The sequence below is a fragment of the Amycolatopsis sp. NPDC114505 genome, assembly GCF_055633615.1.
Map to the genome: position 1 here is coordinate 166774 of NZ_JBVKDV010000003.1, position 57671 is coordinate 224444.

Here is a 57671-nt window from a genome sequence, read left to right on the forward strand (position 1 = left end):
TCAGTCCCGACGTCGCGTTCGTGACCGTGTTCGACGCGTACACCACGTTCGGGTCGGCCGCGCACTTCGACACCGAGCTGATCTTGATGGCGTAGGCACCGACACCGCCGAGGTCGGACTTGTTGCCGCGCCACACGTTGCCGCAGCCGTTGTCGAACGACGGGGACGTGCTCGTGTTGTGGTTCTCGTACCCGTTGGCGAACACCCCCGGCGAGGAGAACGTGCCCGTGTTGTTCTCGATCGTGTAGCCGATGCCCTTGACGTCGATCCAGGAGTCCGCCGAGTTCTCGCCGGAGATGCCGCGGCCGTCGAAGGTGTTGCCGCGGATCACTCCGTTGAACGTGCCTTCCTTGACGTCGATGGGCTCCGCGGCGATGAACGGGCCGATGTGGTTGTCCAGCACCTGGATCCGGTCGCCGCGGTCGACGCCGCCGGAGTTGCCGTGGCAGGCCCAGTTCGAGTTGGCCGAGCCGAGGTAGACGCCTTCGCCGTAGCCCGGCTGCACCAGCCCGGTGTAAGTGATCGTCGAGTTCTTCAGCACGCTGTCGGCCGACGAACGGCGGAAGTGGATCGCTTCCTCGTCGACGTGGTTGACGTTCACGCCGTCGATCGTCGTGTGCGGCGAGTTGTCCACGACGATGCCCTTCTTGGACTCCTGCACGGTGAAGCCCTTCAGGTTCCAGTACGGCGCGCCGGAGAGCCACAGGCCGTAGCCGGAGTCCCAGCCCGCCGTCGGCGCCGGGCAGTCCGGGGCGTCACCGGACGGGCCGTCGTTGATGAGGACGGCGTTCGCCGGGCCCGACAGGGTGATGGGCTTCGCGGCGGTGCCGGCCTTGGTCGTGACGAACGAGCCGCGGTAGGTGCCGGTGGCGAGCTTGATCGCCTGACCGGGGGTCGCGTTCGCCAGGGCGGCCTGCAGCTGGGCGGTCGTCGAGACGGTCACGGTGTCCCCGGCGGGCGGGGGAGTCGTCGTGGTCGTCGGCGGGGGAGTCGTGGTGGTGCTCGTCGGCGTGGTCGGCGTCGTGGTGACCGGGCCGCCGCCCGCGCACGGCAGCCCGTTCACCGTGCAGCCCGAAGGCAGGCCGGAACCGGCGACGTTGAAGCCGAAATCCGCGGTGGCGCCGGGTTTGACCGTGCCGTTGAAGCCCGCGTTGACGAACTTGTAGTGCTGCCCGGTCTGCGTCTTGACCGAGCTCCAGGAGCTGCTCACCGCCGTGCCGGCGGGCAGGTCGAACTCGACGGTCCAGCCGGTGGCGGGCGCGTCGCCGCGGTTGGCGATCGTGTAGCCGCCGCCGTAGCCGCCGCTCCAGACCGACGTCTGCGCGAAGGTGGCGGAGAGGTTCGCCGCGGCGGCCTGCGCGGTGACCGCGCCGGTCAGCGCGAGCACGGCCGAGACGGTGGCGGCGCCGAGCAGGACGGCACGACGACTTCGTGTGGACACCAAGAGCCTCCGAGGAAGGAATAGCGGAGGTGTTGCGGCGTACACCCGGACTTTCCCTTTATAGGTGAGCGGTGCCGGAGCGTCAATGGGCTGAACTGCGGTCACATATCTGAACGGCTAGCCGGTGACGCTCGGCGCGCCCGTCTCGACGTGCCCGCTGAACCGGCGGAGGAACTTCGGGTCGGCGTCGAGCGTCGCCGACAGGTCGTACCAGCCGGCACCGTTGCCGACGGGGTTCCAGTCGTCGGTCACGGTCTGCCCGGCGGCCAGCGGGTACGTCCACGGGCCGTCGGTGCGGTAGTGGTTGGCGGTGATCGTGAGCTTGACGGCCGTCGTGCCGCTGTTGCGCATCGTCAGCCGCAGCTTGTTCTCGGTGGTGTAGCCGGCGGTGACGTCGACGCCCGCGCCGGCGCTGTTCGCGTCCCCGGCGAAGACCCAGCGGAACCGGTTGGGCCCGTGCACCGCGACGCCGTACTTGCCGCCGCCGTAGAGCTGGATCCGCCAGGTGTCGCTCACCTGCGCCCCGGGCGCGAGGTCGTACGGCCACGGGCCGTCGGTCTGGCCGTCGTTGCGGTGGGCCATCAGCTGCACGGCCGCGGTGCCCTGGTTTGCGAACGTCGTGGTCAGGATCTGGCGGTCCGCGCTCAGCGACGTCGTCACCAGCGGCCGGTAGGGGAGCGCGCGGGCCGGACGGGTGCCGGCTTCCTGCACCGGGACCTGCTGCTTGCCGGTCGCGGGCGGCGCGGGTTTCGGCAGCTTCTTCTGGGTGTCGTCGGCCTGCTTGCGCAGCGCGGTGGTGTCCGGCAGCAGCGGGATCTGCACGTCCGGGGTGCCGAAGTCGAAGCACGTCATCAGGTCGCCGCAGAGGGCGCGGCGCCACGCGCTGATGTTCGGCTCGGCGACACCGGTCCAGCGTTCGAGGAACCGGATGACCGACGTGTGGTCGGTGACCTCGGAGCTGATCCAGCCGCCGCGGCTCCACGGCGAGATCACGGTCATCGGCACCCGCGCGCCGAGCCCGATCGGCTTGCCGCCGATGTACTCGCTCGCCGTTCCCGGCGGCGCGATCGGTGGGGCCACGTGGTCGAAGAAGCCGTCGTTCTCGTCGTAGTTGATGAGGACCACAGTGGACTCCCAGAGCTTCGGGTTGGCCCACAAGGCGTTCAGCACGGTCTGGGTGTACGCGGCGCCGTCGACCGGGCGTGCTTCCGGGTGTTCGCAGTAGCCGTAGGGCGCGACGATCCAGGACACCTTCGGCAGCGAGCCGCTCGCGCAGTCGGCCTTGAACTCGGCGAGGACGTGGTTGACGTCCTTGCCCTGTCCCGAGTCCGGTCCCCAGGTCTTGAACACACTGGCCCGTTTGGACAGGTCCGAGGTGTAGTCCTGGTGGTAGGCCTTGAACAGCCACAGCGGGTTGTCGCCGTAGTCGCCGACGAAGGAGCCGCCCGCGTCGCCGACCTCCTTGTTGGCGTACACCTTCCACGAAACCCCGTGCTGCTGCAGGCGTTCCGGGTAGGTCGTCCAGCTGAAGACCGGCTTGTAGTCGGCGGGGTTGTAGTTCGCCGGGCCGCCGCCGCGGGCGTCGGCGTCGATGGTGCCGGTGAACAGGTAGAGCCGGTTGGGCGTGGTGGGGCCCTGCACCGAGCAGAAGTAGTGGTCGCACAAGGTGAACGCGCCGGCGAGCGCGCGGTGGAACGGGATGTCGCCCTGGTCGAAGTACCCCATGGTCATCTCGCCCTTGGCGGCGACCCACGCGTCGTTCGCGCCGCCGGCGATCGCCTGGTGCTGGTCGGCCCAGCCGTGGCCGAGGTCGCCGAGGTCCTGACCGTCCACTTTGGTCGTGTCCACCCGGAACGGCAGGAGGTACCTGCCGTCGGTGCGGCCGGAATCGGGCTGGTGGAAGACGTCCTGGCCGTTCGGCCGCACGATCGCCGAGCGGTCGCCGTAGCCACGGACGCCCTTCATCGTGCCGTAGTAGTGGTCGAACGAGCGGTTCTCCTGCATGAGGACCACGACGTGCTCGACGTCGGACAGGCTGCCGGAGACGCGGGGTTCGGCGAGGGCTTCGGCCATGCCGGGCGGGAGAGCGCCGAGGGCGCCGGCGGCGGCGACCCCGCCGAGGAAGCTGCGGCGGGTGAGCTCGTGCGGGTCGGCCATGAGGGGAGCGTAGGTGATCGAAGCTGTTCGGAAACACCGACGTTCGGACGGAATCATGCAGAATGAAATTCATGAGCTGTTCGGTTCGCGGCCCGGCTCCGTGACACTTTCCGGTGACCCGGAGATGAAACCGCGCCGGGCGGGGAATCTTCTCCAGCACAAACCCCTGGCGCACAGGGGATTCCGGGAGGAGACCACCATGAAGACCCGCATCGCCGCACTCGCGGCCGCGCTGACCCTCGCCTCGGCCGTCGCCACGGCGGCCCCCGCGTCGGCCGACCCGGTGCCGGGCAGTCCCAACCAGTTCTACGCGTACTGCGCGGTCGACCTGCTCGGGGTGCCCTTGGGTTGTACCGAGACCGATGTGGCGCACGCGTCGCACATCTGCCAGTACGTCGCCACCGGCGTCGGGCTCGGGCTCGACTGCATCCAGCGCTGAAGTTGCCCGAAAGTACCCGGTGGTCCGGACCATCGGGTACTCGTCGGAAAATGTCCGACCGGTTAGCCTTGTTCTTCGCCAGGTACCCGTTCATACTTTGTTGCCATCCACAACAAATAGGGTGCCGGTGAGCCGCCAGCCGTCGCCCCCGGAACGGAAGGGGCGACGACGATGTCGACCACGAACTCCGCCCGATGGCGGCGGACCACCCGCCTGCTGGTGGCGCCCGCGGCCCTGCTCATCGCAGGCGCCGTGGTGGCCGCACCGCAGGTCCAGGCCGCACCGGCGGCACCGCTCGCGAGCTTCAACGACGACTTCGACGGCCCTGCGGGCAGCGGCGTCGACGGCTCGAAGTGGGTCCACGAGACCGGCGACAACGTGAACAACCACGAGCGGCAGTGGTACACCGACGGCACCGCCAACGCGGCGCTCGACGGCCAGGGCCACCTCGTGATCACCGCGAAGAAGGAGAACAGCGGGAACAACTGCTGGTACGGCGCGTGCGAGTACACCTCGGCGCGGCTCAACACCTCCGGCAAGTTCACCGCGTCGTCCGGGCACATCGAGGCCAGGATGAAACTGCCGCGCGGGCAGGGCATGTGGCCCGCGTTCTGGATGCTGGGCTCGGACATCGGCACCGTCGGCTGGCCGCAGTGCGGCGAGATCGACATCATGGAGAACGTCGGGTTCGAGCCGAACACCGTGCACGGCACCATCCACGGCCCGGGCTACTCGGGCTCGGCCGGCATCGGCGCGGCCTACACCGGGCCGAACTTCTCCGACGACTTCCACACCTACGCGATCGACTGGTCGCAGGACCGGATCGTGTGGTCGGTCGACGGCAACGCCTACCAGACCCGCACGCCGGCCGACGTCGGCGGCAACCAGTGGGTGTTCAACCACGACTTCTTCGTGATCTTGAACCTCGCGGTCGGCGGTTACTGGCCCGGCGACCCCGACGGCAGCACCCAGTTCCCGCAGCAGCTCGTGGTCGACTACGTCCACGTGAGCTGAGGGGTCCGACCAGCGGGACCGGCTTCTCTCCGCGCGCGGTGCGAGGGGAGCCGGTCCCGCGCCATTCCCGGCTTTGGTACAGAACCGGGACACTTCTGGTTCAGACCTGTCGAAGAACCCCGACGGCCCGGCGATCTTCCCCGGACACAGTGACGTCAGAGCGCTCACGAAGCGCCCCGGCACCCGGAGGAGACCCATGGCCCGAACCCGCATCCCACCCGTCGTCGGCGGCTTGGCCGCCGCTGCGGCGGTGGCGCTCGCCGCGGCCTGCTGGGTCCTCTTCCCGCCCTCGGTCGACGGCCGCGCGAGCGCCGCGCGGCCCGTCGTCGACCTCGCGCTGCCGTGGCCGGACGGGGGCCAGGCCAGTGCCGAGGTCCAGGGGCTGGGCTCGCTGGGCAGCCGCGGGGACCAGCGGCCGGTGCCGATCGCCAGCGTCACGAAGGTCATGACCGCGTTCGTGGTGCTCAAGGACCACCCGCTGGCTCCGGGCGAAGCGGGCCCGATGATCACCGTCGACGAGCAGGCCGACGCCGAGTCGACCTCCCGCGAAGAGTCGACCGTGACCTTGCGGGCCGGGCGGCAGGTCAGTGAGCGCGACCTGCTGGCGCTGATGCTCGTCCCGTCCGGCAACAACGCCGCCCGGCTGCTCGCCCGCTGGGACGCCGGGAGCCAGGAAGGCTTCGTCGCGAAGATGAACCGCGAGGCCGCCGCGCTCGGCATGGCCGACACGACCTACACCGGCGCCAGCGGGGTCGAGGACTCGACCACGAGCACCGCCACCGACCAGCTGCGCCTGGCCCGCGAAGTGATGCGCAACGCCGTGATCCGCGAGATCGTCGCCACGACGAGCCTGCGCGTCGACGGCGTGCCCGGTGTCGTCAACACGAACACCCTCCTCGGCCGGGACGGCGTGATCGGGCTGAAGACCGGTTCGTCGACCGCCGCCGGCGGGGCGCTGATGTGGGCGGCGAAGGGACCGGGCGGCAAGCTCATCCTCGGCGTCGTCCTGCACCAGAACCCGGGCGGGAGCCCGGCGCAGGGGCTGAGCGCCGCGCTCGAGAACAGCCGGACGCTGATCGCCGCCATCCAGCGCGAACTGCCGGCGGCCACGCGATGACCGCGACCCTCGAACCGGCGAAGACCGTGCCGGACCGCGGGACCTGGCGCCGCGGCCGGGTCATCGCGGTGTTCTCCGCGCTCACGGCGGTGCTGCTGCTCGCGCACCCGCTGGTGCCCAACTGGGTGGGCAACGCCGGCAGCCTGCTGGAGACGTTCCTGCCGTGGACGGGACTGCTCGTGCTGCCCCTGTTCGTGGCCGCACTGGTCCGGCGCTCGGCGCTCGCGCTGGTGTCGTTGCTGCTGCCCGCGCTGGTCTGGGGCGGGTACTTCGGCGGCAGGCTGTTCGACCGGACCGAAGCCGGCGGCGACCTGACGATCGTCTCGCACAACGTCAACGACGAGAACCCGGACCCGGCCGGCACCGCGCGCGCACTGGCCGCCTCGGGCGCGCAGGTGATCGCGTTGGAGGAGCTGAAGAAGTCCGAGATCCCGAAGTACGAGGACGCGCTCGCCGCGAGCTATCCGCACCACTCGGTGCAGGGGACGGTCGGGGTCTGGAGCACGTTCCCGCTGCGCGACACGCGACCGGTGGCGATCATGCCGTGGACCCGTGCGCTGCGGACCACAGTGGACACTCCGAAGGGCCCGGTGGCGGTCTTCGTCGCGCACCTGCCGTCGGTGCGGGTCCGGCTCGACTCGGGCTTCACGGCGAACGGCCGCGACGAGGCGATCGGCCTGCTCGCCGACGCGGTGGCGGGGGAGCCGTCGCCGCGCACGGTACTGGTCGGCGACTTCAACGGCACGGCCGACGACCGGGCGCTGGCGCCCATCACGGCGCGGATGAAGTCGGCGCAGGACGAGGCGGGCGACGGCTTCGGCTTCAGCTGGCCGGCCGGGCTGCCGATGGCCCGGATCGACCAGGTCTTCGTGACGGGGGTGCGGCCGACGGCGGCGTGGACGTTGCCCGCGACCGGCAGCGATCACCTCCCGGTGGCGGCTTCGCTGGCCCTGTGACGTCCCGGCGCGGCGCCGAACATGCCCCTTGAACACCGTGGTCCCCGGCATCCGGTGATCAAGTAACAGCCTTTCCCGCAGGTCCAGCCGCGAAGCCACGAAGAGGCGCCCCTCCGGCGCACGTGACGAGACCGTTACGCACCCCGGTCTTGACCGCATCGGTGTTATCGCTAACACTGACTCCTCGCCGCCACCCGAACGGGTGACGGGCACCACGTCGAAGCGGACGAAAGGGGACGCCGGTGGCTGAACGACCCCGCTCCGGCGGCCCCGTCAGGGTGACTGCCGCCGGGACGCGGCAGCCCAGCCTGACCGACGTCGCGGGCGTGGCGGGCGTGTCGCACATGACCGTCTCCCGGGTCATCAACGGGACCGGTCCGGTGCGCCCCGAAACCCGCGCCCGGGTGCTCGCCGCGATCGAAGAGCTGGGCTACCGCCCGAACTCCGCGGCCCGCGCGCTCGTCACCGGACGCACCGGCACGCTCGGCGTCGTCGCGCTCGAGTCCAACCTCTACGGTCCGGCCAGCACGCTCTACGGCATCGAGAACGCCGCCCGCGAAGCCGGGTACGCGATCACGATCTCCAGCGTCAGCCGGCCGGGCCGCTCCTCGATCGCCGACGCGGTGGAGAACCTCCGTCGCCAGGCCGTCGAGGGCATCATCGTCATCGCCCCGCACGTCACCGCGGGCCGCGCCCTGGAAGCCGCGCCCGCGGACTTCCCGGTCGTCGCCGTCGGGGGCGGGGAGACCGCGCCGGTCCCGGTGATCTCCGTCGACCAGCGCGACGGCGCCCGCCGCGCCACCGAACACCTGCTGGCGCTGGGACACCGCACGGTCTGGCACGTCGCCGGACCGGAGGACTGGCTGGAGGCCCGCGACCGCGAGCTCGGCTGGCGGGAGACCCTGGAACGCCACGGCGTGGACGTGCCGGAGGTGATCCGCGGTGACTGGAGCTCGCGCTCCGGCTACGAGGCGGGGCGATCCCTCGCCAAGGAAGGCGCTCTCGACGCCGTCTTCGCCGGCAACGACCAGATGGCGCTCGGTCTGCTCCGCGCGTTCGCCGAGGCCGGCGTCTCGGTGCCGCGGGACGTGCGCGTCGCGGGCTTCGACGACGTGCCCGAGGCGGCGTACTTCACGCCGCCGCTGACCACGGTGCGCCAGGACTTCATCGAAGTGGGCCGGCGCACGTTCGGCCTGCTCACCCAGCGGATGGACGGGGGCGACCGGCACGCGCGCGCCCTGGTCGTGCCCGAGCTGATCGTCCGCGAAAGCACCGGGCCGCGTTAGCGCCGTACGCGCGCCCGACCCGGTAAGACCAGCTCCGAATGTTAACGCTAACAAAAAAGATCACCGTCGATCGAGGAGTGAACGTGCTGAAGAAGCGATGGGCCGCCGCGGCGGCCGCGGCGGCCGGACTCGTCCTGCTCACCGCCTGCGGGAGTGGCGGGTCCTCCGGTAGCTCCGGCGGGGCGGTCACGCTCGGGTTCGCCCAGGTGGGCGCCGAGAGCGGGTGGCGGACGGCCAACACCAAGTCGATCCAGGACTCGGCGAAGACCGCCGGGATCGAGCTCAAGTTCTCCGACGCGCAGCAGAAGCAGGAGAACCAGATCTCCGCGATCCGCTCCTACATCCAGCAGAAGGTCAAGGTCATCGCCTTCTCGCCGGTGGTGGAGTCCGGCTGGGAGACCGTCCTCAAGGAAGCCAAGACGGCCAACATCCCGGTCATCCTCACCGACCGGGCGATCGACTCGCCGGACAAGACGCTCTACAAGACCTTCCTCGGCTCGGACTTCATCGCCGAGGGCAAGAAGGCCGGGGAGTGGCTGACCAAGGAGTACGGCAGCGCCACCGGCCAGGTCAACATCGTCGAGCTGCAGGGCACCACGGGCTCGGCCCCGGCGAACGACCGCAAGAAGGGCTTCGCGGACGTCATCGCGGCGGACCCGAAGTACAAGATCGTCGCCTCGCAGACCGGTGAGTTCACCCGCGCCAAGGGCAAGGAGGTCATGGAGGCCTTCCTCAAGTCCCAGCCCAAGATCGACGTCCTCTACGCGCACAACGACGACATGGCGCTCGGCGCCATCGAGGCAATCGAAGCCGCGGGCAAGGTGCCGGGCAAGGACATCAAGATCGTCTCCGTCGACGGCGTGAAGGACGCGCTCACGGCACTGGCCGACGGCAAGATCAACCACGTCGTCGAGTGCAACCCGCTGCTCGGCCCGCAGCTGATGGACCTGGTGAAGAAGGTCGCCGCCGGCGAGTCGGTGCCCGAGCGCATCGAGACGCAGGAGACCGAGTTCGACCAGGCGTCGGCCAAGGCCGCCCTGCCGCAGCGCCAGTACTGAGGGGTCCCGCATGCCCGCCGAAATTCTGTCCATGACCGGGATCCGCAAGGAGTTCCCCGGCGTCACCGCCCTCGACGGCGTCGACTTCCGCCTCTTCCCGGGCGAGGTCCACGCGCTGATGGGGGAGAACGGTGCCGGCAAGTCCACCCTGATCAAGGTGCTGACCGGGGTCTACGGAGTGGACGCGGGCACGATCACCCTCGCCGGGACCGCCGCCGCTTTCGGCGGTCCCGGCGAGGCTCAGCGGGCCGGCATCAGCACGGTCTACCAGGAGGTCAACCTCTGCCCGAACCTGTCCGTGGCGGAGAACGTCTGCCTCGGCCGGGAACCCCGCCGCTTCGGCCGCATCCAGTGGGGCCCGATGCGGCGGCGGGCCGAGGAGCTCCTCGCCCGGCTGGACGTCCACGTGGACGTCTCGGCCGAGCTGAGCACGTGTTCGATCGCGGTGCAGCAGCTGGTCGCGATCGCCCGCGCGCTCGACGTCGACGCGCGGGTGCTGGTCCTCGACGAGCCGACGTCCAGTTTGGACACCGGTGAGGTCGAGCGGCTGCTGACGGTCGTCCGGTCCCTGCGCGAGCAGGGCCTGGCGATCCTGTTCGTCTCCCACTTCATCGACCAGGTCTTCGCCGTCGCCGACCGGATGACCTTGCTGCGCAACGGAAAGCTGATCGGCGAGTACCGCACCGCGGACATCACGCCGGTCGACCTGGTGACGAAGATGATCGGCAAGGAGCTGCGGGTCCTGGAGAAGCTCGAGGAGTCCGGGCCGACCCGGGCCGAGGTCGCCGGCGCGCCGGTGCTCCTGTCCGCCGAGGACCTCGGCCGCAAGGGCGGCGTCGAGCCGTTCAGCCTCGACATCCACGCCGGCGAGGTCGTCGGGCTGGCCGGGCTGCTCGGTTCCGGGCGCACCGAGCTCGCCCGCCTGCTCTTCGGCGCCGACCACGCCGACAGCGGATCGGTCCGCGTCGACGGCGAGGCCACGAACCTGCGCACCCCGCGCGCCGGGCTCGACCACCGGATCGCGTTCTGCTCGGAGAACCGCAAGACCGAAGGCCTGGTCGAGGAGCTGACCGTCCGGGAGAACATCGTCCTCGCGCTCCAGGCCTCCCGCGGCTGGGCGCGGCCGCTGTCCCGGCGCCGCCAGGACGAGATCGCGCAGAAGTACATCAAGACGCTCGACATCCGTCCCGCCGACCCCGAGGCACTGGTCGGCAACCTCTCCGGCGGCAACCAGCAGAAGGTGCTGCTGGCCCGCTGGCTCATCACCGAACCGCGGCTGCTCATCCTCGACGAGCCGACCCGCGGCATCGACATCGGCGCCAAGACGGAGATCCAGCGGCTGGTCACCCAGCTCTCGGCCGACGGGATGGCCGTCGTGTACATCTCCGCGGAGCTGGAGGAGGTGCTCCGGCTCAGCCACCGCGTCGTGGTGCTGCGCGACCGGAAGGTGGTGGCGCAACGGGAGAACCAGGGGCTCACCGCGGACGACGTCATGGCCACGATGGCCGAAGGGGTGCAGGCATGACCGGCTTGACGAAGAAGCGGCTCTTCTGGCCCGTGGTGGCGTTGCTGGTGCTGTTGCTGGGCGACCTCATCGCGAGCCCGTCGTTCTTCAAGATCGAACTGCGCGACGGTCACCTCTACGGGAACCTCGTCGACATCCTGAAGAACGGCGCCCCGCTGATCCTCATCGCGATCGGCATGACGCTCGTCATCGCCACCCGCGGCATCGACCTCTCGGTCGGCGCGGTCGTCGCGATCAGCGGATCGCTGGCCTGCCTGTGGATCGCCGACCACCCCGACGGCGTGGGTGCCACGCTCGTCGCGGTCGGGCTGGCGCTGGGCCTGTCGCTGGTGCTCGGGGTGTGGAACGGCTGGCTCGTCGCCGCGCTGGGCATCCAGCCGATCATCGCCACGCTCATCCTCATGGTCGCCGGCCGCGGGATCGCGCAGCTGATCTCCGGCGGGCAGATCATCACCATCAACTCCGCCCCCTACGAATGGATCGGCAGCGGGTTCGTGCTGACCCTGCCGAGCGCGATCCTCATCGCCCTGGCCGTGTTCGTGCTCGCGTCGCTGCTGGTCCGTCGTTCGGCGCTCGGCCTGCTCGTCGAGGCCGTCGGCGGCAACCCCGAGGCCAGCCGGCTGGCCGGTCTCCGGTCGGCCCGGCTGACCTGGCTCGTCTACGTCTTCTGCGCGCTGTGCGCGGGCATCGCCGGGCTGATGATCAGCGCGAACGTGCACAGCGCCGACGCCAACCACGCCGGGCTGTTCATCGAGCTGGACGCGATCCTCGCCGTCGTCGTCGGCGGCACGCAGCTGACCGGCGGCCGGTTCTCCATCGGCGGCGCGGTGATCGGCGCGCTGCTCATCCAGACGCTGACCACCACCGTCTACGCCCTCGGCATCCCGCCCGAGGCGATCATGCTCTTCAAGGCCGTCGTCGTGCTGGCGGTGTGCCTGCTGCAGTCGCCCGCGTTCCGCCGCAAGCTCCGCCGCCGCCGGACACCCCCGGCCGGGCAGCCGGCGCCGGAGTCCGCTCCCGAGAAGGTCGAGGTCACGGCATGACCACCCTGGACCGCATCCGCGGGTACCGGCCGCGGCAACGGCACCTGCCGATCCTCGCGACGATGGCGCTGCTCGTCGGGGCTTACCTCTTCGGCGCGTCCAGCTACAACGCGTTCGGGTCCGGGCAGGTCGTGCTCGACCTGTTCATCAACAACGCCTTCCTGCTCGTGGTCGCGGTCGGGATGACGTTCGTGATCCTCACCGGCGGCATCGACCTCTCCGTCGGGTCGGTCGTCGCACTGTCCACAGTGGTCTCCGGTGACCTGATGCAGAAGCACGGCTGGCCCGCGTACGCGGCGATCGCCGTGGTGCTGGTGGTCGGGGCCCTGCTCGGGGCCGGGATGGGCGCGCTCATCCACTTCTTCGAGATCCAGCCGTTCATCGCCACGCTGATCGGGATGTTCTTCGCCCGCGGGCTCTGCTACACGATCAGCACCGAGGCGTACTCGATCGACAACCCGACGATCGCCACCCTCGCCCAGACGCAGATCCCGCTCGGCGGCGAGCTGCACATCTCGATCAGCGTGGTCGCCGCGCTGGTCGTCGTCGCCATCGCGGTGTACGTGCTGGCCTTCACCCGGTTCGGGCGCACGGTCTACTCGATCGGCGGCAACGCGCAGTCCGCGATGCTGATGGGCCTCAAGACCGGCCGCACGAAGATCGCGGTGTACACGATCAGCGGCTTCTGCTCGGCGCTGGGCGGGCTGCTTCTCGTGCTGTACAAGTCTTCCGGCGACCCGCTCAACGGCGTCGGCCTCGAGCTGACCGCGATCGCCGCGGTCGTCATCGGCGGCACCATCCTCACCGGCGGTTCCGGCTACGTGCTGGGCACGGTGCTCGGGATCATGGTGCTGGGCATCATCCAGACGCTGATCACCTTCGACGGCACCCTCAACTCCTGGTGGACCTCGATCATCACCGGAGCCCTCCTGTTCGTCTTCATCGTCCTGCAGCGCCTCGTCACCCGAGGGAGCCGTCGATGATGCGGCGCATCCTGGCCGTGCTCGCGGCCCTGACCTTGTTCTCCGCCCTGCCCGCGACGGCCGGCGCGGCGGAGCCCGCCTCGGCGCTCGCCGGGCACTGGACGTTCGACGACGGCAGCGGGACCACCGCCGCCGACAGCGCGGGCGACCACCCCGCCACCCTGAACTCCGGCGCGGGCTGGGGCCCCGGCATCCGCGGCGGCGCCCTGACGACGGACGGCGCGAGCGGGTTCGCTGACGCGGGCGCGCCCGTGCTCGACACCACCAAGAGCTTCTCCGTCAGCAGCTGGGTCAAGCTCGACAAGACGTCCGGCTATCAGACGTTCGTGAGCATCGACGGAACCCAGGTCAGCACCTTCTTCCTGCAGTTCCGCGACGACTCGCGCCGGTTCGCCTTCACCCGCCTCGCCGGGGACGCCCCGACCGACGGCGTTGTCGCGGGCGCGAACTTCGACCCCGTCGCCGGCCAGTGGTACCAGCTCACCGGGGTGTTCGACGCCGCGATGTCAACGCTGTCGTTGTACGTCGACGGCACCCGCCAGACCACGGTGTCCGCGCCCGCGGGCTGGGCCGGCACCGGTCACCTGGTGATCGGCCGCGGCAAGTACGGCGGCAACCCGGTGGACTACGTGGACGGCACGATCGACGACGTCCGCGCGTACTCCGGCGCGCTGACCGCGGCCGACGCCGCCCGCCTCGCCATCGCCGGGCACTGGACCCTCGACGAAGGCACCGGCACCACCGCGGCCGACGACTCCCTCGACGCGCGCACCGCGACCTTGACCGGCGGCGCGACCTGGGGCGACGGCGTCGTCGGCCCGCACGGCGCGGTGCTCAACGGCACCGACGCGGCGATCGACGCCCCGGCGCCGGTGATCGACACCGCGCAGAGCTTCTCGGTGTCCGCGTGGGTCAAGCCGACCGCGGCCTCCGGCTTCCGGACCGCGGTGAGCGTCGACGGCTCGACGATCAGCGGCTTCTACCTCCAGCGCGCCGCTGACGGCCGGTTCGCCTTCACGCGCCGGGCAGCCGACGGCGACACGGCGTCGTCCGCGGCGGTGTCGACGTTGCCCGCGCAGGCCGACCAGTGGCAGCACGTCGTCGGCGTCTACAACCGCGCGGCCGGCACGCTTTCCCTGTACGTCAACGGAACCCTGCAGCAGAGCGTCCCGTTCACCACGCCGTGGACCGCGGGCGGGCACCTGGTCATCGGGCGCGGCAAGTGGGCGGGCAGCCCGGCCGACTGGTTCGCCGGGGGAGTGGACGACGTCCGCGCGTACCCGACGCCGCTGACCGCGTCCGCCGTCGCCGCCCTGGCCGCCAGCGGGTCGTGGCACTTCGACGAAGGTACGGGCACGGTCGCGCGGGACTCTTCGGCCAATGCGGCCGACGGCACCTTGCGCGGCGCCACCTGGACCCCGGGCGCGGCGGGCAAGGCCGTCCAGCTCGACGGCAAGTCCACTGTGGACATGGGCGCCTCGCCCGCGTTCGACACCGGCACCGGCTCACTCTCCCTGGCCGCGTGGTTCCGTACCACCGCGGACGGCACGCTCGTCGACCACGGCGACGGCTACGCGCTCGGCGTGACCGGCGGCAAGCTCACCGCCCGCGTCGGCACCATCCAGGTGACCACCACTGGCGGCGGCCTCGCCGACGGCAACTGGCACCACGCCGCCGTCGTCCTCGACCGCGCTTCGCAGCGGCTCACCGTCTACGCCGACGGCGACGCGGCGACGGTCACCAGCACCTGCGGCACCCCGACCGGCACCACCCTGGAGGTCTCCGCCTGCCCGGCCTCCGGGACCGCGGCGGCGCCCCTGACGGTCGGCGCCGGGTTCACCGGCGCGGTCGACGAGCTGGAGCTGCGCCGCTTCCCGCTCACCGCGGCCCAGATCGGCACCCTCGCGGGCGCCAACCAGCTGGCCGTGGACGCCAACGTCGTCCGCGCCAACACCCGCCCGACCACCTACGGCTCGATCCTCGAGGACATCAGCCACTCCGTCGAAGGCGGGCTGTACGCCGAACTCGTCCGCAACCGCACCTTCAAGGAGGCCTACCAGCGCGGCAGCGGCGCGGGCGACACCCCGGTCCCGTACTGGTCGCTGCTCACTTCGACCGGCGCGACCGGCACCTACGCGATCGACACCGCGACGCCGCTCAACACCGCCCTCGACCGCTCGCTGAAGCTGCACGCCGACGCGGTCCCGGCCGGTGGACGCGTGGCCGCCGCCAACGTCGGCTATTACGGCGTCGCCGCGAAACCGTCCACGAAGTACACCGGCAGCTTCTTCGCCAAGGGCAGCTGGACCGGCGCGGTCCGCGTCAGCCTGGAGAAGCCGGACGGCACCGTGCTGGCGAGCAAGGACGTCCAGCCCGTCGGCGCGGACTGGGCGCAGCAGACGTTCAGCTTCACCACGCCGTCGACGATCACGACGTCCACCGACAACCGGATCGTCGTCTCGCTGGTGAACAAGACCAAGAAGGCCCTCGCCGGGGACGCCTGGTTCCAGCAGGTCTCGCTGTTCCCGCCGACCTTCAAGAACCACGGCGTCCGGCTCGACCTCGGGCAGAAGCTCGCCGCGATGAAGCTCGGCCTGTTCCGCGTCCCGGGCGGCAACTTCCTCGAGGGCAACACCCTCGACACGCGGTTCGCCTGGAAGAACACCATCGGCAAGCCGGAGGATCGGCCGGGTCACCAGAACACCGCGTGGGGCTACTGGTCCACCGACGGCTTCGGCATCCTCGACTACCTCAAGCTGTCCGAGGACATCGGCGCCCAGCCGCTGCTGGCGCTCTTCGCCGGCTACACCCTGAACGGCCAGCACGTCAGCCAGGCCGACTACCCGCAGTACGTCCAGGAAGCGCTCGACGAGATCGAGTACGCCATCGGCGACGCCTCCACGACGTGGGGCGCGAAGCGGGTCGCCGACGGCCACCCGGCGCCGTTCGACCTGCACTACGTCGAGGTCGGCAACGAGGACTGGTTCGACGGCTCGGGCAGCTACGCCTGGCGCTTCACCGACATGTACAACGCGATCAAGGCCAAGTACCCGCAGCTGACGGTCATCGCCACGACCGGCGGCCTGCAGGGCGGAGCCGCGTCGAGCACGTCCACCGGAGTGCGCCCGGACGCCGCGGACGACCACTACTACCAGTCGCCGCAGTGGTTCACGGACAACTCGACCCGCTACGACACCGCGGATCGCAGCGGCCCGGACATCCTCGTCGGCGAGTACGGCGCCCAGGACGGCCGGCCCACCGGCACCCTGGCCGCCGCCATCGGCGAGGCCGCGTTCCTCACCGGGCTCGAACGCAACAGCGACGTCGTCATCGGCTCGATGTACGCGCCGGTGCTGGTGCAGGAGAACCAGTCCAGCTGGCCGGTCAACCTGATCGGCTTCGACGCCGGGAGCAGCTACGGCTCGCCGTCGTACTGGGTGCAGCAGATGTTCTCCAGCACGCTCGGCAAGCAGATCGTGACCAGCCGCCTCAACCAGGGCAGCCCGCTGCGGCAGGTGGTCAACGTGACCGCCAAGGGAGGGAAGAAGACCTTCACGGTCAAGCTCGTCAACCCGACCGGCCAGGTCCAGACGACCCGGCTGGCGCTCACCGGCGTCACCGCGGTCGACGGCACCGGGACGCTCACCACGCTCACCGGCGACCCGGCGGGGCGCAACAGCCTCGCCGCGCCGGCCGCCATCGTGCCGCAGACCAGGGAGATCACCGGGCTGGCGGCGACGTCGAAGCTGACGTTGCCCGCCAACTCCGTGACGACACTCGTGATGACCGGCCGTTGAGCCGTACCGGAAAGGAACCAGAAGTGTCAGCAGACCCTCTCGTCGTGGGCGTCGACTTCGGCACGCTCTCGGGGCGTGCGGTGGTCGTGCGCGTGGCCGACGGCGCCGAGCTGGGCAGCGCGGTCTTCGAGTACCCGCACGGTGTGCTCGACGAGACGTTGCCCGCGTCCGGCCGCGCGCTGCCACCGGACTGGGCGCTGCAGGTGCCCGCGGACTACGTCGGCGTGCTCCGCACCGCCGTCCCCGCCGCGCTCGCCGATGCGGGGGCGGACCCGGCAGCCGTCGTGGGCATCGCGACCGACTTCACCGCGTGCACCATGGTCCCGACGACCGCCGACGGCACGCCGCTGTGCGAGCTGCCCGAGTTCGAAGCCGAGCCGCACGCCTACGTCAAGCTGTGGAAGCACCACTCGGCCCAGCCGCAGGCGGTCCGGATCAACGAGCTGGCCCGCGCTCGCGGCGAGAAGTGGCTGCCGCGCTACGGCGGCCTGATCTCCTCGGAGTGGGAGTTCGCCAAGGGCCTCGAGCTGTTCGAAGAGGCCCCGGACGTCTACGCCGCGATGCGGCACTGGGTCGAGGCGGCCGACTGGATCGTCTGGCAGCTGACCGGGGTGTACGTCCGCAACGCGTGCACGGCCGGGTACAAGGGCATCCTGCAGGACGGCCAGTACCCGAGCCGCGACTTCCTCCACGAGCTGGCGCCGGGCTTCGAGTCCTTCGTCGCCGACAAGCTCGAACACCCCTTGGGCCAGCTGGGTTCCCGCGCCGGTTCGCTGTCCGCCGAAGCCGCGGAATGGACCGGACTGCCGGAGGGCATCGCGGTCGCCGTCGGCAACGTCGACGCCCACGTCACCGCACCCGCGGCGAACGCCGTCGAACCCGGCCAGATGGTCGCGATCATGGGCACCTCGACGTGCCACGTGATGAACGGCGCCGAGCTGCACGAGGTCCCCGGCATGTGCGGGGTCGTCGACGGCGGGATCGTCGCCGGGCTGTGGGGCTACGAAGCCGGGCAGAGCGGGGTCGGCGACATCTTCGGCTGGTTCGCCGAGCACTTCGCCCACGACAGCCACGAGGAGCTCACCCGGCTCGCCGCCCAGCAGGAGATCGGTGAACACGGGCTCGTCGCGCTGGACTGGCACAGCGGCAACCGGTCGGTGCTCGTCGACCACGAGCTGTCCGGCGTCGTCGTCGGGCAAACCCTCGCGACCCGCGCCGAAGACGTCTACCGCGCGCTGCTGGAGGCCACGGCGTTCGGCACCCGCAAGATCATCGAAACGTTCAACGCCGCCGGCGTCCCGGTCACCGAGCTGATCATCGCGGGCGGCCTGGCGAAGAACGCGCTGCTCATGCAGATCTACGCCGACGTCACGAACCTGCCGCTGTCGGTCATCGGCTCGGAGCAGGGGCCCGCGCTCGGGTCGGCCATCCACGCGGCCGTCGCCGCCGGGGCCCACCCGGACATCCGCGCGGCCGCCGCCGCGATGGGCTCGGTGCAGCGCGCGGTGTACCAGCCGGTGCCCGCGCACGTCGCCGCCTACGGCGAGCTGTACGCCGAGTACACGACGCTGCACGACTACTTCGGCCGTGGCGCCAACGATGTCATGCACCGGCTCGCGGCCCGCCGCCGAGCCGTGGCGAAAGGACGGTCCTGATGTCGCTGACCGGTGAAGTCCTCGACACCGTCGCGGAGCTGCGGGAGACCGTGGCGAACCTGCACGGTGAGCTGACCCGCAACGCGCTGGTCATCTGGACCGCGGGCAACGTCTCGGCCCGGGTGCCCGGGCGCGAGCTGATGGTGATCAAACCGTCGGGGGTGTCCTACGACGACCTGTCCGCCGACACCATGGTGGTCACCGACCTGTACGGCGAACTGGTGCACGGTGACCTGGCGCCGTCGTCGGACACCGCCGCGCACGCCTACGTCTACCGGCACCTGCCCGAGATCGGCGGCGTCGTGCACACGCACTCGACCTACGCCACGGCGTGGGCGGCCCGTGGTGAGCCGATCCCGTGCGTGCTCACGATGATGGCCGACGAGTTCGGCGGCCCGGTCCCGGTCGGGCCGTTCGCGCTGATCGGCGACGACTCGATCGGCCGCGGCATCGTCGAGACGCTGCGCACCAGCCGGTCCAAGGCCGTGCTGATGCGCAACCACGGCCCGTTCACCGTCGGCCGGACCGCCCGCGACGCGGTCAAGGCCGCGGTGATGGTCGAGGACGTCGCCCGCACCGTGCACAAGGCCTTCGAGCTCGGCAGGCCCGCACCCCTCCCACCCGAGGACGTCGACCGGCTCTACGCCCGGTACCAGAACGTCTACGGCCAGCACTGAACCGCTTCCAGGAGAAACGATGACCCGCGCGTCGAAACCCCAGCTCTGGTTCCTCACCGGGAGCCAGGCCCTCTACGGCGAGGAGACCCTCGAACAGGTCGCCGGCCAGTCCCTGCGCATCCAGCAGCTCCTGGCCGCCGCCGGCGGGCTCCCGGCCGAGATCGTCGGCAAGCCGGTGCTGACCGAGGCTTCGTCGATCCGGCGGGTCCTGCAGGAAGCCAACGCCGACGCCGCCTGCGTCGGTGTCATCGCGTGGATGCACACCTTCTCGCCCGCGAAGATGTGGATCACCGGGCTGGACGCGCTGCGCAAGCCGCTGCTGCACCTGCACACCCAGCTCAACGAAGCCCTGCCGTGGTCCACCATCGACATGGACTTCATGAACCTCAACCAGGCCGCCCACGGCGACCGCGAGTTCGGGTTCATCCAGACCCGCCTCGGCGTGCCGCGCAAGACGGTCGCCGGGCACGTCTCCGACCCGGTCGTCGTCGCGCGGATCGACGCGTGGGCGCGCGCCGCGATCGGCGCCGACCACCTGCGCAACCTCCGGCTGGCCCGGTTCGGCGACAACATGCGCGACGTCGCCGTCACCGAGGGGGACAAGGTCGAGGCCGAGCTGCGGTTCGGCGTCTCGGTCAACACCTACGGCGTGAACGACCTGGTCGAACTGGTCGATCAGGTGTCTGATGTAGATGGTCTGGTGGCCCAGTACGAGCAGGATTACAACGTTGTCGCGGAGCTGGGCGCCGGGGGAGCGCGGCACGACTCGCTGCGGTACGCGGCCCGGATCGAAGCCGGGATGCGGAAGTTCCTGACCGATGGCGGGTTCGGCGCGTTCACCACGAACTTCGAGGACCTCGGCGGCCTGCGCCAGCTGCCCGGCCTCGCCGTGCAGCGGCTGATGGCCGACGGCTACGGCTTCGGCGGCGAGGGCGACTGGAAGACCTCCGCGCTGCTCGCCGCGGTCAAGGCGATGGGCGTCGGTGTCGACTGGGGCACCTCGTTCATGGAGGACTACACCTACCACTTCGGGCCGGGCACGCCGAAGATCCTCGGCGCGCACATGCTGGAGGTCTGCCCGAGCATCGCCGCCGCGAAGCCGTCCTGCGAGATCCACCCGCTGGGCATCGGCGGCCGCGAAGACCCGGTCCGGCTCGTGTTCGACGCCCAGCCGGGCCCCGGGGTCACCCTCGGCCTGGTCGACCTCGGCGACCGGTTCCGGCTCGTCGCCAACGAGATCGAGGTCGTCGTACCCGACGAGCCGCTGCCCAACCTGCCGGTCGCGCGGGCGGTGTGGGAGCCGGCGCCGTCGCTGTCGACGTCGGCCGAGTCGTGGATCACCGCGGGCGGCCCGCACCACACCGTGCTCACCCAGGCCGTGGGCACCGAAACCCTTCGCGACTTCGCGAACCTGCTCGGCGTCGAGCTGCTGGTGATCGACAAGGACACCACGCCGCACGGCTTCGCCGACCGCATCCGCTGGAACCAGGCGTACCACCGCCTGGCCGTCGGTTTCTGACACAGGCTTCTGAGAAAGGAAGAAGGAACAATGAAGTTCACCAGAACACTCGCGGGGATCGCCGCCGCGGGACTCGTGCTGACGCTGTCCGCGTGCGGCTCGAGCCAGAAAACCGCCGACCAGACGGCGGCTCCCGGCGCCGCGAGCGCGGCGGGCGGCCTGGTCGGCGTCACCATGCCGACGAAGTCGTCGGAACGCTGGATCCACGACGGCGACAACATCAAGTCGGCGCTGGAGAAGCTCGGCTACAAGGTCGACCTGCAGTACGCCGAGAACGACATCCCGACGCAGGTCAACCAGATCGAGAACCAGATCACCAAGGGCGCGAAGCTCCTGGTCATCGCCTCGATCGACGGCACCGCCATCACCACCCAGCTGCAGGAGGCGGCGGACAAGAAGATCCCGGTCATCGCCTACGACCGGCTGATCCGCAACTCGCCCAACGTCGACTACTACGCCACCTTCGACAACTTCAAGGTCGGCGTCGAGCAGGCGAACTCGCTGGTCAAGGGCCTCGGCGACGGCCCGGGACCGTTCAACATCGAGCTGTTCGCCGGTTCGCCGGACGACAACAACGCCACGTTCTTCTTCAACGGCGCGATGTCCGTCCTCAAGCCGCTGATGGACAGCGGCAAGCTGGTCGTCAAGAGCGGGCAGACCGACTTCGCCCGCGCGGCCATCCTGCGCTGGGACCCGGCCACCGCGCAGCGGCGCATGGAGGACCTGCTCACCAAGACCTACACCGGTGGTGCGAAGGTCGCGGGCGTGCTTTCGCCGTACGACGGCCTGTCGATCGGCATCCTCTCGGCGCTGAAGAGCAACGGCTACGGCACCGCCGGCCAGCCGTACGCGATCGTCACCGGGCAGGACGCCGAGGTCGCCTCGGTCAAGTCCATCATCGCCGGTGAGCAGTACTCGACGATCTTCAAGGACACCCGCATCCTCGCCGACACCACGGTGAAGATGGCCGACGCGGTGCTCAAGGGCGGCAAGCCCGAGGTCAACAACACCAAGGACTACGACAACGGCAAGAAGGTCGTCCCCTCGTACCTGCTGCAGCCGGTCACCGTGGACAAGGCCAACTACCAGAAGGAACTGGTCGACTCGGGCTACTACACGGCAGGTCAGCTGAAATGACCGAACTGCTCGGCATGCGCGGGATCACCAAGACCTTTCCCGGGGTGAAGGCGCTGTCGGACGTCACGCTGTCGGTGAACAGCGGCGAGATCCATGCGATCTGCGGCGAGAACGGCGCCGGGAAGTCCACCTTGATGAAGGTGCTTTCCGGTGTCTACCCGCACGGGACGTACGACGGTGAAATCCACTTCGACGGGCAGCGGTGCGAGTTCGGTTCGGTGCGCGACAGCGAGCGGCGCGGAATCGTGATCATCCACCAGGAGCTCGCGCTGTGCGGGCAGCTTTCCATCGCCGAGAACATCTTCCTCGGCAACGAACGCGACAAGCGGGGCTGGATCGACTGGAACCGGACCAACCACGAGGCCGGCGCGCTGCTGCAGCGCGTCGGCCTCGCCGAAAACCCGACCAGGGCGGTGCAGGAGATCGGGGTCGGCAAGCAGCAGCTCGTCGAGATCGCGAAGGCGCTGTCGAAGGACGTCAAGCTGCTCATCCTCGACGAGCCGACCGCGGCGCTCAACGACGACGACTCGGCGCACCTGCTCGACCTGCTGCGCGGGCTGCGTGACGAAGGCGTCACGTGCGTGATCATCTCGCACAAGCTCGGCGAGGTGACCGCGATCGCCGACACCGTCACGATCCTGCGTGACGGCAAGACGATCGAAACGCTCGACGCCGAAGGGCTGACGGAGGAGCGGATCATCACCGGCATGGTGGGGCGCGACCTCGAGCACCGGTTCCCGCCCCGGGAACCCGACATCGGCGAGGAGGTGCTGCGGATCGAGGACTGGACGGTCTACAGCCCCAACCAGGCCGACTGGCTCGTGGTCGACCACGCCAACCTCACCCTGCGGCGCGGCGAGATCGTCGGGCTCGCCGGGCTGATGGGCGCGGGCCGCACCGAGCTCGCGATGAGCGTGTTCGGCCGGTCCTACGGCAAGAACATCTCCGGCCGGATCCTCAAGCACGGCGAGGAGATCGACGTCCGCTCGGTGCGCGACGCCGTCCGCCACGGCATCGCGTACGCCACCGAAGACCGCAAGCGCTACGGGCTCAACCTGATCGAGGACATCCAGCGCAACGTGTCCGCGGCCGGGCTCGGCAAGCTCGCCAGGCGCGGCTGGGTCGACGAGCACGCCGAGCACGACACGGCCGTCGGGTTCCGCCGGAACCTCTCGATCAAGGCGCCGTCCGTGCGCAGCGTGACCGGGAAGCTCTCCGGCGGCAACCAGCAGAAGGTCGTGCTGGCCAAGTGGATCTTCACCGACCCGGACGTGCTGATCCTCGACGAGCCGACCCGCGGCATCGACGTCGGCGCGAAGTTCGAGATCTACACGATCATCAACGAGCTGGCCGCGCAGGGGAAGGCCGTGCTGGTCATCTCCTCCGAGCTGCCGGAGCTGCTCGGGCTCTGCGACCGGATCTACGCGTTGTCGGCGGGCCGGATCACCGGCGAGGCGACCCGCGAACAAGCCACCCAGGAACTGCTGATGCAGTACATGACCAAGGAACGGCAATGACCACGACCGAAGCGCGGCCCGCCGCGCCCCCGGCCGAGCGCTCGGCCCGGCGGATCTCGATCAACCCGCGCCAGAGCGGCATCTACGTCGCGTTCGCGTTGATCGTGGTGCTGTTCGAGGTGCTCACCGGCGGCGCGCTGCTGGAACCGCAGAACATCTCCAACATCATCGTGCAGAACTCCTACGTGCTGATCCTGGCGATCGGGATGATCCTGGTGATCATCTCGGGGCACATCGACCTGTCCGCCGGGTCGGTGGTGGCGATGACCGGCGCGGTGTCGGCGGTGCTGATGGTGAACTGGCACCTGCCGTGGTTCCTGGCGGTGCTGATCACCCTCGTCGTCGGCGCGGTGATCGGTGCCTGGCAGGGGTACTGGGTCGCGTACTTCGGGATCCCGGCGTTCATCGTGACGCTGGCGGGGATGCTCGCGTTCCGCGCGCTGACCCTGACGGTGCTGGGAAACCAGGGCATCGGCCCGTTCCCGGACGCGATCCGCACCCTGTCCAACGGCTTCACCGACGGCTACCTCGGCAACATCGGCCTCGGGCCGTTGGGTGGCGCCGACCTGGTGTCCCTGCTGGCCGGCGTCGTCGCGGTGGCCGGGATCGCGTTCACCCAGTGGCGCAAGCGTTCGGCGCGGCTGGGCTACGGCCAGGACGTCGACCCGTTCCCGGTGTTCGTGCTCAAGATCGTCGGGATCGCGGTGCTGGTGCTCGCCCTGGTGGTGCAGCTGGCCCGGTTCAAGAACCTGCCGTGGGTGCTGATCCTGCTGGCGGTGCTGGTGCTCGGCTACTCGCTGGTGGCCGGCAAGTCGGTGTTCGGCCGGCACATCTACGCCGTCGGCGGCAACCTGCAGGCCGCGACGCTGTCCGGCGTCAAGGTCAAGTCGGTGACGTTCTGGATCTTCGTCAACATGGGCGTGCTGGCGGCGCTGGCGGGAATCATCTTCGCGGGCCGGTTGAACCAGGCGGGCCCGACGGCGGGCGTCAACTTCGAGCTGGACGCGATCGCGGCGGCGTTCATCGGCGGCGCGGCGGTCCAGGGCGGCGTCGGCAAGGTGGTCGGCGCGATCACCGGCGGCCTGATCATGGCGGTGATCAACAACGGGATGTCCCTGATCGGCGCCCCGAGCGAGCGGGTGATGCTGGTGAAGGGCGTCGTCCTGCTGGCGGCGGTGGCGTACGACATCTGGACGAAACGCCGCGCGGCTTCCTGAGTCGTTCGTCGAAAAGGGGCTTTCCGCCATTGCGGGGAAAGCCCCTTTTCGAAGTTCTCGAAGTGCTTGACCGGGCGGTAACGGGACGTCCATAGTGCTGGTGAATCCCTCACCGGTGGAGGACCCATCCCATGCACAAAGCCGTGCGTTCGCTCGTGGTTTCCTTGACTGTGGCCGCTTCCGTGGCCATCTCGGCCGGTGTCGCTTCGGCGGCGACGTGGTCGTCTTCGGACAAATGGGCGACCTGGTCCAACGGCGGGTACACCGTCCGCAACGACGTCTGGGGCAGTGGTGCCGGCCCGCAGACCATCTGGGCGAATTCGTATTCCAACTGGGGTGTCTGGTCGAACCAGCCGAATACCGGCGGGGTGAAGTCGTACCCGCATTCGGCGAAGAACGTCGGCAAGAAGCTCAGCGCGTTGAGCCGCGTGTCCAGCAGTTTCACCGTCACCCGTCCGGGCAGCGGTGCCTATGAGACCGCCTACGACATCTGGGCGGACAACAACGCCTACGAAACCATGCTGTGGATGAACAGGCAGGGCGCGGTCGGCCCGCTGGGCACGAAACAGAACACGGCGACGGTCGGCGGCCACACCTGGGACGTCTACAAAGGATCGAACGGTTCGAACGCGGTCTTCTCGTTCGTGCGCACCTCGAACACCAACGCGGGCACGGTCGACGTCCTGGCCGTGCTGAACTGGATCCGTGCCCGCGGATGGTTCGGCGACGTGACGCTCGGCGAAGTCCAGTTCGGCTTCGAGATCACCTCGTCCGCCGGTGGACTGGACTTCGCCGCGAACAGCTATTCCGTCACCACGTCCTGACCTACTGGTTGCAGCGCTTGCCGGTGTTGATGCAGTTGACCGCCTGGTTCATCAGCCGCTGGCCCATGACGTTGGCGAAGTCGTCGTGGTCCGACCGCGGGTTGTGGCTCTCCTGCGGGAACGCGTCCACTTTGTACTGGCCCTTGACCTGGATGTCGTGCGGGATGTCGTAGACCAGCTTGATCACCAGCTGCGGCACGTTCTTGAACCCCTGCGGGCACTTGCCCTGCTGGTCGGCGAACACGATGTGCGTGCGGTGGTTGGCGCTGTCGATGTTCTTGCCGTCCCAGCAGTTCGGGAAGGCGTGGATGCGCTCGACCCGGCTGTTCTGCGGGCAGATCGGGTAGTGGTCGGTCAGCCGGTCTTCGAAGCCCGTGCAGGTCCAGCTGGGCCGGGCGTTCGCCGGGCCGTTGGTGCTCTGCTTGGCGTCGCCGTAGAGGATGCGGAGGAACTGCGGCATCGCGACGACCTTGTTCGCGCCGCCGCTGGTGAACGTGATCGTCGCCGAGCGGACGCGCTGGATCTCGCCGTCGTTGCCGGCGACCTCGTTCTGGTCGTTGACGCCGGGCAGCTCGGCGGGCTGGCCGGTGCTGTTCTGGCCGCCGTTGTCGAGCCCGCCCTGGCCGTTCTGCTTGAGCACGCACGCCGCGAGCCCGCCCAGGTTCGTCGGCTTCGCCGCCCGGCGGCCGATGGCGATCGCGATGCGGTCGATCGTCGCGGCGCGCTTGTCCTTCAGCGGTCCCACGACGGCGTTCTGGATGTCCTGCGGGGTCTTCAGGTCGCCCTTGGCGATCCGGGCGTTGGCTTCGTCGATCTGCTTGTCGAGCAGGTCGAGGTTGCGGTTCACCTCGTCCATGGCCTGGTCGGGGACGTCGGGGAGCTTGCTCGCGACGTCCGGGCAGTCGACCTGGCTGCTGGCCTTGTCGTTGGCGCTCCCAGCGCGGTCCGGCTGCGTGGCAGGCGGGTTCGCGGCCTCTTCTTCGCCGGTGTCGATGCGCACGACGGGCCAGAAGTACGCGGACTTGTCACCGTTCTTGCAGGTGGTACCGGCCTTCGAAAGGCTCTTGTTGTTCGAGTCGGCGTTGGTGGAGAGGTTGCCGACGTAGTCGTGCAGGTGCTGGGCGCCGTTCTTGATGCCCGGCTGCGCGATGAAGTTGTCGGGGTTGAAGTGCTGGTTCTCGTTGCGGCCGCAGTTCACGGTGAACGTGCCGCGCGCGCCCTTCTGCTGCAACGCTTTGTTCACGTTAACACCGGCGGGAACCTTCGCGATGTCGAGGAAGAACGACGCGTCCGCGGGGTCGGCGCTGGCTTCGCCGGTGCGTCCGGCCGTGGTCGCGACGACGATGCCGCCGACCGCGAGCGCCAGTGCGAGACCGCCGGTCGCGATCTTGGTGCGGCGGGAGATGCGATGTCTGCCCGTGACGGGGGATGTTTTCCGGGGCATGGTCACCTTCTTCGGTTTTCCGGGCGCGACGGAGTCGATCTGCGTGCCCGGTGGGGAGACGCGCGGAACCCGGGGGAGTGCCCCGCGTCCGGTGGCACTGGTTCCGGCACTGGCAGAAACGGACGCGAGCGCCGGCCGGTTCACCGCCGTTATCGTTTCGTTATTTATGGAAAGTGAAGGAAGTTCACGTCTGCGGGTGTGATCGTTAACATCGGCGGCATGCCCGTGGACGACGCAGGTCCCCTCCGCTCACCGGTCCGGCGGGGCACGCTCGGTGTGATCGCCTCGGGAACCGCGGCGTCGGGGCCGGTCCTGAACGGCTTGCGTGTCGCCGCGCGCGAGCACGGGTACGTCCTCGTCGTCTTCGGCGTGCCGGGGCGCGGCCGGGCCGCGGTGCCCGCCGCCGTGGCCGGCCTGCTGCTGCAGGGCGTGTCGGGGATCGTGGTGCTCGACCCGCACCTCGCCGCCGACCTGCCCCCGGTCGACGGCGTACCGCTGGTGCCGGCGGCGTCGGCCGACCAGTACGAAGGCGCCCGAAGGGCCACCGAGCACCTGCTGGACCTCGGCCACCCGACGGTCTGGCACCTCGGCGGCCCCGAAGACGGCCCGATCGCCCGCGCCCGCGAGCGAGGCTGGCGCGAAACCCTCGAGCACCGCGGCGTGGAGGTCCCGCCGGTGGTCCGCGGCGACTGGTCCGCCCGGTCCGGCTACCGCGCCGGTCAGTCGCTGGCGGTCGAACCGGGAGTGGGCGCGGTGTTCTCGGCCAACGACCACATGGCGCTCGGCCTGCTGTCGGCGTTCACGGAGGCAGGGATGCGAGTCCCGCGCGACGCGCACGTGGTCGGTTTCGACGACGTCCCGGAGGCGGCCTACTTCGAACCCCCGCTGACAACGGTCCGCCAGGACTTCGTGGCGGCGGGCCGCCAGACGGTCGCGGCGCTCGCGGCCCGCATCGACGGGGTCGCGACGCCGGTGCGGGAGGTGGTCGTGGCGGAGTTGGTGGTGCGGGAGAGTAGCCGCTGCCTGCGTGCGGGTTAGAGCGTGCGGTCTGATGTGGACATCGTGTGGCGCGGGTCGTTCAGTAGCTCGCGTTCCTCGCCATCGAGGTGGTCGCGACGCCGGTGCGGGCGACCGTGGAGGCCGAGTTGGTGGTGCGGGAGAGTAGCCGCTGCCTGCGTGCGGGTTAGAGCGTGCGGTCCGATGTGGACATCGTGCGGCGCGGGTCGTTCAGCAGCTCGCGTTCCTCGCCATCGACGGGGCGGGGAGTGCAGCCGCTGCCTGCGCGCGGGCCGAGCCGCACGGAGGCAGCGGCGCGCGTCACCGGGTGAGCGGCAGTGCTGCCATCCCGCGCAGCGCCGGGTTCCGGCGCCGCTCCGCCGGGCCCCCGAGCCGCAAGCTCGGGAAGCGCTTCCCGAGTTGTTCGAGCAGGACGGTCATCTCGAGCCGGGCGACGGCCGCGCCGAGGCACAGGTGCAGGCCGTGGCCGAAGAACAGCCCCCGGCCTGCGTCGCGCGTGATGTCGAACCGGTCCGGGTCCGGGAACCGCGCGGGGTCCCGGTTCGCCGCGCCGTTGAGCACGACGACCAGCTCCCCGGTCGCGACTCGCGCGCCGTCGAGCGCGGCCGGGCGGGCGGCCGCGCGCTGGCTCATCTGGGCCGCGCCGTCCCACCGCAGGATCTCCTCGGCCGCCCCGGCCGCCAGCCCGGGATCGCCCGCGAGCAGGGCGAACTGATCCGGATGGGTCAGCAGGGCGTGGATCCCGTTGCCCAGCGCGCCGGCGGTGGTCTCGTACCCGCCGCCGAACAACACGACGAGCGAATTGAGCACGTCCTCGACCGGCATCGGTTCCGCGTCGGCGGCGGGGCGCGTCAGCAGCGCGGACGTCAGGTCGTCACCGGGATCCGCCCGCCGCAGCGCGATGAGCTCCGTGAAGTAGGCGCGGAACTCGACGGCGGCCGCGTCGACCTCGGCGCGCAGGTCCGCCGGCATCGCCGGGTCCACCTGCTTGCCGATCAGGTCGGTGACGCCGCGGAGCCGGTCGTGGTCGGCTTCCGGCACGCCGACCAGTCCGCCGATCACCGCCATCCCGAGCGGGTAGAGCGCGGTGCCGACGAACTCCGCGGCGCTGCCGTCCGCCGTGGCGTCGGCGAACCGGTCCAGCACCCGGTCGACGGCCCGGCGGACCGTGGGCTCCAGTTCCTGCACGCGCCGGACGGTGAAGTCCCGCATGAGCAACCGGCGCTCGCGCGTGTGGTCCGGCGGGTTCTTCCACGGCAGGAGCGCGGCCAGCAGCGCCATGGCCGGGTTGTCGCGCCAGCCCGGCGTGTGCCGGTCGCGCCACTGTGCGTCCAGCACGAGGAAGGTTTCGCCGTCGGCGAGCACCGCCTGGCAGTCGGCGAACCGGCTGAGCACCCAGCCGCCGAACACTTCGCTGCGGAAGATCGGCGTTTCTTCGCGGAGCTTCGCGTAGATCGGGTACGGGTCGGCGAGCCCGGCCGGGGCGGACAGGGACAGCAAGGCTTCGTCGGCGGCTGCGGACATGGTGCTCCCTCCAGTGGCGAACCGGTTCCCGAAGTCTTCTCCTGGCTCCCGCGCCGGGGCAGGGGTGCGGACCCCGCTTCACCCGGATGGCAGGCCGAGCCGCGTCAGAGCGTGACGCGGTCGCCGAGGTCGCGGATGTGGTCGGCGTTGCCGCAGCCGAGGTCCAGCTGGCGGCGGCGCTCCGCCACGAACGCGCGGCCCAGGCCTGTGCGGTCCGATGTGGACATAGTGCGGCGCAGGTCGTTGAGCAGCTCGCGTTCCTCACCGCGGACGTGGGCGTCCACGACGTTCTCCAAGCGCAGCAACGCCTTGTCGAAGTCCTCGGCTTCGAGGACCGCCAGGAGGTCGTCGGCGAAGGCGGTGCCCGGTGCGGAAGGGCGAACGATCCGCTCGGTCGCCGTCGCGTGGGCCACCAGCAGGGCCGCCAGCTCCGCGACCAACGCCGGGCGGTCGGCCTCGGTGTTGCGCAGGTCCCGGAACAGCTGCTCGAACCGGCGGTGGTCGGCCAGCAGGACCTCGACCAGGTCCGAGCCCGGCGGGGCCGCGGCCGGGCCGGGACGCATCCAGCCGAACGTCAGTTCCACCGCCTGGCGCCAGTGCGCGTACTCGGAGTCGCGGCGGGCCGGGTCCATCGCCGGCAGCCACTGCCCGGCTCGGTGCCAGTTGCGCCGCAGCCCTTCCAGGTCCGGCCAGTACCCGACCGACAGCCCCGCCGCGTACGCCGCGCCCAGCGACACCGTCTCCGCCACCATCGGGCGGACCACCGGCACGTCGAGGACGTCCGCGATGCACTGCATCAGCAGGTTGTCCGCGGTCATCCCGCCGTCCACCTTCAACGTCGTCAGCGCCAGCCCGGAGTCGGCGTTCATCGCGTCGACGACCTCGCGGGTCTGCCAGCCGGTCGCCTCCAGCACCGCCCGCGCCAGGTGGCCCTTCGTGATGTACGACGTCAGCCCGGCGATCACCCCGCGGGCCTCGCTGTGCCAGTGCGGCGCGAACAGCCCGGAGAACGCGGGCACGATGTAGCAGCCGCCGTTGTCCTCGACCGTCCGCGCCAGCGTCTCGATCTCCGGTGCGCTGCCGATCAGCTCCAGCCCGTCGCGGAACCACTGCACCAGCGACCCGGTGACCGCGATCGACCCTTCGAGGGCGTACACCGCCGGCTCGTCGCCGATCTTGAAGCCGACCGTGGTGAGCATGCCGTGGGTGGACAGCACCGGCGTCGACCCGGTGTTGAGCAGCAGAAAACTGCCGGTGCCGTACGTGCACTTCGCCTCGCCGGGCGCGAAGCACGTCTGGCCGAACAGCGCCGCCTGCTGGTCGCCGAGCGCCGCCGCGATCCGGATGCCGGGGACCACGCGGGACGTCGTGCCGTAGACCTCGGTCGACGAGCGGATCTCCGGCAGCATCGCGCGCGGGACGTCGAAGAACTCCAGCAGCTCGTCGTCCCAGTTGAGGGTGCGCAGGTTCATCAGCATGGTGCGCGAGGCGTTGGTGACGTCGGTGATGTGCACGCCGCCTTCGGCGCCGCCGGTGAGGTTCCAGATCAGCCAGCTCTCGATGGTCCCGAAGAGGACGTCGCCGCGCTCGGCGCGCTCGCGCAGGCCGGGTGTGCGTTCGAGCAGCCAGCGGACGCGCGGCGCGGAGAAGTACGTCGCGAGGGGTAGGCCGCACAGCTGCCGGACGCGGTCGGCGCCCGGTTCGCGGGCCAGCTGCTCGAGCATGGCGTCGGTGCGGGTGTCCTGCCAGACGATCGCGCGCCCGATCGGGTTGCCGGTGTGCCGGTCCCACAGGACGGTGGTCTCGCGCTGGTTGGCGATCCCGAGGCCGACGACCTGCTCCGCGGTGGCACCGGCGTCGGCCAGGGCCTGCGGCACGATCCGGGAGAGGTTCCGCCAGATCTCGACGGCGTCGTGCTCGACCCAGCCGGGCCGGGGGAAGTGCTGCTGGTGCTCCCGCTGCACGACCGACACGAGCCGGCCGCGGGCGTCGAACAGGATGCACCGGGTGGAGGTGGTGCCCTGGTCGATGGACATCACGTACCGCTGCACCACGCGAGCACCTCCTTCACCATCGGGACGCACCCAGGTCTCGGGAGACCGCGCGCGCCGCGTCGCGGACGTGGCCCAGCAGTTTCGGGTTCGGGCCGCCGTCCGGCTCGCCGATGCGTTCCACCGCTCCCGACACGCCGATCGCGCCCACCACGATCCCGCCGTGGCCGCGGATCGGGGCCGCGATCCCGGCCTCGCCGGAGATCATCTCGCCGTTCTCCATCGCCCAGCCCGCTTCGCGTACTTTCGCACACGCGCGCTTGATCGCGGTCTGGGTGACCAGGGTTCGCCGAGTGTAGGCCTCCGGTGACGCCACGAGCGTCGTGTCGTAGGCCAGCAGCACCTTGCCGAGCGCGGTCGCGTGCAGCGGCAGCAGCGTGCCGACGTCCAGGGTCTGCAGGGTGTCGTCCGGCCGGAACACGTGGTGCACCACCAGCACCCGGCCCTCCAGGGGCGCGCCGATCCGGACCGCTTCGCCGCTGCGCGAGGCCAGCGCGTCGGCCCAGTTGATCGCCCGCGACCGCAGCTCGTTGACGTCCAGGTAGCTCGTGCCCAGGTGCAGCAGCGTCGCCCCGAGCTGGTACTTGCCCGTGTCGCGGTCCTGCTCGACGAACCCGACGCCCTGCAGCGTGCGCAGGATGCCGTGGGCCGTGCCCTTGGCCAGTTCGAGGGATTCGGCGATCTCGCCGACGCCCAGCCGTCCCGAGCCGCGCGCCAGCAGCTTGAGGATCGCGGCGGCGCGCTCGATGGACTGGATCGGACCCGGCACGCCCGCGACCCTAGCCCGACCGGCCCTGATTCGACAATGTCGAACATCGTCTTCGCGCGTTCGACAATGCCGACCCGGCTCCGTTGACCCCGTGTTTTCGCGAACTTAACTTTCATCCACCAGGGGGAACGAACGGTCCTTTGTGGAGGAAGCAATGGTGCGAAGCCTCAAGGCCCGCGGGCTCGGCGGCGAAATGGCCGCCGAGTTCGTGGGGACGATGATCCTCATCCTGTTCGGGTGCGGGGTGGTGGCGCAGGTCGCCGCCGCGGGCATCGGGGACCACGACAGCATCGCCTGGGCCTGGGGCCTCGGCGTCACGCTCGGTGTTTACGTCGCTTCGCGGATCAGCGGCGCGCACCTGAACCCGGCGGTGACCGTCGCCCTCGCGGTCTTCAAGGGCTTCGAGTGGCGCAAGGTCGCCCCCTACGCCCTGGCCCAGACCGCAGGCGCGTTCCTCGCCGCGCTGCTCGTGCGCTGGAACTACACCGAGGTGCTCAACGCCAAGGACCCCGGCCACACCATCAAGACCCAGGGCGTGTTCTCCACCCTTCCGGGTAACGGCACGCTCCCGGTGGGTGACTGGGGCGCCTTCCGCGACCAGATCATCGGCACCGCGATCCTCGTCCTGGTGATCTTCGCCATCACCGACCTCCGCAACACCTCGCCGGGCGCGAACCTGGCCCCGGTCGTCGTCGGCTTCCTGGTCGTCGCGATCGGGATGGCCTGGGGCACGAACGCCGGCTACGCGATCAACCCCGCCCGCGACTTCGGCCCGCGCCTGGCGTCCTGGCTGACCGGCTACGACACGGCGTGGTCCGACCAGTACGGCTTCCCCTATTGGTGGATTCCGATCGTGGCCCCCGTGATCGGCGCGGTGATCGGCGGCGCGATCTACAAGTTCCTCATCGAGCGCCACCTGCCCGCCGGGGAACCCCTGGACGCCATGCCCGCCAAGGACTTCGAGACCGCCGCCTGAGAAGGAGCACGACCATGCCGGACTTCGTCGGTGCCGTCGACCAGGGCACCACCAGCACCCGCTTCATGATCTTCGACCACGGCGGCAACGAGATCGCCCGCCACCAGCTCGAGCACGAGCAGATCCTCCCGAAGCCGGGCTGGGTCGAGCACGACGCCACCGAGATCTGGGAACGCACCCGCTCGGTCATCGCCACCGCGCTCAACAAGGCGAACCTGACCGTCGGCGACCTGGCCGCGCTCGGCATCACCAACCAGCGCGAGACCACCGTCGTGTGGAACCGCCGCACCGGGCGCCCGTACCACAACGCGATCGTCTGGCAGGACACCCGCACCGACCGGATCGCCTCCGCCCTGGAGCGCGAGGGCAAGGGCGAGGTCATCCGCCGCAAGGCCGGCCTCCCGCCCGCGACGTACTTCTCCGGCGGCAAGCTGCAGTGGATCCTCGAGAACGTCGAGGGCGTGCGCGAAGACGCCGAGAAGGGCGACGCCCTCTTCGGCACCACCGACTCGTGGCTCATCTGGAACCTCACCGGCGGCCCGGACGGCGGCGTGCACGTCACCGATCCGACCAACGCCTCCCGCACCATGCTGATGGACCTCGAAACCCTCGACTGGGACGACGAGCTGCTGTCGTTCTTCGGCGTCCCGAAGCAGATGCTCCCGGCGATCAAGCCGTCGTCGAACTCCGGCTTCGGCACCACCCGCGCCGACGGGCCGCTCGGCGGCGAGGTCGTGATCACCGGCGTCCTCGGCGACCAGCAGGCGGCCACCGTCGGGCAGGTCTGCTTCCGGCCCGGCGAGGCCAAGAACACCTACGGCACCGGCAACTTCCTGCTGCTCAACACCGGCCACGAGCTGGTCCGCTCGAAGCACGGCCTGCTCACGACGCTGTGCTACCAGTTCGGCGACGACAAGCCCGTCTACGCGCTGGAAGGCTCGATCGCCGTCACCGGGTCGGCCGTGCAGTGGCTGCGCGACCAGCTGGGCATCATCAGCGGCGCCGCGCAGAGCGAGAGCCTGGCCCGCCAGGTCGAGGACAACGGCGGCGTCTACTTCGTCCCGGCGTTCTCCGGCCTGTTCGCGCCGTACTGGCGCTCGGACGCCCGCGGCGCGATCGTCGGGCTCACCCGCGCCACGACCAACGCTCATATCGCGCGGGCCACCCTGGAGGCGATCTGCTACCAGACCCGCGACGTCGTCGAGGCCATGCAGAACGACTCCGGCGTGACCCTCGACGTGTTGCGTGTGGACGGTGGCGTCACCGCCAACGAGCTGTGCATGCAGCTGCAGGCGGACATCCTCGGCGTCCCGGTGTCGAAGCCGGTCGTCGCGGAGACCACCGCGCTCGGTGCCGCCTACGCGGCCGGGCTGGCCGTCGGCTTCTGGAAGTCGACCGACGAGCTCGAGCAGAACTGGAACGAGGACAAGCGCTGGCAGCCGTCGTGGACGGAAGAGCAGCGCGCCGAGGGCTACGCGGGCTGGCAGAAGGCCGTCGGCCGCACGCTCGACTGGGTCGACGTGGAGTGAGGCGCTGAAATGAGGAGGAACACCGTGACCGCACTTTCCCCGCAGTACCGCGCCGAGGCGTTGCGGAAGCTGACCCGCGAAGAGGTCGACGTCCTGGTCGTCGGCGGGGGAGTGACCGGCGCCGGCGTCGCGCTCGACGCGGCCTCGCGCGGGTTGTCCGTCGCACTGGTCGAGGCCCGCGACTTCGCCGCCGGCACGTCCAGCCGGTCGTCCAAGCTGATCCACGGCGGCCTGCGCTACCTGGAGCAGCTGGACTTCAAGCTGGTCCGCGAGGCGCTCAAGGAGCGCGGCCTGCTGCTGAAGACCCTCGCCCCGCACCTGGTGCGGCCGGTGAAGTTCCTGATGCCGCTCACACACCGGGTGTGGGAGCGCGGCTACATCGGCGCCGGCGTCACGCTGTACGACACGCTCGGCGGTGCCCGGGCGCTGCCGCGGCACCGGCACCTGTCCAAGCGCGGCGCGTTCAAGGCGGCGCCGGCCCTGGCCGACGACGCGCTGATCGGCGCGATCCAGTACTACGACGCCCAGGTCGACGACGCCCGCCACACGATGACGATCGCGCGGACGGCCGCCGAGCAGGGTGCTTCGGTGCTGACGCGGGCTCGCGTGACGTCGCTGCTTCGCGACGGCGAGCGGGTGGTCGGCGCGAAGGTCGTGGACCGCGAGAGCGGCATCGAGTTCGAGGTCCGCGCCCGCACGGTGGTCGCCGCGACCGGCGTGTGGAGCGACGACATGGCGGCGGCGGGGATCCCGGCGCCGTTCACCGTGCGCGCGTCCAAGGGCGTCCACCTGGTGGTGCCGCGGGAGAAGATCGACCTCGACACCGGGCTGATCCTGCGCACCGAGAAGAGCGTGCTGTTCGTGATCCCGTGGGGCCGGCACTGGATCGTCGGCACCACCGACACCGAGTGGGACCTCGACCGCGAGCACCCGGCGGCGAGCCGCGCGGACGTCGACTACGTGCTGGAGCACCTCAACAAGGTGCTCCGGACGCCGGTGACGCACGACGACATCGAGGGCGTCTACGCGGGACTGCGTCCGTTGCTCGCGGCGAAGGCGGCCGCGACGACGAAGCTGTCCCGCGAACACGCGGTGGCGCACCCGGTGCCGGGCCTGGTGATCGTGGCCGGCGGCAAGTACACGACGTACCGGGTGATGGCCGCGGACGCGGTCGACGTCGTGGTCGAGGAGCTCGGCCGCCCGGCGCCGCCGTCGTGGACCGACCGGCTCCCGATCGTCGGCGCCGACGGGTACCACGAGCTGTGGGCGAACCGCTTCTCGGTCGCTTCGAAGACCGGGCTGCCGCTGCCGCGGGTCGAGCACCTGCTGCAGCGGTACGGGACGCGGATCTGGAGCCTCGTTTCGCTGATCGAGGAGGATCCTTCGCTGGCTTCGCCGATTACGGAGACGTCGGAGTACCTCCGCGTGGAGGCCGTCTACGCGGTCTCCCACGAGGGTGCGCTGCACCTGGAGGACGTCCTCACCCGGCGGACGCGCATCTCGATCGAGGAACGCGACCGCGGCGCGGCGGCGGCCCCGGTGGTCGCGGGGCTGATCGCCCCGCTGCTGGGCTGGGACGCGCACCGCGTCGAGCGCGAGGTGGCCAACTACCTCGCGCGGGTCGAGGCGGAACGCTCGGCGCAGGAGGCCCCGGACGACGAGGCGGCGAACGCGACCCGCCTCTCGGCCCCGGCGCTGCTGCCGAGCTGACTCAACCGTTCGCCCCCGCCGGGCGTGTTTCCTCTGTCCGAACAGATGGAGGGGGAGCAAGCATGTTCAAAGCAGCAGTCTTGGCGGGGGTGGCGGCAGTCGTGCTGACCGCGGCTCCGGCGAGCGCGGAACCGGCGTGCGCGCCGGTCGACCTGGGCACGCTGCCCGGCGGGGCGAGCAGCGGCGGATCGTGGGTGACCGACAGCGGGATCGTGCTGGGGACGGCGTCGGATCCGGCCGGGCACCAGCACGCCGCGCGGTGGGGCCGGGCCGGCGGGATCACCGACCTGCCGCCGCTACCCGGGTTCACCGCCGTGGACCCGGTCGCGATCACCGAAGCCGGGGTGGCGATCGGCAACACGAAGGACGGGCGGCTGGGCCAGCACGCGACGTTGTGGGACGAGTCCGGCGTACCGGTGGAGCTGCCGCGGGTGACGACCTGGCCCGGCTACGCGTGGACCTCGGCGGCCGCGATCAACGAGCGCGGGGAGGTCGCCGGGTTCGCCTTCAACGTCGACGGCCGCGCGGTCGCGGTGAAGTGGCCCACCCCCGGCACGGTCGTGGAGCTGGGCTACGGCCGGGTGCGGGCGATGAACGAGGCCGGCGCGGTGATCGGGTGGGACGGCCAGCAGCCGAAGTATTGGGATCCGTCGGGCACCCCGGTCGAGATGGACCGGGCGGCGGCGTTGTGGGCCATCGACGAGCAGGGCACGGCCGTCGGCGCGGCGAACACCCCGGACGGCGGCTACCACCCGGCCAAGTGGGACGCGGCCGGGCACCTCACGGTGCTCGACACGACCTGGAAGGCCGGTTCGGCGCTGGCGATCACCGCCGACGGGACGATCGTGGGTGAAGTGTCGGCAGGCGACGGGAAGAGCCGGGTGGCGACCTGGGACCCGAGCGGCCGACTCACGGTGCTGCCTACGCTGGGCGGGGCGCAAAGCCGGTTCACGGCCGTGAACCGGACGGGCACCGTGCTCGGCGAGGCCGACTCGCCCACGAGTTTGGACCGGCAGGTCCTCTGGGACCGGGCCGGCCGGATCACCGAGCTGCCGCCCGTGTCCGAAGACGCGTTCTTCCTCGCGAAAGGCCTGAACGACCGGGGGCTCGTGACCGGAACGTCGACGATCCCGGCGACCGGGCAGTTCCACGCGGTCCTTTGGCACGTCCGGTGACCTGCTGAATTCATCAGGGGCACCTCATGGCTCACGAGCCGTGAAAGTGCCCCTGATGGCATCGGGGTGTGGGGGTGGGCACCCCGGATTGCACGGTGATGCATGGGTGTGCATAATCATTCGCATGTCCAAGGTGCTCACTTCCCTGCCCGTCGGCGAGCGTGTCGGTATCGCCTTCTCCGGTGGCCTCGACACTTCCGTAGCGGTCGCGTGGATGCGCGACAAAGGCGCGGTCCCCTGCACCTACACCGCCGACATCGGGCAGTACGACGAGCCCGACATCGAGTCGGTGCCCGGCCGGGCCGGGCAGTACGGCGCCGAGATCGCGCGGCTGGTCGACTGCCGGGAAGCCCTCGTCGAAGAGGGTCTCGCGGCGCTGACCTGCGGGGCGTTCCACATCCGCAACGGCGGCCGCAGCTACTTCAACACCACCCCGCTCGGCCGCGCGGTCACCGGCACGCTGCTGGTGCGCGCCATGCTCGAGGACGACGTCCAGATCTGGGGCGACGGCTCCACCTACAAGGGCAACGACATCGAGCGGTTCTACCGCTACGGCCTGCTGGCCAACCCCTCCCTGCGGATCTACAAGCCGTGGCTCGACGCGGACTTCGTCACCGAGCTCGGCGGCCGCAAGGAGATGTCCGAGTGGCTGGTCGCGCACGACCTGCCCTACCGGGACAGCACCGAGAAGGCCTACTCGACCGACGCCAACATCTGGGGCGCCACGCACGAGGCCAAGTCCCTCGAGCACCTCGACAACGGCATCGAGATCGTCAAGCCCATCATGGGCGTGGCGTTCTGGGACCCCGAGGTGGAGATCGCCGCCGAGGACGTCACGATCGGCTTCGAGCAGGGCCGGCCGGTGACGATCAACGGCAAGGAGTTCGCCTCCGCCGTCGACCTGGTGCTGGAGGCCAACGCCATCGGCGGCCGCCACGGCCTGGGCATGTCCGACCAGATCGAGAACCGGATCATCGAGGCCAAGAGCCGCGGCATCTACGAGGCGCCGGGCATGGCGCTGCTGCACGCGGCCTACGAGCGGCTCGTCAACGCCGTCCACAACGAGGACACCCTCGCCAGCTACCACAACGAGGGCCGCCGGCTCGGCCGCCTGATGTACGAAGGCCGCTGGCTGGACCCGCAGGCCATGATGCTGCGCGAGTCGCTGCAGCGCTGGGTCGGCACCGCCATCACCGGCGAGGTGACGCTGCGCCTGCGTCGCGGCGAGGACTACTCCATCATGGACACGACCGGCCCGGCGTTCAGCTACCACCCGGACAAGCTGTCGATGGAGCGGACCGAGGACTCGGCGTTCGGCCCGGTCGACCGGATCGGCCAGCTGACCATGCGCAACCTGGACATCGCGGACTCGCGGGCCAAGCTCGAGCAGTACGCGAGCCTCGGCATGGTCGGCGGCAACTCGCACCCGAAGCTGATCGGCGCGGCCCAGGCGGCGTCGACCGGCCTGATCGGCGCGATGCCCGAGGGCGGCGCCCAGGTGATCGCCTCGCGCGGCAAGACCGACGACGTCGAGCTGCTCGACAGCGCCGCGATGGAGTTCGGCACCGACTGACCTCTCCCGATCCCGAAGGCCACCACGCTCGCCGTGGTGGCCTTCGGTGCGTTCAGGGGACGAGCACGACCTTGCCGGTGATCGTGCCGGATTCGGCCAGGGTCAACGCCTTCGCGGCGTCGGCGAGGGGGATCCGCGCGGCCACCTGCGCTTCGAGCTTTCCCTCGGCCGCCAGGGCGAACACCTGGCCGAGGTCCTCGGTGAGGCGCGCGCGGAACTTGGCGAGGTTCCGCTTGCCGCCCCAGACGTTGTAGAAGTGCGTCCGGCGGCGGTTCGGCAGCACCTTCCACCGCAGCAGCCGGGCGACCAGCTTCAGCACGGCGGGCTTCGGGTTGCCGCCGTCGTCCTTGGTGGACGCGCTGCCGTACGCGACCAGCGTCCCGCCGGGAGCGAGCAGCCGGAACGAGTCGACGATGCCGGGTCCGCCGACGTGGTCGAAGACGGCGTCGACCCCACCCGGGTCCAGCTCGCGCACCCGGGCCGGGACGTCGCCGCGGTAGTCGAGCGCGGTCGCGCCGAGCGCGGTGACGGCGTCCAGGTTCCGGGCCGACGCGGTACCGATCACCGTGATACCGGCAGCCCGGGCCAACTGCACGAGCGTGGTGCCGACGCCGCCGCTCGCGCCGTGGACCAGGATCGTGCCGCCGGCCCGCACCTTCGCGATCCGGTGCAGCATCTGCCAGGCCGTGATGCCGTTGACGACGAACGTCTCGGCGTCGGCCGCGTCCAGCCCGTCGGGGACCGGGACGAGGTCCGCGGCGGGCACGACGAGGTGGCTGCTCCAGCCGCCGATCTTGGTCATGGCGGCCACGCGGCGCCCGACCAGCGCCGGGTCCGCGGCTTCCAGGACGGTGCCGACGACGTCGTACCCGGGTACGAACGGGAACGGCGGCTGGTCGTAGTACTTCCCGCGGCGCATCTGCTGCTCGGCGAACGAGATCCCGCTCGCCTCGACGCGGACGAGGGCTTCGCCGGCGCCGGGGCGCGGGATCTCGCGGTGCTCGACGCGCAGGCCGTCCGGCTCGACGAGGCCGGGGAGGACGATTTCGGTGGTGGTGGTCATGGTGGTACTTCCTTCCGAAGTGTGAGTGACTGGTCAATCACTCAATGGGCGCGAAAAAAGGAGCTCGCGCGGGACTCAGTTCTTGCCGGGGTGGCGGATGCCGTCGGCGAGCACGGCGGCCCAGCCGCCGGTGCGCTCGTCGAGGTCCAAAGTGGCGATCAGGTGGCAGAGCTGACCGTAGGCGATGAAGTGCTGGACCTGCGCACCATCGGCGCCGGAGCGCTCGAGGGCGAGTTCGGTGACCTTCGCCAGGCCGCGGCGCACGGCGTCGGCGATTTCGGGTGTGTCGGCGGCCGACTGGGCGTGCACCTGCAGCATGAGCAGGTCCCGGTCGGCGATGAGCTCGGCGTAGGCGCCGCCCATCTCGTACAGGATCTTTTCGGGGTCGGTGCTCCCGGCGCGGGCGGCCCCGTTCGACAGGGCGTGCGCGACGAGCTCGAAGCACCGGTCGAGCGCGGCGACGAAGAGGGAAACCTTGCCGGGGAACAACTTGAAGACGTAGGCGGGGGAGATGTCGGCCTTCGCGGCCACGGCGCTGATCGGCGTGTTGTGGTACCCGCCCCGGGCGAACTCGGCGATGGCGGCGTCGACGACGACGTCCCGCCGGGCGTCGGAGGTGGAGAGCGTGGCACCACGTTTCGTCATGTGAGTGACTGTACACTCACTCTCGCCGGCGAGGCAAGCCTCCGGATCCGCGGTGGTGGATCCGGTCACCTCACCCAGCGGCGGAATCCGCCCTCGGCGTTGATGACCTGACCGGTGATCCACCGGCTGTCGTCGGATGCCAGCCACCGGACGAGCCGGGCCACTTCGGCCGGGCTGCCCCACCGTCCCGCGGGCAGGGCACGCCCGACGCGTTCGGTGAGGTCCGGGTCCGCCCATCCGGTGTCGACCGGCCCGGGGTTGAGTGTGTTGACCGTGATCCCTCGATCGGCCAGCGCGTCGGAGAGGCTGAGTGTCATCTGGTGGATCGCGCCCTTGCTGATCGCATACGGCAGCTCCTGGCTCATCGGCGCCAGGTGCTGACCGGAGGTGAACAGGATGATTCGCCCGCCGGGGCGCTCGTCGTCGTGGGCAGCGGCGAACGCCTGGGTCAGCAGCACGCTCGCGCGGGCGTTCACCGCCCAGGTCAGATCCAGCTCGGCGGCGGTGACTTCGGTGAGGCTCTGGTTCGAGCTTCGAGCGTGGTTGGCGACCACCACGTCGACCGCGCCGAACGCCTCGACGGCGGCGTCCACCACCAGCCCGGGCGCCTGTGGGTCGGCGAAGTCGGCGGCGACCTGCCGCAGGCGGCGACCATCGCCGCCGAGCAGCTCCGCGATCCCGGCATCGCCGACCGGGTCGGCGCCCCATGGCTGTTCCGCGTCGTGGGGGGACCACGAATGCACGAGCACCGCGGCGCCCGCCGCCAGCATTTCCTCGGCCACCGCGAAACCGATCCCGGCCCGGCGGCTGACCCCGGTCACCACCGCGACCCGGCCCTCCAGCGACGGACCGGATCCGGCGCTGATTTCACCACTCGCCACGCCGTGGACCCTAGCCACCGGCGCCGCCGCGCTCGACCGTTTTTCCGGCCGGTGCCGCTTCCCCGGTCGCCGCGCCCGCTGTGTCCACAGTGGACATAGCGGACACAGTGGGCACAGTGGACGCGGCGAAGAGGCTCAGACGCCCGCGGTGGCGGAGATCCAGTCGCGGTACTTCGTGATGTTGATGTAGGCCGTGTACGACTGGCGGTCGCTCGTCGAAGCCACGCCGACCTGCTTGCCGTTCGCGTACATCGGGCCGCCGGAGTCGCCGCCCGCGGTGATGCCGTCGCCGCGGTTCGCGCACACCGAGACGCCGGCCGCGCCGTCCGGGCAGTCGATCGAGCTGACGCTGACCTTCGCGACCTTCAGCAGCTGCGACTGGCACTCGATCTCGGGCTTGTCGGTGCAGGTCGCGCCCCAGCCGTAGACCTCGGCCTGGTCGCCCACCTTGACGTCGCCCTCGCTGCCCAGCGGCGCGTACTCGGTCTGCACCTGCTGGTCGATCTGCACCAGCGCGATGTCCGAGTCCGGTGCCTCGTGCACGGAGGTGGCGTTGACGGTGGTGCCCTTCGTCTGGTCCAGGTCCCCGACGTGGAAGCTGATCGGCTTGCCGGCGGCGCCCTGCGTGCAGTGGCGGGCGGTGAGAACCCAGTCCGGCGCGATGATCGTCGCCGAGCAGATCTCCTGCCCGCCGGCGAACATCCGGGCCGCCGAGTGGAGCGAGTCGGCGGTGCCGCCGTCGATGATGGCCGGCTGGGCGGCCAGGGACGGTGCCGCGGCCGCGAGGGCCGAGAGCAGGACGCCGGAGACGACGACGCCGGTTCGCGCGATACGTTTGCGCACTTGAGGATCAACCTCCCGCCGCGGACCGGGGTCTCGCGGTGACGTGTGGTGACGGACACGCCTACCGTCACTGCTGTGGGTGAATCTCCGATACCCGCCGATAGTCGGTTGATCCAAAACGCGACTTTCGTCGTGGGCCGTCCGGCCCAGCCAGTGACATGTTCTGGCGCCCTGTCCCGAATGTGCGCGATTCCGTCACGGATCGCGGCGCCGTCCGGCTACAGTCCCGCTGCTTGGTTCCGCCTGGGGGGCGGCTCGCACGGGAACGGGGTGCTCGATGGGTCCTGAAGTGCGGTTTCACCTGCTCGGACCGTTGCTCGTGACGGTCGGCGGCCGGCCGGTGCCGCTCGGCGGGGCGAAGCAGCGGGTCCTGCTGGCGCACCTGCTGCTCAACGCGAACCGGACGGTGACGCCCGGCCAGCTCGTCGACACCATCTGGCCCGGCGACCCGCCGACGTCCGCCACCGCCAACCTGCAGACCTACGTGTGGCGGCTGCGCCGGCTGCTGCCGGAAGGGCCCGTCCTGCGCACGCACGGCCCGGGCTACTCGCTGGTCGTCGACCCCGGCGACGTCGACGCGCACCGGTTCACCCGGCTCGTCGCCGGCGCCGCGCGGGCGGCCGCGCCCGAGGCGGCGCTGAAGCTGCTCGCCGAGGCGGAATCGCTGTGGCGCGGGGATCCCCTCCAAGACCTGCCGACCGCGCCCGTCTGGGACGCCGAGCTCGGGCGGCTCGTCGAGAACCGGCTGGCCGCCGTCGAGGAACGCCTTTCGCTGCAGGTGAAGCTGGGGCGGCACGACGCGGCGATCGCCGAGCTCACCGTGCTGCTGGCCGAACACCCTTACCGCGAACGGCTTTGGCAGCAGTACCTGCTCGCGCTCACCGGCGCGGGACGGCGGGCCGAGGCCTTGCGGGCGTACGCGACGGCCCGGGAGCGCCTGGTCGCCGAGCTCGGCGTCGAACCGGGGCCGGAGCTGAGGGCGGTGCAGGCCGCGATCCTCGCGGGCGAGCCGCTCGCGGCGCCGCCGGTGGTTCCGCCGCCGCTGCGCCAGCTTCCTGCGGACCTGCCCGACTTCACCGGCCGCGAAGTCTACGTCCGGGAGCTGGAAACGGCGCTCGGCCCGGCACCGGTCGTCCTGACCGGAGCGCCGGGGACCGGCAAGACGGCACTGGCCATGCACGTCGCCCACCGCGTCGCGGACCGGTTCCCCGACGGCCAGCTGTACGTCGACCTCGCGGGCACCGGCACCCCGCGCGACCCGGCCGAGGTGCTCGCCGACTTCCTGCACGCGCTGGGCGTCACCGGGAACACCGTCCCCGCCGGGCTCGGCCAGCGGGCCGCGCTGTTCCGCTCGCGCCTGGCCGGGCGGCGGGTGCTGCTGGTGCTCGACGACGCCGCGGCCGCCGCGCAGGTCCGCCCGCTGCTGCCCGGGGACGCCGGCTGCGCGGTGCTGGTGACGACCCGCGGGCGGCTGCCGGAGCTGGCGGGCGCGAAGCACGTCGAGCTGACGGTGTTCGGCGAGGACGAGGCTTCGCGGCTGCTGGCCGGGGTCGCGGGCGTCGACCGGGTCGTCGGCGAGCCGGCCGAAGCGGCGGCCATCGTCCGCTGCTGCGGTTACCTGCCGCTGGCGATCAGGATCGCCGGCGCGCGGCTGGCCGGGCGGCAGGCGTGGAGCCTGCGCACGCTGCACGACCGGCTGGCCGACGAGTCGAGCCGGCTGAGCGAGCTGCGCGTCGGCGATCTCGGTGTCCGGCCGAGCTTCGAGCTGAGCCTGCGCCAGCTGCCGGCCGACGCGCGGACGGCGTTCTGCCGGACCGCGGTGCTGGGCGCGCAGGACTTCCCGAGCTGGGTGGTCGACGCGCTGCTGGACCGCGACGGCGCGCACGAGGTGCTCGACGTGCTCGTCGACGCGAACCTCGTCGCGTTGGCGGGGCGGGATTCCGGCGGGAACCCCCGGTACCGGCTGCACGATCTGCTGCGGTGCTACGCGGCGGAGCTCCTGGCCGAGGATCCGTCGCGGCGCGAAGCCCTCGCCCGGGTGCTGACGGTGTTGCTGGCGCTGGCGAAGACAGCCGCGGCCGGTCTGCCCCCGGCGTTCGGCGCGATGACCGGGCCGGCGGTCGGTGCACCGGTGGTCACCGCCCGGGTGACCGATCCGCTGGGCTGGTTCACCGCGGAACGCAAGCTGCTGGCGGCCGCGGTCCAGCTGGCCGCGGACGCGGGCCTGGACGAGCTGGCCTGGCAGCTGACGGCGACGGCGGTCCCGTTCTACGACCTGCGGGGCGCGTACGACGACTGGCGCCGCAGCCACCTGACGGCGCTGGCCGCGGTCGAGGCGGCGGGGAACACCGCGGGAGCGGCGGTGCTGTACCGAGGCCTCGGCCAAGTCCGCCTTTACCACGACGAGTACGCGGCGGCGGTGGAGGACATGGAACGTTCGGCGTCGCTGTTCGCCTCACTGGGCGACGTGCGCGGGGAAGCGCTCGCGGTGGCGGGACTCGGTACGGTAGCGCGGGTTCGCGACCGGCCCCGGGAGGCGCTCGGCTTCTACCGCCGGGCGCTGGCGGGCCTGGAGCGAGCCGGTGACCGCCGGGGTGTCGCGCAGGTGCGGAACTCCTTGGGCACGACGTATGCGTCGCTGGGCTCGTTCGCGGAGGCGGACGCGTGGCTGCACCAGGCGCGTGAGCTGGCGCGGGAGATCGACGACCCGCACCGCGAGGCGAAGGTCCTCACCGAACTGGGCACGCTCCACCGGGACCTGGGCGCGTTGCCGGAGTCGTTGACGTGCCTGCGATCGGCGTTGGGCATCCTCGAGGAGCTCGACGACGAACGGTGCAGCGCGTACGCGTTGCTCGGGATCGGGCAGACGCTGCTGGCGGCGGGCGAGCGGGTGCAGGCGCGCGGGGTGTGCGACCGCGCGTTGCGGGTGTTCCGCGAAACCGGGAACCGGCAAGGGGAAACCACCGGACTGGAGCTGCTGGAGCAGGTGCGGCGGAGCCGGTCCCCGGCCCGCCGTTGACGCTCGTCGCCCACACGCCGCCGCTGCCGTTCGAGGACCGCCACTCGCACGCGCGTCACAAAAAACAATGTCCGCGACGCAAATCCGCGTGACAAATTTCTTGGCCACGGAAAAGCACATTGGCCGGTTGGGAAGTTTCCCCCTAGCATCCGAAAGGCCGTTCGACGACGAAAGGACCAGACATGACGGAAACCCTCGTGCGGAAAAAGCGCTTCCTCGGAATCGCACTGGCCACGCTGCTCGCGGGCGCGGTGGCCGTGCTTTCCGCCGGACCGGCCGCGGCGGCCGAGAAATCGCTGACCTACAAAGGCGGTTTTCCACTGATCGGCGACCAGCAGGTCACCGTGGTGGTCAAGGCGGACATCCCCGCGACCGCCACGGCGGGCACACCGGTTTCGGTGCCGTTCAGTCTCGACGTCGATGCCGGCCAAGCCGCCGGAGACGGCCTGCGCCTCGTCGGTGCCACGAAGATCTCGGGCACGATCACGTCCCGGGTGAACGTCGCGATCGGCGGCCAGTCCGTGGCCATCCCGATCGCGCTGCCGATCCCGGAGACGCCGGTCCCGGCCGACGGCAGCCTGAAGTTCACGGCACAGGGCCAGGTCGACTTCACCGTCCCGGCCGGCACCCCGGCGGGCGAGGCGACCAGCAGCGTCGACTCCGCGGCGACCACCCACGTCGTCACCGACAGCGGCCTCGGCGAGTTCGACGTCGCCCTGACGCTCGACCCGCCGGACCAGGACGCCACCCTCGGCACGACGACGGTCGGCTGACCCACCGCGCGCTCCGGCCCGCCGGAATCCACCCGGCGGGCCGGAGCCGATGCCGGATTCCGGCACCCGGGAAATGCCGGGATCCGCCGGAACCGTTCGCTCCCAACGTGATCCTCCCTTAGTAGGTACCGATTCGCCGGTCGGGCGCGGAGTATTCCCTGCCACCACGTCGAATCGTCACCGAGTGGAGGACCACTTCGTGAAAACCACATCAGGAGTCCTGCGTGGACTCGCGGCGGTTTCGGCCGCCGTGGCCGCCGTCGTCGCGCTGCAGGCGCCCGCGACCGCGGCCGCCGCGCGGACCGACCTCGGCATCACCATGCAGGCCCAGCAGAAGGACCAGTGGTGCTGGGACGCCAGCGGGAACACGATCGCCGACTTCTGGGGATATTCGCTTTCCCAGACGCGGTTCTGCCAGATCGCGCACAACGAGTCCGGCTCCGACTGCGCCAACAACCAGGGGTATCTGTCCGACCAGCAGCGGGTGTTCCGTTCGCTCGGTTTCGCGAATGTCGGGTCGTACAACTCGAACGGGCAGGTGCTTTCCTTCACCACCATCAAGAACCAGATCGACGCGGGACAGCCGATCGGCACCCGCATCGGCTGGCGTTCCGGCGGCGGCCACATGCACGTCCTCTACGGGTACGACAACTCGGGCGGCGCGACGAAGGTGGAATACGGCGACCCGTGGCCGAACAACAGCCGCTACAACTCCATGAACTACGACACCTACCGCTCGAACAACCAGTTCCAGTGGACGCACACGCTGTACGGGATCGAGGGATGAGCGTGCTGAAGAAAGCGCTGGGCGCGGCCGTGCTGGCCGGCGCCGCGATGCTCACCACGGCCGGCACCGCGGGCGCGGCGACCGGGCCCGCCGGCACCCCGACCGCGGCCGACACCGCCGCGATCGGCCAGGTCACCGGCGGCCGGGCCACCCTCGACCGGCTCGCGACGACGAAGTTCCCGGGCGCCCACGCGGCCGCCGCGGCGACCACGGCGAACGCCGACCCGCGCACCCAGGTCGCGGTCTACGAGCCGACGGCGGCGTTCGTCGCCGGGACGTCGGACGTCCCGGCCGCGCTCGCGTACGTCGCGGTCCCGGCGCGGACCGGCGACGGCACCACGGCCACGGTCTGGGCCGAGCGGCAAGGGGCGGCCTGGAACGTCGTCAACGTCGCGTCCGGCGACTACGAGCGGAAGTACGCGGAGGCCGCGGCCGGGGGCTACCTCCTGCACGAACCGCAGGTCAACGCCTGGTACGCGGTGCACGGCGACGACCTGACGGTGCTGGACGGCTCGGTCACCGGCCTGCCCGCGGGCACGAAGCTGAGCGTCCGGGACTACCGCGCGGCGCTGCACGAGCGGTACGCGGACAAGCTGCCGGGCTCGGCTTACGACACGGACGGCGCGGGCGGCGGCTACGGCGGCCGCGAGCGCGCGGTCCCGGCCGCGGACCCGGGGGAGACGCCGGTACTGCCGTTCGTGCTCGGCGGCGCCCTGGTGCTGGCGGCGGGTGTGGTCGTGGCTCCGCGGCTGCGGCGTAGGTAGGTCGGCGAGGGGCCGCCGGTGTGCCCGGCGGCCCCCTTCGCGGGTGATGTCGTGGGGACACGCCAGTGCTGCCGCGCGTCTCGTGCGCCGGCCGCTCCCTGCGCGGGTGATGTCGTGGAGCCCGCCCGGCACCGCGTCCCATGCTGATGCCCGGCGGCCCTCTTGGCAGGTGATCATGATCGGGTCAGAATGCGCCATGCCCGTTTCCCCGGTCGCCCAGGCGGAACCGGCGCGGCCGAGTGGTCCGGACCTCGCGCTGGTCGAGGCGCTGCAACGCGACCCGCGGGCGCCCTGGACGCGGATCGCGGCCGCCGTCGGCACCGATGCCACGACGGCCGCGCGCCGGTGGGACCGGCTGCAGGCGGCCGGGCTCGCCTGGCTGACCGCGTACGCCACGGCCCCGACGACCACGGTCGGCTACGTCGACTTGGCCTGCCGCCCCGACGCGCTGACCGGGCTGACCCGGGAGCTGTGCGGGTGGCCGTCGGTGTTCAGCGTCGAACGCACGACCAGCCGGTTCTCGCTGTTCCTCTCCCTGGCCGCGCGCGACCTCGACGCGCTCGACGAGCTGGTCACCGGCCGGCTCGGCGCCTTGCCCGGGGTGCGCGAGGTGCGGTTCGCCGTCGCCACGCGCGTCTACCGCGAGGGCAGCGGCTGGCTGGTCAACGCGCTCGCCCCCGAACAGCGCGCGGCGCTCGACGAGACGGCGGTGCAGGCCCGGCTGGTCGTCCCGCAGCAGTGGGACGACCGGGACCTGCGCGCGCTCGTCGAGTCCCTCGGGGCGGACGGCCGGCGCAGCTACGCCGAGCTGGCCCGCGACTGCCGGATGAGCGAGTCCGCGGTCCGCCGCACGCTCGCGCGGATGCTGCGCAACCACGAGCTCGACTTCCGCTGCGACCTCGCGCACGTCCCGGCGGGCTGGCCGGTGATCGCGGGCTACCGCCTCGACATCGCGGCGGACGACCTCGACCGGGCCGGCACCGCGATCGCGCAGCTGCCGGAGACCCGGCTCTCGGCCGCGGTGGTGGGGGAGGGCAACCTGGTGGTGTCGGCGTGGCTGCGGGAGCCGGCCGGCTGCACGGGTTACGAGACGCGGCTGGCGGCCGCCGCACCGGGTGCCCGCGTCCTCGACCGCGCGATCACGCTGCGGATGCCGAAACGGATGGGCCGGCTGCTCAGCCCGCACGGCCTCGGCGGCACCCACCAGGCGATCATCCCGGCCCGCTGACCGCCGCCCGGGCCCGCGTAGGGTCGGAGGCGGGGATCGGCACGGTGGAAGGACCATGAGCGTGGGCGAGTCGAACTGGGCGGGGAACCACGCGTACACCGCGGCTTCGGTGGTGACTCCGCGCACGGTCGACGAGGTGCGGGAGGCCGTCGCGGCGGCGTCGCGGGTCAAGGCTCTGGGCAGCCGCCACTGCTTCAACGACATCGCCGACTCACCCGGCGGCGTCCTGCTGGACCTGCGCGCGCTCGACGTCCCGGTGGAGATCGGCGACGGGACGGTGACCGTCGGCGGGTCCGCCCGCTACGGCGACTTCGCCGAGCAGCTGCACGCCGCCGGGTTCGCGCTGGCGAACCTCGCGTCACTCCCGCACATCACCGTGGCCGGCAGCGTCGCGACCGGTACCCACGGCTCCGGGCGCCGGCAGCCGGGACTCGCCGCCGCCGTGTCCGCGATCGAGCTGGTCACCGCGAACGGTGAGCTGCGGACGTTCACCCGCGCCCACGCCGAGTTCCCCGGGCTGGTCGTCGGCGTCGGCGCGCTCGGCGTCGTCACGCGGATCACCCTGGACGTCGAGCCCGCGTTCGACGTCCGCCAGGACGTCTTCGACGCTCTGCCCTGGGAGGCCGCCGACCGGCACTTCGACGAGATCGAAGACGCCGGCTACAGCGTCAGCCTGTTCACGAACTGGGCGAACGACACGATCGACCAGGTCTGGGTCAAGAGCCGCGTGGACGCGTTCACGCCGCGGCCCGGGCTGTTCGGCGCGGTCCCGGCCGACGGACCCCGTCACCCCGCGCACGCGGCCGGGATCTCCGCCGGCAACGGCACGCCCCAGCAAGGGGTGCCGGGCCCGTGGCACGAGCGGCTGCCGCACTTCGCCCTCGCCTTCACGCCGAGCGTGGGAGACGAGCTGCAGTCGGAGTACTTCGTGCCGTACGAGCACGCGGTCGCGGCCGTGCGGGCGGTCCGCGGGATCGGCGACCTGCTGGCGCCCTTGCTGCTGGTGTCGGAGATCCGCGCGATCGCGGGCGACGAGCTGTGGCTGAGCCCGTGCCACGGCGGCGACCGGGTCGCGCTGCACTTCACGTGGCAGCCGCGCCAGCCCGAGGTCGAGGCGGTGCTCCCGGTGCTGGAGGAGCGGTTGGCGCCGTTCGGTGCGCGGCCGCACTGGGGCAAGCTCTTCCACACCGCCGGCGCGTATCCGAGGATGACGGATTTCCGGACTCTGGCGGGGGAACTGGACCCGGCCGGCAAGTTCCGGAACCCCTTCCTCGACCGCCACGTCTTCGGCGGCTAGCCCGCCGGGGGAGCCGTCGTCGCCCGGACGATGAGGTAGGTGTCGAGCACCTGGGTCGTGTGCTCGTCCGCGTCGCCGTCGAGCAGGTCCAGCAGGATGGTGACCGCCGCGCGGCCCGCCGCCTCCGTCGGCATCGCGATCGTCGTCAGCGGCGGGGCCGAGATCGCCGCGAAGACCAGGTCGTCGAAGCCGACCAGGCTGATCTCGTCCGGGACCGGGACGCCCCGGGCGTTCAGCCGCGCGAGCGCCCCGAACGCCACGAGGTCGTTGTACGCCACGATCGCCGTCACGTCCGCGGCCAGCGCCAGGTCCGCGCCCTGCAGCCCACCCTCGAACACCGGCGGGAACGGGCCGAACTCGACGACCTCCGTGCCGTGCCGCTCGGCCGCCTCCGCCAGCCCCGCCCGGCGGGCGCGGTTCGCCCACGACATCCGGGGGCCGCCGAGGTAGGCGCAGCGGCGGTGGCCCAGCGCGGCCAGGTGCTCGATCGCCTGGCGCATCCCGTCGGCGGCGTCCATCACGATCGACGGGATCCCCGGCACCTCGCGGTTGAGCAGCACCAGGGTCGTCTGCGTGGCGAGCGCGCGCAGCTGGTCGTCGGTCATGCTCGGGCTGCCCAGCACGACGCCGTCGACCTGCCGGGCCATCCGGCGGACCAGGTTCTGCTCGGTCGCCGGGTCCTGGTCGCTGCTCGCGAACAGCACGGCGACGTCGTCCTGGCGCGCCCGGGCCTGGACGCCGTCGAGCACGCCGGTGAAGAACGGGTTGCCGAGGTCCGACACGACGATGCCGATGTGCCCGGTGCGGGCGACCGGCTGCGTCGTGCCGACGGCGTGGTACCCGAGCTCGCTCGCCGCGGCCAGCACCCGGCTGCGGGTCTGGTGCCGGACCAGATCGGGTGAGGTGAACGCGCGCGACACGGTCGAGATCGACACGTTGGCCCGGCGGGCGACGTCGTGAATGGTCACGCTCACGGCTACTCCTCGGCAGGCTCTGCGCAACATCATGGAAACGCCCGGCAGCGTTGTCAACAACGGATCGCCTTGCGGCAGCGAGGATCCGGCCTCCGCAGGGCCATTCGGCTGGGCTTCCGGTGAAAACCCTGAAAATCGTTGACCTGGTTTTGCTGCAAATCGTAGAACGGAGTCTCCGCCGTGTTCCCCGTTCCCGGGGCGCGGGTCCCCACCCCCTTCGAGGTGCCTGATGACCAGGAAAGACCGGTTCTGCCTGCGCGTTTTCGCCACGGCCGCGTTCGCCGCGGCGATGGTCCCCACCGGGGTCGCGCACGCCGCCTACGAAAGTTCTCCCGTCGGTTTCGGCGCCGGCACGACCGGGGGCGCGGGCGGTGAGACCGTCACCGTGACCACGGCTTCGGCGTTCACCAGCGCGGTGACCGGCACGACGGCCCGGACGGTCCGGGTGAGCGGCAAGATCGCCCTGGCGAGCAAGACCCTGGTGAAGATCGGGTCGAACAAGACGATCCTCGGCGTCGGGTCCGGGTCCGGCTTCACCGGCGGCGGGCTCGCCGTGGACAAGTCGTCGAACGTCATCATCCGCAACCTGGCCATTTCGAAGGCGGTCGGCACCGACGCCATTCAGATCCAGCGCGGCGCCACCCGCGTGTGGGTCGACCACAACGACCTGTCCTCCGACCTCGACCACGGCAAGGACTACTACGACGGCCTGCTCGACATCAGCCACGCCGCCGACGGGATCACGGTGTCCTGGAACAAGTTCCACGACCACTACAAGGTCTCCCTCGTCGGGCACAGCGACAGCAACGCGGCCGAGGACACCGGCAAGCTGCACGTGACGTACAGCCACAACTGGTTCGAGAACGTGAACTCGCGGCTGCCCAGCCTGCGGTTCGGCACCGGGCACGCCTACGACAACTATTTCCACGCCGTGACCGATTCCGCCGTGCATTCGCGGATGAACGCGCAGTTCCTCGCCCAGAACAACGTCTTCGAATCGACGAAGGTGTGCCTGGAAACGACCGGGGACAGTGACGTCGACGGCTACCTGAACGAGTCGGGCAACTCCTTCGGCGGCTGCACCAACAAGATCACCCGGACCGGAAGCATGTCGACGGCGCCGTATTCCTTCACGCTGGAGCCGACTTCGACGGTCAAGGCCACCGTCACCGCGGGCGCGGGCGTCGGCCGGATCTGACCGGCGGCGAGAGTGTGGCCGGTTCGAGTAAGCGCTTACTCGAACCGGCCACCGCCGTTCGGAGTACCCGGCGTTCGACGAATTCGAAACAGGGTTCCGACCATTGACACACTTGTCGCGAACGCCCTACCGTGACGACCGGAAGTTTCTCCCGAACTGCCCATTCGTCAGTTCCCGCGCGGCCGCACCCGGCCGCGCCGATCGGAGACCCATGTCGGGGAGCAGGCGCCGCACCGTCGCGGACCCGCCGCGGCTGGCCGTGGTCGGCACGTCCGGCTACGCGTTCAGCTACCTGCACCGCGCGCGCATCCTGCACGACGAAGGCCTGGTCCGGTTCGCCGGCATGGCCGACGTCCGGGTGCCGTCGGCCGCGGCGATCGCACTGCTGCCCGAGGGCGGCACCGCCCACGTCGGGGTCGACGACCTGCTCCGCCGCTGCCGTCCCGACATCACCGTGGTCGCGACCCCGCCGCACGCGCACGTCCGCGTCGGCGGCGCGGTGCTGCGGGCGGGCGGCGACCTGCTCCTGGAAACCCCGCCGGTGCTCGACCTGGCCGGGTTCCGGACGCTGTCCCGGCTGGCCGCGGAGAACGGCTCGGCGTGCCAGACCGGCTTCCAGAGCTTCGGCTCCCCGGCGCTGCCGGTGCTGCGGGCGGCGATCGCGGCCGGGAAGCTCGGCGAGGTGGTCGGCGTCGGCGCGGCCGGGGCGTGGATCCGCACCGACGCCTACTACCGCCGCAACCCGTGGGCGGGCCGCCGGTGGCTGGACGGCGAAGCCGTGGTCGACGGCGCCCTGACCAACCCGTTCTCCCACGCGGTGGCCACCGCGCTGCTCGTCGGCGGGGTCGGCGGGCGCGACCCGGCGGAGATCGCCCTGGAGCTGTACGGCACGCGCGACATCGAAGCCGACGACACGGCGTGCCTGCGCATCCGCTTCGACCGCGGGCCCGAGATCGTCGTCGCCGCGTCGCTGTGCGCCGAGCAGGACCACGAGCCGTACGTGGTGGTGCACGGCTCGCGGGGGCGCGCGAAGTTCTGGTACAAGAGCCACCGGCTGGAGCTCGACGACGAACGGGTGCACCTCGGCGAACCCGTGGACCTGCTGCGGAATCTGGTCGCCCACCACCTCGACCCGGCCGGGGTCCCGCTGCTCGCGCCGCTGCCGGCCACCCGCGCGTTCGCGTCGGTGGTCGAGGCGGTGCGGGACGCGCCGTCGCCGTCCCGGATCCCGGCCGGCTGGATCCGCACGGCGGGCGAGGGGGCGAGCCGGCACCCCGTGGTCCGGGGGATCGGCGAGGAGGTCGCCGTGGCCGCCGACCGGCTGGCGCTGTTCTCCGAGATCGGCGTCCCGTGGGCGAGCGCCGTCCGGCGGGGCGCGCAACGCACCGGGTAACGCCCCGGTGCCCTCGCGCTGGCGGCCCGCCTCGACCCAGGTGTGCTGTAAGCGCTTTCTCAAGCTGCCCGCGAAACGGCGAACACATTGCTGCACAAGGGTTATTGCTCCGAATCGCCCGTTGACACGACTCGCGCCCACTGCCTACCGTGAGCGCGCTGACAGCGTTTTCAGAAAGTGCTGACCGGCTGAGAACGGAGAGCTCGATGCGTCGGACAAGAGAGCGGCGAACGCTCGTCGCGCTGGCCGCGGTGGTGCCGCTGCTGCTGACCGGGGTCGCCGCGTGCGGCTCGGACCCGGGCGGCGACGGCGGGGACGTGACCATCACGTTCGTCTGGTGGGGCAGCGACGGCCGGGCGAACCTGACCAAGAAGGCCGTCGAGCTGTTCCAGCAGAAGAACCCGAAGATCAAGGTGCAGACGTCGTTCTCGGCGTACGCGGCCTACTGGGAGAAGCTGGCGACGCAGACGGCGGGCGGCAAGCCGCCGGACGTGCTCAACGTCGACACCCGCTACCTGGCCGAGTACGGCGGCCGCGGCGTCCTGGCCGACCTGAACGAGGGCGCGGGCAAGGCGATCGCGCTGGGCGACATCAACCCCGAGCTCGCGGCCACCGGCGTCTACCAGGGCAAGCGGTACGCGGTGCCGTGGGCGCAGAACACGCCGGCGATGCTGTACGACCCGGCCGCGTTCACCGCGGCCGGCGCCGACCCGGCCAAGGGCCTGACCTGGGACCAGTTCGCGGAGGCGACCCGGAAGATCAGCGCCGCGGGCGGATCCAGCGGCACGACCGACTTCGGCATCCTCGACACGACCCTGGAGATCTGGCTGCGCCAGCAGGGCAAGCAGTTCTACACGCCGGCGGGCAAGCTCGGGTTCGCCGCCGACGACCTGCGCCGGTACTGGCAGCTCGCGGGCCGGTTCCGCGACGCCAAGGGCGCGTCCCCGGCCGACGTCACGGCCTCCTACAACACCTCGCCCGAGCAGTCGCCGCTCGGCAAGAAGCTGACCAGTTCCGAGTTCGCCTACGACAACCTCCTGCCCGCGTACCAGAAGGCGAACGGCAAGCCGCTGAACGTGGCGCCGTACCCCACCGGCGCGGACGGGACCAACGGGCAGTACCGGCGGCCGTCGATGTTCCTGTCGGTCGCGGCGCGCAGCGCCCAGCAGGAGGCGGCGGCGAAGCTCGTCGACTTCCTGGTCAACGATCCCGAGGTCGGGAAGATCGTCGGCACCGACCGCGGCCTCGCGCCGAACCTCAAGGTCCGCGCCCAGCTCGCGCCGTCGGCGAAGGGTGCCGACAAGACGCTCTACGACTACGAAGCCGCGCTCGAGCCGAAGCTCGGGGCCGCGCCGTCCGTCCCGCCCAAGGGCGCCGGCTCGATCCAGAAGCTGCTCCAGCGCACCTACGAAGAAGTCGCGTTCGGCCGGATGAGCGTCGACGACGCCGTGAACCGGTTCATGTCCGAGGCCGCGAAGGCGCTGGGCTAGCCGATGACGACCGTGCGCACCCCGGACCCGCCGGTCGCTTCGGAGGCGGCCGCGCGGGTCCGGCGGCGGGACCGGCCGGCCGGGCGCCGCCGCAAGACCCAGCCGGAGGCCTTCGCGTTCCTGACGCCCTGGCTGCTCGGCGCGGTGGCGCTGACCGTCGGCCCGATGGTCGTCTCGCTCTACCTGTCCTTCACCGACTACGACCTCTTCACCTCGCCGAAGTGGGTCGGCTTCGGCAACTTCGCGCGCATGTTCACCGACGACGACCGCTACCTGCAGTCGGTGAAGGTGACCCTGATCTACGTCCTGGTCTCGGTGCCGCTGAAGCTGACGGTGTCCCTGCTCGTGGCGATGCTGCTCAACACCCGCCGCGGCGGAGGCGGCTTCTACCGGGCCGCGTTCTACGCGCCGTCGCTGCTCGGCGCGAGTGTCGCGGCGGCGCTGGTGTGGCGGGCGCTGTTCATGGGCGGCGGGCCGGTGAACGAAGTGCTGGCCTTCTTCGGCTGGCACACGCCCAGCTGGGTCGACGACCCGCAGTTCAGCCTCGCCTCGATCGTGCTGCTCGGGGTCTGGCAGTTCGGCGCGCCGATGGTGATCTTCCTGGCCGGCCTCAAGCAGATCCCGGCCGAGCTGCACGAGGCGGCCGCGATCGACGGCGCCGGCGCGTTCCGCCGGTTCCGGCACATCACCCTGCCGATGCTCTCGCCGGTGATCTTCTTCAACCTCGTGATGGAGGCCATCCACGCGTTCCAGGCGTTCACCCCGGCGTTCGTCATCGGCGGCGGCCGCGGCGGCCCGGCGGACGCGGACCTGTTCTACACGCTCTACCTGTTCGAGGTCGGCTTCCAGGACTTCCACATGGGCTACGCGTCCGCGATGGCGTGGGTGCTGCTCGTGGTGATCGCGATCGTGACGGCGATCGTGTTCCGCACCGCGAAGCTGTGGGTGTTCTACGATGACGTAGAAAACACCGGGGAGCGCCGATGACCGTGCTCCCGCGCTCAGCGCGTTCGGCGGGCCGGCACGTGCTGTGCCTCGTGATCGTCGCCGTGGTGCTGTACCCGCTGGTGTGGCTGGCGTTCGCGTCGGTCAAGCCGCCGGACGAGATCTTGTCCCGGCTGTCGCTGCTGCCCACGCGGTTCGTCTTCGACGGCTACACCAAGGGCTGGGAAGGCGCGGCGGACGTCGGGTTCGGCCGCTTCTTCCTCAACTCGTTCCTGGTCGCCGGGCTGTCCGTGGCGGCCAACGTGCTGTCGTGCTCACTGGCCGCTTATGCGTTCGCCCGGCTGAAGTTCCGGTTCCGCGGCGCGCTGTTCGCGTTCATGATCACGACGCTGATGCTGCCCTACCACGTCACGCTCATCCCGCAGTACGTGATCTTCCAGCAGGCCGGCCTGGTCAACACGTTCGTCCCGCTGATCCTGCCGAAGCTGCTGGCCACCGAGGCGTTCTTCGTGTTCCTGATCGTCCAGTTCATGCGCGGGATCCCGCGCGAGCTCGACGAGGCCGCGATCATCGACGGCTGCAGCGTCTACCGCACGTTCTGGCACGTCGTGCTGCCGCTGTCGAAACCGGCGCTGGTCACGACGTCGATCTTCACGTTCATCTGGACGTGGAACGATTTCTTCACGCAGATGGTGTACCTGAACGACACGGAGAAGTTCACCGTGCCGCTCGGCCTGCGGCTGTTCGTCGACACGAGCAGCGAGTCGAACTTCGGCGCGATGTTCGCCATGTCGGCGCTCGCGCTCGTCCCGATCGTGCTCTTCTTCCTCGCCTTCCAGCGCCTGCTGGTCGAAGGCGTCAGCACCAGCGGCCTGAAGGGGTGACGACCATGCGCACCACCCAGTGGCGAACCGGGCTCACCGACTTTTCGGACTGCCTGCTGACCGGCCTGCTCGTCGCGCTCGCGTCGGTGCCGGTGGTGACCGCGGCCCCGGCGTTCGCGGCGGGTTGCCGGGTGCTCGACCGGACGCGCCACGGCATCGGGCGTCCCTTGTGGACGACGTTCTGGGCCGACTTCCGCCAGTCCGCCCGGGGTGGGCTGCTCTTCGCGCTCGGGTGCCTCGCCGGGGCGGTGCTGTTCGCGGTGGACCTCGAAGTCGTGCGCTCGATGCCGGGAGCCGGCGTGCTGGGGCCGGCGCTGTGGGTGCTGGCGGCGGGGGCCGCCGTCGTCGCGCTGCGGA

General features: G+C 70.9%; 45 protein-coding genes and 1 pseudogene (2 of these 46 only partly in view). 35 read left to right on the forward strand and 11 right to left on the reverse strand.

Features of this window, described 5'->3' with window-relative positions; translation table 11 throughout:
- Both ACZ7OU_RS30140 and ACZ7OU_RS30145 read right to left on the reverse strand, forming a co-directional pair.
- Positions 1-1441: the 5' portion of a cellulose binding domain-containing protein gene (locus ACZ7OU_RS30140; RefSeq protein ID WP_470257792.1), read on the reverse strand. It extends 23 nt beyond the left edge of the window; the window shows 1441 of its 1464 coding nt (coding positions 1-1441); its start codon is at positions 1439-1441; its stop codon lies beyond the left edge, outside the window.
- Positions 1442-1558: 117 nt separating this feature from the next.
- Positions 1559-3598, reverse strand: coding sequence for a phosphocholine-specific phospholipase C (locus tag ACZ7OU_RS30145; RefSeq protein WP_470257793.1), 2040 nt, complete (start codon positions 3596-3598; stop codon positions 1559-1561).
- A gap of 199 nt (positions 3599-3797) precedes the next feature.
- Between ACZ7OU_RS30145 and ACZ7OU_RS30150 the strand changes: the two genes are divergently transcribed.
- The 17 genes and pseudogenes from ACZ7OU_RS30150 to ACZ7OU_RS30230 all read left to right on the forward strand — a co-directional run bounded on the left by ACZ7OU_RS30150 (position 3798) and on the right by ACZ7OU_RS30230 (position 25362).
- Entirely contained in the window at positions 3798-4037 is a 240-nt protein-coding gene (locus ACZ7OU_RS30150; protein ID WP_470243810.1) for a hypothetical protein, read from the forward strand.
- A gap of 171 nt (positions 4038-4208) precedes the next feature.
- A pseudogene (locus ACZ7OU_RS30155) lies at positions 4209-5048 on the forward strand (glycoside hydrolase family 16 protein); the annotation flags it as partial.
- Between the two features lie 199 nt (positions 5049-5247).
- Positions 5248-6168 carry a D-alanyl-D-alanine carboxypeptidase family protein gene (locus ACZ7OU_RS30160; protein ID WP_470257794.1) on the forward strand — a complete coding sequence of 307 codons (921 nt, stop codon included), beginning with the start codon at positions 5248-5250 and terminating at the stop codon, positions 6166-6168.
- Positions 6165-7124: an endonuclease/exonuclease/phosphatase family protein gene (locus ACZ7OU_RS30165; protein ID WP_470257795.1), complete on the forward strand. Its 960-nt coding sequence runs from the start codon at positions 6165-6167 to the stop codon at positions 7122-7124. Before ACZ7OU_RS30160 ends, ACZ7OU_RS30165 begins: the two co-directional genes overlap by 4 nt.
- A 242-nt stretch (positions 7125-7366) precedes the next feature.
- On the forward strand, positions 7367-8410 hold the full coding sequence (locus tag ACZ7OU_RS30170) for a LacI family DNA-binding transcriptional regulator (RefSeq protein WP_470243813.1): 1044 nt from the start codon (positions 7367-7369) through the stop codon (positions 8408-8410).
- Between the two features lie 38 nt (positions 8411-8448).
- On the forward strand, positions 8449-9468 hold the full coding sequence (locus ACZ7OU_RS30175) for an ABC transporter substrate-binding protein (RefSeq protein WP_470257796.1): 1020 nt from the start codon (positions 8449-8451) through the stop codon (positions 9466-9468).
- Between the two features lie 10 nt (positions 9469-9478).
- The gene (locus ACZ7OU_RS30180) at positions 9479-10993 is read left to right on the forward strand and encodes a sugar ABC transporter ATP-binding protein (RefSeq protein ID WP_470257797.1); all 1515 of its coding nucleotides are present in this window, start codon (positions 9479-9481) and stop codon (positions 10991-10993) included.
- Positions 10990-12036: an ABC transporter permease gene (locus tag ACZ7OU_RS30185; RefSeq protein WP_470243816.1), complete on the forward strand. Its 1047-nt coding sequence runs from the start codon at positions 10990-10992 to the stop codon at positions 12034-12036. Before ACZ7OU_RS30180 ends, ACZ7OU_RS30185 begins: the two co-directional genes overlap by 4 nt.
- On the forward strand, positions 12033-13019 hold the full coding sequence (gene yjfF, locus ACZ7OU_RS30190; protein WP_470257798.1) for a galactofuranose ABC transporter, permease protein YjfF: 987 nt from the start codon (positions 12033-12035) through the stop codon (positions 13017-13019). Before ACZ7OU_RS30185 ends, yjfF begins: the two co-directional genes overlap by 4 nt.
- Positions 13016-16816, forward strand: a complete 3801-nt coding sequence (locus ACZ7OU_RS30195; RefSeq protein ID WP_470257799.1) for a LamG-like jellyroll fold domain-containing protein — start codon at positions 13016-13018, stop codon at positions 16814-16816. Before yjfF ends, ACZ7OU_RS30195 begins: the two co-directional genes overlap by 4 nt.
- A 23-nt stretch (positions 16817-16839) precedes the next feature.
- Positions 16840-18471 carry a ribulokinase gene (gene araB / locus ACZ7OU_RS30200; RefSeq protein WP_470257800.1) on the forward strand — a complete coding sequence of 544 codons (1632 nt, stop codon included), beginning with the start codon at positions 16840-16842 and terminating at the stop codon, positions 18469-18471.
- Complete coding sequence (locus ACZ7OU_RS30205; RefSeq protein WP_470257801.1) at positions 18471-19148, forward strand: L-ribulose-5-phosphate 4-epimerase; 678 nt, start codon at positions 18471-18473, stop codon at positions 19146-19148. The genes araB and ACZ7OU_RS30205 overlap by 1 nt, the downstream gene beginning before the upstream one ends.
- A gap of 19 nt (positions 19149-19167) precedes the next feature.
- Positions 19168-20667: an L-arabinose isomerase gene (araA, locus tag ACZ7OU_RS30210; protein WP_470243821.1), complete on the forward strand. Its 1500-nt coding sequence runs from the start codon at positions 19168-19170 to the stop codon at positions 20665-20667.
- 30 nt (positions 20668-20697) lie between these two features.
- The gene (gene chvE, locus ACZ7OU_RS30215; protein WP_470257802.1) at positions 20698-21804 is read left to right on the forward strand and encodes a multiple monosaccharide ABC transporter substrate-binding protein; all 1107 of its coding nucleotides are present in this window, start codon (positions 20698-20700) and stop codon (positions 21802-21804) included.
- Entirely contained in the window at positions 21801-23321 is a 1521-nt protein-coding gene (mmsA, locus tag ACZ7OU_RS30220) for a multiple monosaccharide ABC transporter ATP-binding protein (protein WP_470257803.1), read from the forward strand. The genes chvE and mmsA overlap by 4 nt, the downstream gene beginning before the upstream one ends.
- On the forward strand, positions 23318-24538 hold the full coding sequence (gene mmsB, locus ACZ7OU_RS30225) for a multiple monosaccharide ABC transporter permease (RefSeq protein WP_470243824.1): 1221 nt from the start codon (positions 23318-23320) through the stop codon (positions 24536-24538). The genes mmsA and mmsB overlap by 4 nt, the downstream gene beginning before the upstream one ends.
- Positions 24539-24669: 131 nt before the next feature.
- Positions 24670-25362: a glycoside hydrolase family 12 protein gene (locus ACZ7OU_RS30230; RefSeq protein WP_470257804.1), complete on the forward strand. Its 693-nt coding sequence runs from the start codon at positions 24670-24672 to the stop codon at positions 25360-25362.
- Position 25363: 1 nt separating this feature from the next.
- On the opposite strand, the gene ACZ7OU_RS30235 is transcribed toward ACZ7OU_RS30230, so the two are convergent.
- Complete coding sequence (locus ACZ7OU_RS30235) at positions 25364-26806, reverse strand: DUF1996 domain-containing protein (RefSeq protein ID WP_470243826.1); 1443 nt, start codon at positions 26804-26806, stop codon at positions 25364-25366.
- A gap of 219 nt (positions 26807-27025) precedes the next feature.
- Here ACZ7OU_RS30235 and ACZ7OU_RS30240 point away from each other — a divergent pair, with 219 nt between their 5' ends.
- On the forward strand, positions 27026-27844 hold the full coding sequence (locus tag ACZ7OU_RS30240) for a substrate-binding domain-containing protein (protein WP_470257805.1): 819 nt from the start codon (positions 27026-27028) through the stop codon (positions 27842-27844).
- A 279-nt stretch (positions 27845-28123) separates the two neighbouring features.
- Here ACZ7OU_RS30240 and ACZ7OU_RS30245 read toward each other — a convergent pair whose 3' ends face one another.
- The 3 genes from ACZ7OU_RS30245 to ACZ7OU_RS30255 all read right to left on the reverse strand — a co-directional run bounded on the left by ACZ7OU_RS30245 (position 28124) and on the right by ACZ7OU_RS30255 (position 32167).
- A complete protein-coding gene (locus tag ACZ7OU_RS30245; protein ID WP_470257806.1) occupies positions 28124-29347 on the reverse strand; it encodes a cytochrome P450 in 1224 nt (407 codons plus the stop codon).
- Between the two features lie 104 nt (positions 29348-29451).
- Positions 29452-31401: a glycerol kinase GlpK gene (glpK, locus tag ACZ7OU_RS30250; RefSeq protein ID WP_470257807.1), complete on the reverse strand. Its 1950-nt coding sequence runs from the start codon at positions 31399-31401 to the stop codon at positions 29452-29454.
- A 13-nt stretch (positions 31402-31414) separates the two neighbouring features.
- Entirely contained in the window at positions 31415-32167 is a 753-nt protein-coding gene (locus tag ACZ7OU_RS30255; RefSeq protein WP_470257808.1) for an IclR family transcriptional regulator, read from the reverse strand.
- A 154-nt stretch (positions 32168-32321) separates the two neighbouring features.
- Between ACZ7OU_RS30255 and ACZ7OU_RS30260 the strand changes: the two genes are divergently transcribed.
- From ACZ7OU_RS30260 to argG, 5 genes are all read left to right on the forward strand, one after another.
- The gene (locus tag ACZ7OU_RS30260; protein WP_470243831.1) at positions 32322-33143 is read left to right on the forward strand and encodes an MIP/aquaporin family protein; all 822 of its coding nucleotides are present in this window, start codon (positions 32322-32324) and stop codon (positions 33141-33143) included.
- Between the two features lie 14 nt (positions 33144-33157).
- Positions 33158-34672: a glycerol kinase GlpK gene (gene glpK / locus ACZ7OU_RS30265; RefSeq protein WP_470243832.1), complete on the forward strand. Its 1515-nt coding sequence runs from the start codon at positions 33158-33160 to the stop codon at positions 34670-34672.
- 9 nt (positions 34673-34681) lie between these two features.
- Complete coding sequence (glpD, locus tag ACZ7OU_RS30270; protein WP_470257809.1) at positions 34682-36382, forward strand: glycerol-3-phosphate dehydrogenase; 1701 nt, start codon at positions 34682-34684, stop codon at positions 36380-36382.
- A 62-nt stretch (positions 36383-36444) separates the two neighbouring features.
- Entirely contained in the window at positions 36445-37557 is a 1113-nt protein-coding gene (locus tag ACZ7OU_RS30275) for a hypothetical protein (protein ID WP_470257810.1), read from the forward strand.
- A gap of 124 nt (positions 37558-37681) precedes the next feature.
- The gene (argG, locus tag ACZ7OU_RS30280; RefSeq protein ID WP_470243835.1) at positions 37682-39130 is read left to right on the forward strand and encodes an argininosuccinate synthase; all 1449 of its coding nucleotides are present in this window, start codon (positions 37682-37684) and stop codon (positions 39128-39130) included.
- Positions 39131-39182: 52 nt separating this feature from the next.
- On the opposite strand, the gene ACZ7OU_RS30285 is transcribed toward argG, so the two are convergent.
- The 4 genes from ACZ7OU_RS30285 to ACZ7OU_RS30300 all read right to left on the reverse strand — a co-directional run bounded on the left by ACZ7OU_RS30285 (position 39183) and on the right by ACZ7OU_RS30300 (position 42562).
- Positions 39183-40193 carry a medium chain dehydrogenase/reductase family protein gene (locus tag ACZ7OU_RS30285; RefSeq protein ID WP_470257811.1) on the reverse strand — a complete coding sequence of 337 codons (1011 nt, stop codon included), beginning with the start codon at positions 40191-40193 and terminating at the stop codon, positions 39183-39185.
- Positions 40194-40268: 75 nt separating this feature from the next.
- Positions 40269-40838, reverse strand: coding sequence for a TetR/AcrR family transcriptional regulator (locus ACZ7OU_RS30290; RefSeq protein ID WP_470257812.1), 570 nt, complete (start codon positions 40836-40838; stop codon positions 40269-40271).
- Positions 40839-40903: 65 nt separating this feature from the next.
- Positions 40904-41719 (reverse strand): SDR family oxidoreductase, encoded by an 816-nt coding sequence (locus ACZ7OU_RS30295; protein ID WP_470257813.1) that lies wholly within the window; start codon positions 41717-41719, stop codon positions 40904-40906.
- 135 nt (positions 41720-41854) lie between these two features.
- The gene (locus ACZ7OU_RS30300; RefSeq protein WP_470257814.1) at positions 41855-42562 is read right to left on the reverse strand and encodes a S1 family peptidase; all 708 of its coding nucleotides are present in this window, start codon (positions 42560-42562) and stop codon (positions 41855-41857) included.
- A 277-nt stretch (positions 42563-42839) separates the two neighbouring features.
- Between ACZ7OU_RS30300 and ACZ7OU_RS30305 the strand changes: the two genes are divergently transcribed.
- From ACZ7OU_RS30305 to ACZ7OU_RS30330, 6 genes are all read left to right on the forward strand, one after another.
- Positions 42840-45581, forward strand: a complete 2742-nt coding sequence (locus ACZ7OU_RS30305) for an AfsR/SARP family transcriptional regulator (RefSeq protein WP_470257815.1) — start codon at positions 42840-42842, stop codon at positions 45579-45581.
- Between the two features lie 182 nt (positions 45582-45763).
- Positions 45764-46354: a DUF6801 domain-containing protein gene (locus tag ACZ7OU_RS30310; protein WP_470243840.1), complete on the forward strand. Its 591-nt coding sequence runs from the start codon at positions 45764-45766 to the stop codon at positions 46352-46354.
- Between the two features lie 199 nt (positions 46355-46553).
- The gene (locus ACZ7OU_RS30315) at positions 46554-47141 is read left to right on the forward strand and encodes a papain-like cysteine protease family protein (RefSeq protein ID WP_470257816.1); all 588 of its coding nucleotides are present in this window, start codon (positions 46554-46556) and stop codon (positions 47139-47141) included.
- Positions 47138-47905, forward strand: a complete 768-nt coding sequence (locus tag ACZ7OU_RS30320) for a hypothetical protein (RefSeq protein WP_470257817.1) — start codon at positions 47138-47140, stop codon at positions 47903-47905. The genes ACZ7OU_RS30315 and ACZ7OU_RS30320 overlap by 4 nt, the downstream gene beginning before the upstream one ends.
- Before the next feature lie 196 nt (positions 47906-48101).
- Positions 48102-49133: an Lrp/AsnC family transcriptional regulator gene (locus ACZ7OU_RS30325; protein ID WP_470257818.1), complete on the forward strand. Its 1032-nt coding sequence runs from the start codon at positions 48102-48104 to the stop codon at positions 49131-49133.
- A gap of 55 nt (positions 49134-49188) precedes the next feature.
- Positions 49189-50430, forward strand: a complete 1242-nt coding sequence (locus tag ACZ7OU_RS30330) for an FAD-binding protein (RefSeq protein WP_470257819.1) — start codon at positions 49189-49191, stop codon at positions 50428-50430.
- Here the strand turns inward: ACZ7OU_RS30330 and ACZ7OU_RS30335 are convergent.
- Complete coding sequence (locus ACZ7OU_RS30335) at positions 50427-51404, reverse strand: LacI family DNA-binding transcriptional regulator (protein WP_470243845.1); 978 nt, start codon at positions 51402-51404, stop codon at positions 50427-50429. The genes ACZ7OU_RS30330 and ACZ7OU_RS30335 overlap by 4 nt on opposite strands.
- A gap of 229 nt (positions 51405-51633) precedes the next feature.
- Here ACZ7OU_RS30335 and ACZ7OU_RS30340 point away from each other — a divergent pair, with 229 nt between their 5' ends.
- From ACZ7OU_RS30340 to ACZ7OU_RS30365, 6 genes are all read left to right on the forward strand, one after another.
- A complete protein-coding gene (locus ACZ7OU_RS30340; RefSeq protein WP_470257820.1) occupies positions 51634-52602 on the forward strand; it encodes a pectate lyase family protein in 969 nt (322 codons plus the stop codon).
- A 211-nt stretch (positions 52603-52813) separates the two neighbouring features.
- Positions 52814-53995, forward strand: a complete 1182-nt coding sequence (locus ACZ7OU_RS30345) for a Gfo/Idh/MocA family protein (protein WP_470243847.1) — start codon at positions 52814-52816, stop codon at positions 53993-53995.
- Between the two features lie 206 nt (positions 53996-54201).
- Positions 54202-55485, forward strand: a complete 1284-nt coding sequence (locus ACZ7OU_RS30350) for an ABC transporter substrate-binding protein (RefSeq protein ID WP_470257821.1) — start codon at positions 54202-54204, stop codon at positions 55483-55485.
- Between the two features lie 3 nt (positions 55486-55488).
- Positions 55489-56472 (forward strand): carbohydrate ABC transporter permease, encoded by a 984-nt coding sequence (locus tag ACZ7OU_RS30355; RefSeq protein ID WP_470257822.1) that lies wholly within the window; start codon positions 55489-55491, stop codon positions 56470-56472.
- Positions 56469-57314 (forward strand): carbohydrate ABC transporter permease, encoded by an 846-nt coding sequence (locus ACZ7OU_RS30360; protein ID WP_470243850.1) that lies wholly within the window; start codon positions 56469-56471, stop codon positions 57312-57314. The genes ACZ7OU_RS30355 and ACZ7OU_RS30360 overlap by 4 nt, the downstream gene beginning before the upstream one ends.
- A gap of 5 nt (positions 57315-57319) precedes the next feature.
- Positions 57320-57671 carry the 5' portion of a DUF624 domain-containing protein gene (locus ACZ7OU_RS30365; protein ID WP_470257823.1) on the forward strand. It continues 209 nt past the right edge of the window, so 352 of the gene's 561 nt are visible here — the first part of the coding sequence; the start codon lies at positions 57320-57322; the stop codon falls past the right edge of the window.

Excerpts from the sequence above, each read along its gene's own strand:
- ACZ7OU_RS30145 (WP_470257793.1), bottom strand. The coding sequence starts at position 3,598 with ATGGCCGACCCGCACGAGCTCACCCGCCGCAGCTTCCTCGGCGGGGTC.
- ACZ7OU_RS30150 (WP_470243810.1), top strand. The coding sequence starts at position 3,798 with ATGAAGACCCGCATCGCCGCACTCGCGGCCGCGCTGACCCTCGCCTCG.
- ACZ7OU_RS30160 (WP_470257794.1), top strand. The coding sequence starts at position 5,248 with ATGGCCCGAACCCGCATCCCACCCGTCGTCGGCGGCTTGGCCGCCGCT.
- ACZ7OU_RS30165 (WP_470257795.1), top strand. The coding sequence starts at position 6,165 with ATGACCGCGACCCTCGAACCGGCGAAGACCGTGCCGGACCGCGGGACC.
- ACZ7OU_RS30175 (WP_470257796.1), top strand. The coding sequence starts at position 8,449 with ATGTTAACGCTAACAAAAAAGATCACCGTCGATCGAGGAGTGAACGTG.
- ACZ7OU_RS30180 (WP_470257797.1), top strand. The coding sequence starts at position 9,479 with ATGCCCGCCGAAATTCTGTCCATGACCGGGATCCGCAAGGAGTTCCCC.
- ACZ7OU_RS30185 (WP_470243816.1), top strand. The coding sequence starts at position 10,990 with ATGACCGGCTTGACGAAGAAGCGGCTCTTCTGGCCCGTGGTGGCGTTG.
- yjfF (WP_470257798.1), top strand. The coding sequence starts at position 12,033 with ATGACCACCCTGGACCGCATCCGCGGGTACCGGCCGCGGCAACGGCAC.
- ACZ7OU_RS30195 (WP_470257799.1), top strand. The coding sequence starts at position 13,016 with ATGATGCGGCGCATCCTGGCCGTGCTCGCGGCCCTGACCTTGTTCTCC.
- ACZ7OU_RS30205 (WP_470257801.1), top strand. The coding sequence starts at position 18,471 with ATGTCGCTGACCGGTGAAGTCCTCGACACCGTCGCGGAGCTGCGGGAG.
- araA (WP_470243821.1), top strand. The coding sequence starts at position 19,168 with ATGACCCGCGCGTCGAAACCCCAGCTCTGGTTCCTCACCGGGAGCCAG.
- chvE (WP_470257802.1), top strand. The coding sequence starts at position 20,698 with ATGAAGTTCACCAGAACACTCGCGGGGATCGCCGCCGCGGGACTCGTG.
- mmsA (WP_470257803.1), top strand. The coding sequence starts at position 21,801 with ATGACCGAACTGCTCGGCATGCGCGGGATCACCAAGACCTTTCCCGGG.
- mmsB (WP_470243824.1), top strand. The coding sequence starts at position 23,318 with ATGACCACGACCGAAGCGCGGCCCGCCGCGCCCCCGGCCGAGCGCTCG.
- ACZ7OU_RS30230 (WP_470257804.1), top strand. The coding sequence starts at position 24,670 with ATGCACAAAGCCGTGCGTTCGCTCGTGGTTTCCTTGACTGTGGCCGCT.
- ACZ7OU_RS30235 (WP_470243826.1), bottom strand. The coding sequence starts at position 26,806 with ATGCCCCGGAAAACATCCCCCGTCACGGGCAGACATCGCATCTCCCGC.
- ACZ7OU_RS30240 (WP_470257805.1), top strand. The coding sequence starts at position 27,026 with ATGCCCGTGGACGACGCAGGTCCCCTCCGCTCACCGGTCCGGCGGGGC.
- ACZ7OU_RS30245 (WP_470257806.1), bottom strand. The coding sequence starts at position 29,347 with ATGTCCGCAGCCGCCGACGAAGCCTTGCTGTCCCTGTCCGCCCCGGCC.
- ACZ7OU_RS30260 (WP_470243831.1), top strand. The coding sequence starts at position 32,322 with ATGGTGCGAAGCCTCAAGGCCCGCGGGCTCGGCGGCGAAATGGCCGCC.
- glpK (WP_470243832.1), top strand. The coding sequence starts at position 33,158 with ATGCCGGACTTCGTCGGTGCCGTCGACCAGGGCACCACCAGCACCCGC.
- glpD (WP_470257809.1), top strand. The coding sequence starts at position 34,682 with ATGAGGAGGAACACCGTGACCGCACTTTCCCCGCAGTACCGCGCCGAG.
- ACZ7OU_RS30275 (WP_470257810.1), top strand. The coding sequence starts at position 36,445 with ATGTTCAAAGCAGCAGTCTTGGCGGGGGTGGCGGCAGTCGTGCTGACC.
- argG (WP_470243835.1), top strand. The coding sequence starts at position 37,682 with ATGTCCAAGGTGCTCACTTCCCTGCCCGTCGGCGAGCGTGTCGGTATC.
- ACZ7OU_RS30285 (WP_470257811.1), bottom strand. The coding sequence starts at position 40,193 with ATGACCACCACCACCGAAATCGTCCTCCCCGGCCTCGTCGAGCCGGAC.
- ACZ7OU_RS30290 (WP_470257812.1), bottom strand. The coding sequence starts at position 40,838 with ATGACGAAACGTGGTGCCACGCTCTCCACCTCCGACGCCCGGCGGGAC.
- ACZ7OU_RS30305 (WP_470257815.1), top strand. The coding sequence starts at position 42,840 with ATGGGTCCTGAAGTGCGGTTTCACCTGCTCGGACCGTTGCTCGTGACG.
- ACZ7OU_RS30310 (WP_470243840.1), top strand. The coding sequence starts at position 45,764 with ATGACGGAAACCCTCGTGCGGAAAAAGCGCTTCCTCGGAATCGCACTG.
- ACZ7OU_RS30320 (WP_470257817.1), top strand. The coding sequence starts at position 47,138 with ATGAGCGTGCTGAAGAAAGCGCTGGGCGCGGCCGTGCTGGCCGGCGCC.
- ACZ7OU_RS30325 (WP_470257818.1), top strand. The coding sequence starts at position 48,102 with ATGCCCGTTTCCCCGGTCGCCCAGGCGGAACCGGCGCGGCCGAGTGGT.
- ACZ7OU_RS30330 (WP_470257819.1), top strand. The coding sequence starts at position 49,189 with ATGAGCGTGGGCGAGTCGAACTGGGCGGGGAACCACGCGTACACCGCG.
- ACZ7OU_RS30340 (WP_470257820.1), top strand. The coding sequence starts at position 51,634 with ATGACCAGGAAAGACCGGTTCTGCCTGCGCGTTTTCGCCACGGCCGCG.
- ACZ7OU_RS30345 (WP_470243847.1), top strand. The coding sequence starts at position 52,814 with ATGTCGGGGAGCAGGCGCCGCACCGTCGCGGACCCGCCGCGGCTGGCC.
- ACZ7OU_RS30350 (WP_470257821.1), top strand. The coding sequence starts at position 54,202 with ATGCGTCGGACAAGAGAGCGGCGAACGCTCGTCGCGCTGGCCGCGGTG.
- ACZ7OU_RS30355 (WP_470257822.1), top strand. The coding sequence starts at position 55,489 with ATGACGACCGTGCGCACCCCGGACCCGCCGGTCGCTTCGGAGGCGGCC.
- ACZ7OU_RS30360 (WP_470243850.1), top strand. The coding sequence starts at position 56,469 with ATGACCGTGCTCCCGCGCTCAGCGCGTTCGGCGGGCCGGCACGTGCTG.